This window comes from Peribacillus acanthi, from assembly GCF_003073175.1.
In the GTDB taxonomy this organism is placed as follows: domain Bacteria; phylum Bacillota; class Bacilli; order Bacillales; family DSM-1321; genus Bacillus_BN; species Bacillus_BN acanthi.
The window spans coordinates 168611-215643 of record NZ_QBBX01000005.1 but is presented as its reverse complement, the minus strand read 5'-3'; the positions used below and the strand labels follow the sequence as shown (position 1 = coordinate 215643).

Below are 47033 nucleotides of genomic sequence, written 5' to 3'. Positions count from 1 at the left end.
AACGACCCTGCACCAGCGAATGTCTTTGCTACTGAGGCAGGAGCGATTTTATAAACATCACCTATATGAAAGACCCCGCTACTCCCCACACTCATTACTTGGACTGCTCCGACAATGGCAGGCATGATTTTCACCCAATCTCAACTTAATTTGTCACATACATATTTATGTGACATCAGCATTATGGCTGACCATAATTCACTAATCCCAACGTCTATATATGCATTAAGCGCTTCTACTTTTCATTCTATCCTATGCCTATGTGAACAGAATGTGAAAGGTGGTGTGTTGTACAACAGAAATCCTGTTTTATTTCTGTATCTATGTAGGGGTTTATGATACTATAGTTTTAAATTTAGAATTTTCAAAAAACGTGAGGTGTAATGTAATGAACGTCCCTTTAATATTGAATGATTTTCTGGATCGTGCCGTGAAATTATACGGGGAAAAAAAAGCAGTAGTTTGTGATGACAGGAGTTTCACCTACAACGAGTTAAACAGAAGGGTCAATCAGCTTTCGCATGGATTAAAAGCATTAGGGGTTGAAAAGGGTGACCGTGTAGCCTATTTAGCACCTAATACCGTAGAGATGCTAGAAGGATTTTACGGGGTTTTCCAATTGGGAGCCATTATGGTGCCACTTAATACTCGATTAAAGCCAGAAGACTATTTATTCATCCTTAACCATAGTGAGTCGAAAATATTGTTAGTGGATCAAGAATTATATTCACTCATTACTCCGATTAAAGACAAGCTTACAAGTGTTGAACAGATTATTGTCCATTACAAAGACTCATCAACGAGTGAAATCGATTATGAAGAGTGGTTATTGGGATATTCTGGGGATCGTTTTCGCAGAACGAACTTAGATGAAAACGATGTATGTAGTTTACTTTATACAAGTGGAACGACTGGTAATCCAAAAGGTGTCATGTTAACTCACCGGAATAATTATTTACATAGCATCACAACGATGCACCATCTTCGTGTTACTGATCAAGACGTATATTTACATATCCTGCCGATGTTCCATGTGAATGGATGGGGCGCTCCATTTTATTATACAAGTAACGGTGCTACACATATTTGTTTACGAAAGGCATTGCCAGAACTTATTTTCCAAGCAGTACAGGAACATAATGTCTCCGTAATGCATATGGCACCAACTGTACTCAATTCGTTGCTACAGTATAACGAACAATATTCACCTAAGGTGGAGCAACAGGTGAGAGTGGTGATTGCTGGTTCGGCACCACCTCCTGCTTTTGTAACGAGAGTAGAGCATGAATTAGGATGGGAATTCATCCAAGTTTATGGAATGACTGAATCCTCCCCGCTTAGTCTAGTTTCGACGATAAGGTCAGAATTGAAGGATTTACCTGAAAAGGATCAGCATCGTATGAAAGCGAAGGCTGGTCACCAAATGATTGGTAGTGAAGTAAGCGTGGTCAATGAACATGGAGAAGAGGTTGCTAAAAACGGGATTGAAATCGGTGAACTGGTAGTTAGAAGCAATGGAGTAATGAAAGGCTATTGGAAAAATGAAGAGGCGACCATGCAAACAATTCGAAACGGTTGGTTGCATACAGGAGATATGGCAACGGTGGATAAGTATGGAAATATCGATATTGTTGACCGGATGAAAGATATTATTATTTCTGGAGGAGAAAATATCTCTTCTATTGAAGTGGAAGGAACCTTATATGAGCATCCCGCAGTGGCGGAAGCAGCAGTGATAGCAGTACCACATGAAAAATGGGGTGAAACTCCACATGCGTATGTTGTGTTAAAAAATGGACAGACATTAAGCGAACAAGATTTGATTGCATTTTCGAGAGAAAAATTAGCGCATTTCAAAGCTATCACTAGTGTTTCTTTCGTATCCGAATTACCAAAGACAGCTTCTGGGAAAATTCAAAAAGTACATTTGCGAAATGAGTATTGGAAAACTAAAGGTAACTCCGAACGGTTTGTGAATTAATATACGAATTAATATACGAGGGTGTCCCAAAGGTATAAACTTTTGTGACACCCTCATGTATTTAGGACGGCTTGTAAAAATAAAATGGCTGTTAATTTCCGTTTCAGGCGCTTCGCTTTCCGAGGGGCTTGAGCTGAGTCTATCCTCCGCCGTTGGCATCTGTAGGGTCTCAGCTCCAGCTGATCCCACAGGAGTCTTCGCGCCTTTCACTCAAATAAAATCAGGTTATTAAATTCACTTTTCACAAAAACTAAATTTCAACACTTCCATCTAACCATAGGAAAAAGGATAAATACAAAAAAGAGGCGAATCTCAAGTTGATTTTTAAGCTTGAGTCAGCCTCTTTTATATAGAATCTCAATGTCGAGGCTTAAGGTTCGACACCTTTCCAGGTTTGGACTTTGTCCGTTTCTAAAATACCAAGTGTGACATCCCCGATATCTGGATCTTTAAGCAATAAGTCTCTTACCCTAAATTTGATATCATCTGCCACAGCAAGTGAATAGCCTTCTTTCAATTCAATATAACTTTCCACGTGGTATTTTCTACCTTCTTGAAGGATGCGAAGTTTATTAATATCGACAACGTCAGGGTCAGAAAGGAGGATGGATGCTACTCGTTCTTCTACTTCTATAGGTGCTGCCACCCCGATAAGTCCTAATGTATTTTCGTAACCGATTTTAATCGCAATTCCGACAAGAAGAATTCCGATTAAAATGGTCCCTACCCCATCTAGAAAATACAGACCGGTAAAATGAGCCAATAAAATCGATCCGAGTGCTAACAATGCACCAAATGTAGCAATGATGTCCTCGTAAAACACCAAACGGGTAGGGGGAGCTGCCAGTGCTACATTCTTAAAAGCAGTTGAAACAACACCAAGTCCTTTAGCATCACTTCTCGTTTCATGGACGATTTCCTTCATTGCTTTAAACAGGATAAATCCGTCAATCACAACAGCAAAAAGCATAACACCGACATTTAAAAGTAGATCTGACGAGGCTTTTGGGTGTTTAATTAGCTCCCAACCTTTATGTAAGGTTTCATAAGCCATAATCGAAATGACAATGACTGCAATTAAAACGAATAAATTTATGACCCGTCCGAAACCGGTAGGAAATCGTTTAGTTGGTGCTTTCTCTGCTAAAGCACTTCCTACAAAGACGAATCCTTGATTTAGGGCATCCGCAAAAGAGTGTAACGTAGTAGCCATCATGGACCCACTGCCACTAAGAGCTGCGGCTATTCCTTTAACAATTGCAAGAACTGTATTTCCCAGAGCTGCGATCCCAGATGACTTATTTCCTTTCTTTAAGAAATTAATTAAAGACATGACATCACTCCTTTTTCAAAAAAACCTTATTTTTGGGATACCCTGTTGCTATTGATTTTAAAAGTAAAACAAAAATATTTTTATTTCCTTTTAAAAATGGGGATAAAAAGGAATTTTCTTCCGGAGCTTGGATTGCTATAATCGGTAGAAGATGAAGAATTGGAGGAGAAACTGTGTATTCATTAAGAGATAAAAGAATAGAAACGATAGATATATTAAGAGGAATTGCTCTATTAGGCATTTTCCTTGTTAATATGCCTTCCTTTTTTAGCCCGGTATTACATATTGATCCATATTCCTATTATAAAGAAGGAATCGACCGGAATTTATCCTATATTGTTGACGTGATTGCCCAAGCTAGTTTTTATCCGTTGTTCGCCTTCCTTTTTGGATATGGAGCGGTGTTATTGGAAAGAAGCTTAGAGAATAAAGGGTTAAAATTCAAAACTACTTATACAAGAAGGATGCTTGCTTTGCTTGGATTTGGAGTGGTACATGCTTTTCTTGTATGGCATGGCGATATACTGATCAATTATGCCATTTTGGGCTTAATTTATTTGTTGTTCCATAAATTAAATGGGAAGACATTATTATGGGTAGGGTCTTTATTATACTTAATTCCTCAAATCGTAATGAGTTTATTAGTGGTTTTAGCTTCCTTTATAGTTCCAACAGAGGAAGACTCTTTCAAAAACGAAACGAAGCTAATCAATCAATCCATTGAAATTTATCAAAATGGTTCCTTCATGCAAATCACACAGCAACGCTGGGAAGATTGGTATCTAATAAATGGTGGTGGAGCGGTAGTGCTTATGTTCTTTGCCATTTTACCGTATTTACTAGTTGGCGCTGGTGCTGCGAAAATCAAATGGTTAGAAAATCCTGAGCGTTATAAAAAGTCACTTACAATAACCATGTGGATTAGTTTAGTAGGAGCCATTATCTTAAAATTAATGCCGTATTATGCAGGACATAAATTATCTATCACCATGGTACAAGATTTTATTGGGGGGACTTTTCTTACGTTCTTCTATATTACAGGCATCACTCTCTTACTAAGAAAAGAAACGGTACAAAAATGGTTTCAACCATTCGCTTTTGCGGGTAGAATGTCGATCACCAATTACTTAACACAATCCGTACTATGTAGTTTTATTTTTTATTCTTACGGTTTAGGACTATATGAAAGGATTTCCTATACAATTGGTGTAGTTCTAGTGATAGTAATCTTTATTTTGCAATTATTATTCAGTAAATGGTGGCTATCTTCCCACACAATGGGTCCAGTTGAATATGTATGGAGAACACTCACTTACGGTAAACGACCTAGATGGAAAAAATATAAAGAAGGGGACTCACTATGAAATTAGCTACTGTTATTTATAAAGAAAAAGAAATTATAGTATACAAGGAAATGGATAACGATCTTTTATTAGATGTACGCAAAGCGGCAAAGGAAATGTCGGGCAAGGATGATTTCCTTCCTACGAGCTTGCTTGGCATTATTCAAGGTGGAGACCCAGTATGGGAGGATGTAAAAAAGGTGAGCCAATGGGCAAAAGAAAATCGCTCGGATTCATTTTATCTTAATGAAGATATGGTCACTTGGAAATCGCCAATTCCACGACCGTTAAAAAATATCTTTTGTGTGGGTAAAAACTATGCTGACCATGCGATTGAAATGGGGAGTGCAGACGATATCCCGGAGCATGTGATGATGTTTTCCAAAGCCCCAACTGCTATCATAGGTCATGAAGGAATCATACCTTTACATGAAGAGGTTACATCTCAGTTAGATTATGAAGGAGAACTTGCCGTTATCATTGGTAAAAGTGGAAAAGGTATCTCTCTAGAAAACGCCCTGGACCATGTTTTTGGATATACACTTCTGAATGATATAACAGCGAGAGATTTGCAAAACAAGCATAAACAATTTTTATTAGGCAAAAGTTTGGATGGATCATGTCCAATCGGTCCATATATCGTCCATAAAACTGCGATTCCAAATGCCCAAGATTTAAAAATTGAAACAAAAATCAATGGTGAAGTAAGACAATCTGGACATACGTCCCAATTTATTTTTTCGATAGAAGACATCATCTCCACCATTTCCAAAGGAATGACTCTTGAAGCAGGGGACATTATTGCCACCGGTACACCTGCTGGAGTTGGAAAAGGATTCAAACCACCCAAATTCCTGAAAAAAGACGATGTCATTGAAATAACCATCAATGAAATTGGAACTTTAAGGAATACGGTAAAATAATGGCTATAATAATCAGTCGCCAATTGGACATTAATTTTTCGTGCTTTATACGATGTTGTGGTAAGATGGGAATGAAAATGAACTAGGAGGATTTTTTTAATGACACACATGCATATTACTTCTTGGGTAGTTGCTATTGTCCTTTTCTTTGTAACGTATGGACTACTAAAAAGTGGGAACCAAAAAGGATCAAAAATCGCCCAAATGATTTTACGAGTATTTTACATTTTGATTATCGCATCAGGAGTAGGCTTAATTGTTTCTACAAATTTGACAGTTTCCTACATGGTTAAGGCGTTACTAGGTGTAATTGTAATTGGATTAATGGAAATGGTATTAGGACGCTCAAAACGAGGCGAAATGAAACCTTTCTTCTGGATCTTACTATTCGTTGCATTGCTTGTTACAATTTATTTCGGATTAAGCTTACCTCAAGGGATCTATCTGGGGTAATCTTGCGCTTTATCTAAACTATACAAATTTTCCTTTTTAAAGTTAGAGCAGTGTCTAGCTTCAGCGCCCAGCGACTAGTGTGCTTCGGCCTCCTCTTTACGATAAGTCAACATCGAATCACTATCGTTCTTCGTGTTGTCTAGCTACGAGCGCCATCGGCTCGAGGTCATAAGCTAATCCGGCCGGAAGGTCAAGACCAACCTTCCAGCCGGCTCGTCTTATGCTGGTCGCCGATAAACAGGCGCTCTACGCATTTCAGGTTTCCTTTATCTCATACGGAGTCCTCCAGCCCATACGTAGCTAAACATGGCGCTTCCGCTTTACTAGCCACCAATTTTTTTTGGTGGTTTTTTCTATTTCTAAAGAAATTTACATAAGATTGTGATATTTTATATTAATAGAAGTTTTTTGACATTTTTCGGCATGAGAGGTGATAATCTTGGCTAAAACGCTAAATTATTCATTTACAACGATTGAAGATTTAGAAGAATTTTTAATAGATCATGAGCTTCAGGATTATCCAAATATCTTAGTCCAAATTTTCTCTGGCGAAAAGGACTTAACGAATGTAAAGCAAATAACTAGATTATTAAATGAAGTATTGCCTAAGTGTGTCATGATCGGATGTTCGACATTTGGTGAAATAATAGATGGGAAAATTCAAGAGGAAAGCATTGTCCTTTCGATGACGGTGTTCGAAAAAACAAAAGTTAAGAGCTGCTTGATTAAAGGGGAAGAGTTTACTTCAGGAAAAAGGCTTGGTAGGAAGGTAGTTTCAGAACTGTGTGAGACTGGATCTAAGGTGTTAATGGTCTTTCCAACAACATCTATAATCGATAAACACGGTATCTTGGAAGGAATACAAGAAGAAAGCCAAGATGTAACGATTATTGGAGGTATTGCAGGATCTATTGGACCTAACGGAGAATCATGGGTATTCGATGGGACAGACTTCTCTGACAATGCAGTTGTTGCAGTCGTATTAAACAACGAACACCTAACTGTTCAAACCTACATTAATAATCATTGGAAAGAGATTGGTCAAACTTTTACTGTCACTAATGCCAAGGATCAATTCATATACTCTATAAACTCCAAAAAGCCTGTCCAGGTATTAAAAAAATATTTAGGAGATAGCTTTGTAAAAGGCTTGCCGCAATCCGGATATGAGTTCCCTCTATTGAACACATTTCGAGGTGAGCAACAAGCATATTTTATCATGGGAACACATCAAAATGGATCAATTGAAATTAATGGGAAAGTAAAAGCAGGCGATGAGTTATCCTTCGCTTATGCGAATATCCCCCAATTGATTAAGCAGTCCATTGGTGACATGAAAAAACTAGTCAAGCAACCTCCTGAAACGATGTTCTTAATTAACTGTGTAGCAAGAAAAAGAATGCTTTGGGATTATTCAAAAAAAGAGGCAGATATGCTTATGCAAATAGGCAATGTAGCCGGATTTTTTGCAACGGGAGAATTTTGTTCCTCGGGAGATAAGAAATTATCATTAAGAGGTTATACAACGGCTTTGATTGGAATATCTGAATCTAAACCTGTTTTACTAGAGAAGGTACCAGTTTTTAAATACTCTTTGCCTATGACATTGGAGTCTGTCAATACGCTATCCCATTTAATAGAAGCAACTTCAAGTGAAATCAAAGGCTTAAACGATGAATTAAATATTTCGGAACAGTATTATAAATCGCTGTTCGATAACAATACAGATTTCGTCTACTCAACTGATTTACAAGGTAGGTTTACGACTGTAAACAATAGCTTTGAATCTGCTTTTGGGTATCGAAAAGGGGAAGTCCTTGGTCAAGTGGCATTAAAATATGTTCGAAAAGAAGATGTACAAAAGATCAGAATGCATTTTTACAGGACTTTAAAAGGGAAAGAGCAGCAATATGAAGTGCAAATTGTGACTAAGAGCGGTGAGCAACAAGCCTTCCAGATTCGTAACATCCCCATTACAGTTGGTGGCGAGATTGTTGGCATATATGGAATTGGAAGAAATATTACAGAACAAAAAAAGATCCAACATGAAATTGAACAGCTTTCCAATTTTGATTTGCAGACGGGGTTGCCAAACCGGATTCGTTTCACTGAGCTACTGCAAGAACAAATAGATAGAAGTAAAAAGAAAAAACGTCAACTCGCAGTATTAATCCTTGATATTGACCGATTTAAGATTATTAACGATAGCCTCGGACATTTTGCAGGGGATAGCGTACTGAATGTGTTGACTAATCGTATTAAAGATCATATGCCATCAGGGACCTACATGGGCCGATTTGGTGGGGATAAATTCACATTGATGATGACTAAGAATGTCGATATGGACTCAATACGGAAAGCGATAAATAAAATAAAAGGAGCACTAGGTCACGCCATCCTTTATGATAATCAAGAATTTTTCATTACTGCTAGTATAGGTGTGTGCATTTTTCCAGAAGATGGAGTTGATGCCCACGATTTAATGAAAAATGCTGACACTGCCATGAATCGCGCGAAAAATGCAGGTGGGAACAGAGTATTCTACTATTCAAACGAGATGAACGAACAAGCAGTTCACCGTCTTGAAATGGAAAGTAATTTGCGTAGAGCGATTATAAATCAGGAATTCTACTTGTGCTATCAGCCGTTAGTCGATGTGCCAACGGGAAAAATTTATGGAAGCGAAGCTCTTATACGATGGAAACACCCTAATCTTGGGCTTATTTCTCCGGCTGATTTCATCCCAATCGCTGAAGAAACAGGTCTCATTTTAGAGATAGGACAGTGGGTGTTGAAAACAGCTTGTAAGCAAAATAAGGAATGGCAATCGAAAGGTCTTGGGCCACTAATTATTTCAGTGAATGTCTCTGCGCATCAATTTCAACAGCCGGAGTTCTTGGAACAAGTTCGAAATGCCTTAGAGGAATCAGGGATGGATCCCGAATATCTTCATTTAGAATTAACGGAAAGCGTCATGATTGGAAACATTGAATATAGCATTTCGGTCATGCAGGGCCTTCAACAATTAGGAGTTAAAGTTTCCATTGACGACTTTGGAACGGGCTACTCATCATTAAGTTACTTAAAGAACTTGCCAATTGATTACTTGAAAATCGATCGGTCTTTCATAAACAACTTAAAAGATAATTCATCGGATATTGCCATTGTGAGAGCTATTATCACCATGGGGCATGGATTAGCGGTAAAAGTGGTAGCAGAAGGCGTGGAATCCAAGGAGCAACTGGATATTCTTAAAGAAATGGAATGTCACTACGCTCAGGGATATTATATTGATAAGCCGTTGAAAGACGCGGATTTTGAAATAGGGTTAAAGAAATCTCAAATTTTGGTATAAATAGAAAAAGTGCATCATATGCACTTTTTTTATTTGATTGAAACATGTTATTTTGGCCGTATTATCAAAAGATTTTGCTAATAATCTTTTAGAATGACCTTGAAATTGAATTATTTATTTAATTTTTCGATGACTATGCGTTTTCCAGTATTCAAAGTGAATTCAAACCGGTCATGCGCATTGGTGGAGTAAACAAAATGATGTTGGACGGAGCAAATGGTTTCTCCATTATCGAAGATGAAAAAATTGACTCCTGATTTATTTTTTTGTTCGCGTAAAAAGGTAAGCTGGTTGTAGCCGTATATACAATCATAAATTGAAAAATCAAGTGAGTTCAATGTCATGATAAATTGAAAAAATGAATCATCATGCAACTCTTCGAGTAATCTTCCAAAAGAAAATTGTACATGCTTCCTAATTTTCACTTCCTCTTGGTCGAACAAATAAACGATTTCTTTTGATAGTTTTACTCCTCCATCATCAAGCAATATTCCACTTCGCCACCGATTTCCTCTATATAATTCCACCTCCTGATTGATGAATTCTTCAAGAGGTGAAGCCTCATCGGTTTCATCGTTAAAAAATACCCACTGAGAATTGATATATTCTACAATCCCTTCGTTATAGGCACGGGATTGATGGCTGATTAATTTAATTCTCTGCTGCTGATTCATAATTGTACCTCCATATGGATTGCCTCACCTACTTTTTTGACATATTGTACACAAATCATACATGAGGCGATTCCTTCTTGCGTTTTGTGTTCTCGAAATAACTTCCCCCTTTACAAAGATAGGACAATTAACCAATTAAACGATTCATGCATAGGCTATCTTACATGCAGGGATTGACTTGTAAACATGCTTTACGTTTTGGATAGAGAGAGGATGAATAACATGTGCGGAATAACTGGCTGGGTAGATTTTACTCGGAATGTTGGTAATGAGAGACAAATTGTTGAGAAGATGACCGAAACGTTAAAGCGCCGTGGACCAGATGATAGCAACGTATGGACAGATACTCATGCATGTTTTGGACATAAACGGCTCACAGTCGTAGATCCAATCGGTGGAAGACAGCCAATGACCATCGAAAAGCTTAGCAATCGTTATACGGTTTGTTATAACGGAGAGTTGTACAACACCGAGGACATACGAAAAGAGCTATTATTAAAAGGATATTCTTTTAAAGGTCATTCTGACACTGAAGTTTTACTAACTTCGTATATTGAATGGAAAGAAAAGTGCGTGGATTTTTTTAATGGGATATTCGCCTTTGCTGTGTGGGATGAAAAGGAAAAGCAGATGTTTATCGGGCGGGACCGCCTTGGGGTAAAGCCGTTGTTTTATGCAAAACTGAAGAATGGTATAATATTTGGTTCAGAGTTAAAGAGTATTCTTGCTCATCCAGAAATGAAGACAGCCATTGATAGAGAAGGATTGGCAGAAGTCTTTGGTCTTGGACCATCTAGGTCGCCTGGTACGGGCATATTTTCTGGTATCGAGGAATTGAGACCAGGACATTGTTTGCGTTTTTCTAAAGAGGGATTGAAAATTTGGCGGTATTGGAATGTGAAAAGTCGAGCACATACTGATAGCCTAGAAGAAACGACTTTGAATGTAAGAGAATTAGTACATGATGCAGTAACTCGTCAGCTCGTTTCTGATGTCCCTTTATGTACATTTCTTTCAGGTGGCGTTGATTCAAGCGCGATTACAGCTATTGCAGCAAATGCTTATAAACGTGATGGGAAGTCTGCGCTTCACACGTATTCCATTGACTATGAAGGTAATGATCAATTTTTTAAAGAAAGCGAATTTCAACCAAATTCAGATGGACCTTGGATTAAGAAAATGACAGATACGTTTGAAACCATTCATCACAACTGTGTAATTTCACAGGAACAGCTAGCAGATTATTTAGTCGAATCGGTTCACGTGAAGGATTTGCCAGGAATGGCCGATGTTGATTCCTCTTTGCTTTGGTTCTGTAAGGAAATAAAACAAAACTTTGTCGTCGGGCTATCAGGTGAATGTGCGGATGAAATTTTCGGTGGGTATCCATGGTTTCATCGTGCGGATGATTTGAATAGAGACGGATTTCCTTGGATGCGTTCCACTTCGCTTCGTTCCCAATTATTAAAAGAATCATGGAGAAATAAACTGAACCTAGAAGAATATGTTCAGTCAAAATACCGTGAGAGTGTTCTAGAGACTCCACAACTTGAGGGAGAGTCGAAGGAAGAAGCTAGAAGAAGAGAACTATTCTATTTAAATATGGTTTGGTTTATGACAACTCTATTGGATCGAAAAGACAGAATGAGTATGGGAGCAAGTTTAGAAGTTCGTGTTCCTTTTGCTGATCATAGATTAGTTGAATATCTATGGAATGTTCCATGGGAGATGAAAATGACAGGGCACAGGGAAAAGGGATTATTACGAAAAGCCTTAGAAGGAACTTTACCTAATGAAGTATTGTACCGTAAAAAGAGCCCCTATCCAAAAACCCATAATCCAGCTTACACGAATAAAATAAAAAATTGGCTTCAAGAGTGTTTGAAGGACAAAAATTCAGCACTTCATGAATTTTTTGACCGAACACAACTAGATGATATTATCCAAAGTGGAGGATCTGCCTTTACAGTCCCGTGGTTTGGTCAATTGATGACAGGACCTCAACTATTAGCACATCTTGGTCAGATTCATGTATGGTTCGAAGATTACAATATTAGTTTAATTGAATCGTAATAGTAAAGAGGTTGCCTTTTATGGTAAACTGTCATCCTATTCAAGTACTACAATGAAATAGCATACAAATACAAGTGTAAAAGCAGTGGATTTCAAACGGGAAATCACACTGCTTTTTGCTTTTGAAAAGCCTACTTGAGAATAGTTAAAGGAAGGTTCCGGTAGCTTCTCATTTTTATCGATGTTGATCTACAAGAATTTGATTCCCGTCTGGATCTTCAATGACAAAATGTGCTGGTCCCTTAGATGCTTCATCAGTTTCAGTGAGCATTTTTATTCCTTCAGCCTTGAGTTGTTTTTGAATGTCTCGAATATCCGTAAACGCTTCGAGATTTTCAGCATTTTCATTCCATCCTGGATTAAAGGTTAGAATGTTCTTTTCAAACATTCCTTGAAATAACCCAATAATACAATTCTCATTCTTCATAATAAGCCAATTTTGATTTATGTCACCACCAAAAGCTTGAAATCCTAGTTTTTCGTAAAATGACTTGGAAATATTAATGTCTTTTACATTTAAACTTACTGAAAATGCTCCTAGTTTCATTTGTACTTCTCCTTTTGGGTGAAAAGTTTTATTTAATTTTAATATAAATGAGCAGTTAGAAACTAGCAACTTTTACCATAGACTTTACTCTTGATGTGAAACAAACCCTTTTCGCATCCAAACTTTTGATTTCCAACGCCATAACATTAGCAGGCCACGGAACCATTCATCTGCAGCAAATGCAATCCAGATTCCCACTAGTCCTAAACCGAAGTATATTCCAAGTACATAGGAAAGCGTTACGCTTATTCCCCACATAGAGAGGATTCCCATGTAAACAGGGAATTTCACATCACCAGTTGCCCTTAATGAATTGATGATAACTAGATTGAATGTCCTACCAGGTTCAAGTATTAATGTTAGCCAAATCAATGTACTTCCAACAGCAATGATCGACTCGTTGGAAGTGAAAATAGATAATAATTGTTTTGAGAAAAGGGAAAAAAGAAGGGAAGCCCCAAGTGTAATACAAAGTGCTAGCTTTAAGCTTTTTATGCAACGGGAATAGGCTTCTTCATATTTCCTTGCACCAATTTGATGACCTATCAAAATTTGGGTTCCTTGGCTAATTGCAACTCCAAATAAGAAAATAAACATCATTAGATTTTGTGCATAAACCTTTGTCGTTAATGCATTGGTTCCAAGCATCGTGATAAAGAAAGTAATGACCATCTGTGAACCATTATAGGATAGATGTTCACCTGCAGATGGAATACCGATCTTTAATAAATCCTTAATGTGTTGGATGGGCATCTTCCAAAATTGATTAAAAGGTAATTTGGTTGGCACACGCTTGACTAATAAAACCATGATGGCAATAAATCCAACTAGACGGCTAACTGTTGTGGAAATAGCTACGCCTTCCACTCCTAAAATAGGGAAGCCAAAAGGGCCAAAAATGAACAAATAATTCCCGATAACGTTCAGGATATTCATTCCGATTGTGACATACATAGCATCTTTAGTGTGACCGTAGCTTCTAATGATTGCCCCTGCAGTCATAATCAAGGCTTGAACGAAGGAAAATCCTCCAACTATGATGAGATAGGAATCTGCCTCAGATAATAACTCCCTAGGTAAATCCATAAATTGTAATAAAAAGTCACTTGTGAAAAAGATAATAGCACTTAATACAAGGCCAAAAACCAAATTGACTACTAGCGAGACTACTGCAATCTGTGCAGCTGTCAGTTCGTTTTTAGCACCAAGATTTTGTGCCACTAAAATGGCAGTTCCGGTAGCAATAAAGCCAAACATCACGATCACTAATGATAGAATCTGATTGGACACTCCGACTGCAGCAACGGATTGATCTGAATATTGACTTAGCATCAATGTGTCTGCATTTCCCATGAGCATATGTAGGAAGAGTTCAATGAACAATGGCCAGGTGAGGGCAAATAAAGTCAATTTTTTAGTAGATTTAGACATATTGGTACTCCTATTAATCTAGTAGGATAAATAATATAAGGTTTGACCCCGCTCTAAATATAGAGTGGGGTCGGCCTAAAAGAAAAGATTATACGACATTTGAATCTTGGAAGGCTAAGATATTGAACCCGTATGGTCCAAGCTGAACTTGAACAGAAGAGGATTCTAGTGCAAGTTCTTCTTCTGTCCAAAGGTTTTTAACTACAATTCCCTTCTTAGGTAGAGGTAGTTCAAAAGTCTGTTCTTGATTAGTAGGATTGATTAAGACAAATACATTTCGATCATCTTGGAATTTCTTGAAGGCTACGATGTCAGATGTAATACGATTTAAAAACTGAAATCTTCCTTCATTCGCTAGCAATTTCTCCGACTTTCTTAATTCGATTAATTTCTTGACGTGCCCTAAAAGATTAAGGTTTTGTTTACTTAGATCCCATTCCATACATTTTCGACAACCGGGATCTTGTTCACCTGTCATCCCGATTTCATCTCCGTAATACATACAAGGCGAGCCCATAAATGTATAAAGTAGCGTATAAATTAATTTCACTCGATTAATATCTTCATTACACTCTGTCATGATTCGTGGAGTGTCGTGACTTCCTACTAGGTTGAAAGTGTAATCCATAACGTATTTAGGGTAGCTTTGGATTACAGCTGTCATTGCATTCATGAATTGTTGAGCATTGATGTTTTGTTTAGCCAATAAGTTCAAAACATTTGTTGTAAATGGATAATTCATGACGGCATCGAATTGATCTCCCTGTAACCATGGCATGGAATCGTGCCATATTTCACCTAGAATATATAAATCTTCTTTTTCTTTTTTTACTATCGTTCGAAATTCTCTCCAAAATTGATGGTCCACTTCATTTGCAACATCGAGACGCCAACCATCGATATCGAACTCTTTTATCCAGTATGAAGCTACATCCAATAAGTATTTTTTTACATCAGGATTTTGAGTATTGAATTTTGGCATTGCATCTACGAATGCAAATGTTTCATAGTTTGGGCGCTCTCCGCCTTTTAAAGGCAAACTATGTGGATGGAACCAATCTTTGTATGGGGACTTCTCACCATTTTTTAATAAGTCTTGGAATGGAGGGAAAAATAAGCCACTATGATTGAAAACGGCATCGAGCATTACTTTAATTCCTCGATTATGACACTCTTGAACAAGTCTTTTCAAATCTTCTTTAGAACCAAATTGTGGGTCGATTTCCATGTAGTCAATGGTATCGTATTTATGGTTGGAATGTGCCTTGAAAAAAGGAGTAAAATAAATACCGTTTATCCCCAATTCAGCTAAATAATCTAGTTGATTAATAATTCCTTCAAAGTCACCCCCAAAGAAATTGGTCTTAGAAGGTTCTGCACTTCCCCAAGGTAAGGCACCTTCTGGATCGATGGCAGGATTACCGTTGGCGAAGCGTTCAGGGAAGATTTGATACCATCTAGCTTCTTTCACCCATTTTGGAGCTTGGAATAATTCAGAAGCATGAAGATATGGATGGCAGAAATAATAGCCACTATCCATTATGGCTTCATGGTAAAATCCTTTTTCAGTATAAACAATCGTTTCACCCTTGCTGTGAAGTTGAAAACCGTATCTTAGGCGACGGTGAGGAGGGTTAATTTGAATTTCCCAATAATCAAAGATCCCATCAGTTGCAGACCATTCCATAGATTGGCGTTGAAAAGCCCAATGGCCATCTTCCCAAATGTATGGATCACCGTGAAGAAGTTCAATTTTATCGACATCATCTTTTTTTGTTCGAATGCGTATTCCAAGTGTATTCTCATCTGTTATAAATGAAAAATTATGGCCTGGTCTATGAAAAATTGCAGATAGTTCCATCCAATATCCACTCCTTCAAATTATTTTGCAATCGTTTGCACGAAAGTATGAAAAATTTAGATTAAATCAAGCTTAAGATAGAAGATAATAGAGTATAGAAATGTCTTTTATTCCTTAAATTCAATTTTCCACTTGATCAAATTCTTCCAATTAAAACTATCATTCAGATTAACAAATGCACCCCGTTTATTCAACCGTAATATGGTATGACAGAAAAGAGGATAGTATTACCTGGCAAACCTTGTCATAAAAAAGTTGTTGTAAAAGAATCGAAAGCAAGTATAATAGGTAATAGAAATTGTGCAATCGGTTTCATAAAGCGAGTCATGAATTTAGAATGAAAAAAGGATTACCTAATACATAAATAGTGCAATTCAGTAGGATTTATTTTTTTGTCCTGTATTGGTACCGTTTTCATTTTCGACAATTTTTGCAGTTTTGTGCAAACGGTTGTATAGAATAAAAATTTTTGTATGGATATATCGGGAGGGTCAATTATGAAAAAAGCTTTATCAATGCTATTGATGCTTGTCCTTTTAGTAGGTATGCTTGCAGCTTGTGGTCCTAAACGTGAAGCAGAGCAAAAGCCTGCTGAAGGTGAAAAGGGCACAGAGCAAACAGCTGAAGAGCCAAAACCAGAGAAACTTGTAGTTTGGGAAGACAAAGATAAGAGTAAGGATTGGTTACCTGCTGCTATCAAGTCTTTCGAAGAAGAATATGGAATCAAAGTTGAATTCAAAGAGTTGAACATGGCTGATAAAATCCGTGATCAATTACGTCTAGATGGACCTACTGGAAATGCACCAGACGTTGTAACACTTCCACATGACCAAATCGGTCAAGTTGTTACAGAAGGTCTTATCCAAGAAATTAAAGTAGAAGACGAAGTATTAAAAACATACAGTGATTCTTCTGTAACTGCACAAATGTATGATGGAAAGCTTTATGGTCTTCCAAAAGCTACTGAAACACCTGTATTTATCTACAACAAAGCATTAATGGAAAAAGCTCCTGAAACAATGGATGAGCTTTATACTTTCTCTAAAGATTTCACTAAGGGTGGTAACTACGGTTTCCTTGCTCTATGGGATAACTTCTACTTCGCGCATGGTCCAATCGCTGGTATGGGCGGATATGTTTTCAATGAAAAAGACGGTGCTCTAGACCGTGATGACGTAGGATTAAGCAACGACGGTGCTGTTGAAGGTACTGCTTATATTCAAAAATGGTACAAAGAAGGTCTATTCCCTAAGGGTATCATCGGTGAAACTGGTGGAGCTGCAATGGACGGACTATTTAACGAAGGTAAAGCGGCTTCTGTTATGAACGGACCTTGGGCATTCCAAGGAATGAAAGATGCAGGAATTGATATTGGAGTTTCAGCACTACCTAAGCTTCCAAATGGTGAGCCTGTAAAAACATTCATGGGTGTTAAAGGATGGCACGTGACTCAATTTACGAAAAGTCCTTATTGGGCAACTAAGTTAATCGAGCACTTAACAAACGACGAAAACTCTAAAGCACGTTTCCAAGCTGTACAAGAAATTCCTGCTAACGTGGCATTAGTTGAAGATCCAGTAATCGCTGATAACGAAGGTGCAAAAGCGGTTGCATTACAATCTCAATACGCAGTTCCAATGCCAAACATTCCAGAAATGGCTGAAGTTTGGGGACCAATGGCTTCTGCACTTCAAACTGTAGCATCTCAAAAAGCTGAGCCAAAAGCGGCGCTTGACGATGCAGTTAAAACAATCAAAACAAACATCGAAACAAACCACCCAGCAAAATAATGGGTGACAAAGGTAAAGGCGATACCTTCCGATAGGGAGGGTATTGCCTATCCTTATATATAGACACAAAGTATAAGAAGACTTTTTTCAACTTAGATACGGCATATAGCCGTTTTTTATAGAAAAATTAGGCAAACGTTTGCACTAGCTTTTCTTAGTTTTTGAATACAAATTGCGATATAAAATTACTACTATAACTTTCTCCTATTTGCAGAAAGGGGAGGCGAAAAGCCCTAATGGAAGCTGTACAAACTGCTACTAAACATGGAAGAAACGCTGCTTTGCTATCCATCATACCTGGATTCGGACAGTTTTATAATAAACAATTCGTTAAAGGACTTATCTTTTTAGTTTTGGCATCATCATTTGGCATTGTTTTTGCTGATACATTGAATATGGGCTTTTGGGGTCTATTCACATTAGGTGAGATAGCAGGACTGGATCATTCCATTTTCCTATTAATTGACGGAATCATAGCCCTAATCATCACAGTGATAGGATTGGGCATATATTCATTAGGTATATTGGATGCCTATAAAAATGGTAAAAAGCGCGACATGGGATTGGGTCTTCATTCTGTTAGGGAGCAATACCATAACTTAATTGATAATGGTTTTCCATACTTAATGATTACTCCAGGATTTTTCCTGTTAATCTTTGTGGTGATTTTCCCGATTTTATTCGTAGCATTGCTAGCTTTTACAAACTATGATTTATACCATTCTCCACCTGCGAAATTAGTGGATTGGGTTGCCTTCCAAAACTTCGTGGATATTTTCAAATTGGACATTTGGAGAAAAACATTCTTTGGAGTTCTAGGGTGGACAATCGTATGGACATTTTTAGCGACAACACTTCAGATTTCTCTAGGAATTTTCCTTGCAATCTTAGTTAATCAAAAAGATTTAAAAGGAAAGGCCATCATTCGGACGATGTTAATTCTTCCATGGGCGGTTCCTTCCTTTATTACAGTATTAATTTTCTCTGGTATGTTTAATGAAACATTCGGAGTCATCAATAAATCCGTTCTACCTATGTTAGGGATAGACGGATTGGCTTGGATGACAAATGAAATGTGGACTCGTTTTGCCTTGATTATGATTCAGACATGGCTTGGATTCCCATTCGTTTTCGCCATGACAACTGGGGTTCTTCAATCGATTCCAGATGAATTATATGAAGCTGCTACAGTAGATGGTGCAAGCATGATGCAAAAGTTCTTTAAAATTACATTGCCCTTAGTGCTTTATGCAACTGCACCAATCTTAATCACGCAATACACATTTAACTTCAATAACTTTAACGTTATCTTCTTATTTAATGGCGGAGGTCCTGCACTACCAGGTCAAAATGCTGGGGGATCCGATATTTTAATCTCTTGGATTTACCGTCTCACTATGACTAGCGCGCAATATGGTAAAGCGGCGGCTGTAACGATGATTCTTTCTATTATTGTTATCTCAGTAGCATTATGGCAATTTAAGAGAACTAAGTCTTTCCAAGAGGAGGATATGATGTAATATGAGCATGAAGAAAAATAAAATTATCCGACTCACAGTTTCCTACTTAATTATTCTTGCAGTTATTTTCGTCGTTGTTTACCCATTGCTTTGGGTTATCGGGTCTTCTTTAAATCCAGGGGCAAGCTTATCTGGATCTAGAATGTTCCCAGAAAATCCAACCCTTGCTCATTATCAATATTTATTTGACCTTGAGAAATCTAACTATATCCTATGGTATTGGAACTCAATGAAAATAAGTTTATCTACGATGGCTCTAACTGTTATTTCAGTTTCATTTACAGCTTATGCTTTTTCAAGATATAGATTTATTGGAAGAAAAAATGGACTTTTGACATTCTTAATCCTGCAAATGATTCCGAACTTCGCAGCATTAATCGCGATATTCGTATTGGCTAACCGTACAGGACTTATTGATACACACCTTGGATTAATCCTTGTGTACGTTGGTGGACAAATTCCAATGAACACTTGGTTGATGAAAGGTTATTTAGACACTATTCCAAAAGAACTAGACGAATCAGCTAAAATGGATGGTGCAGGACATATTCGTATCTTCTGGCAAATTGTCATGCCATTAGCTAAGCCAATCATCGCTGTAGTTGCTCTATTCTCATTTATTGCTCCATTAGGAGACTTTATTTTAGCTAGAATTCTGCTTCGCTCTGATAAAAATCTGACGATGACAGTAGGTTTGTACGAGATGGTAGCTAAACAATTCGGTAATGAGTTTACAAAGTTCGCAGCAGGTGCCGTTCTAATTGCTATTCCAATCGCGACATTGTTCTTGTTTTTCCAAAAATATTTCGTATCTGGTTTGACGGCAGGCGGTACAAAAGGATAATCTTAAAGGGCTAAATAGGTATTTTAAGGGGGAGCGGAAAATGAGAAAGTCTTTATTTTCACTCATTATTATTCCGTTTCTTCTTTTTTACGCCCTTCCTGTAGGTGCCGTCGAAAAAGAAGAACGTAAATGGCAAGATGAAACAATCTATTTCATTATGGTCGACCGTTTTAATAACGGAGATTTTAAAAATGATTTTCAAGTAAATGTTGAAGATCCAAAAGCATATAACGGTGGTGATTTTAAAGGCATTACCGATAAGCTGGATTATTTGAAGGATATGGGATATACCGCATTATGGCTAACACCTGTATTTGATAATGAAGATAGAGGATACCATGGGTACTGGATTCGTGACTTCTATAAAACAGAAGAGCATTTTGGAACTATGGATGAATTCAAGAAATTGGTCAAAGAGGCACATAAACGAGATATGAAAGTCATTCTGGATTTCGTCGTAAACCATGTGGGACCTAACCATCCTTGGGTGAATGATGCTTCCAAAAAGAACTGGTTTCATGAAAAACAGCCCATCTCTAACTGGGCAGACCAAAAAGAAGTGGAAAACAATTGGTTATTTGACTTACCTGACTTGAACCAGGAAAATCCTGAAACAAGAAAATATTTGTTAGATGCAGCAAAATGGTGGATTGAAGAAACGGATGTAGATGGGTATCGTCTGGATACAGTTAAGCATGTTCCTAAAGATTTTTGGAATGATTTTTCCAAAGAAGTGAAGTCAGTAAAAGAAGATTTTTATTTGTTAGGAGAAGTATGGCATGATGACCTACGTGTTGTGTCTTCTTATCAAGATACAGGAATTGATGGGTTCGTTGACTTTGGGCAAAACGAACATCTTCGTACGGCGTTTGCAAAGCCTGACAACAGTTTAGGCTGGTTGTTTACATCACTTGAAAGAAATATGGCATTCTTTGATCGACCGAACCTTCTTGGGAATTTTATGGATAACCATGATATGACACGTTTTACTAGGGAAATTGTTCAGAATAAGCAAAATCCTGGGACACGTTGGAAAATGGCTCTTACATATTTATATACTGTTCCTGGAATCCCTATTGTCTATTACGGATCTGAAATTGCCCTAGATGGTGGAGAAGACCCTGATAATAGAAGGTTGATGGGCTTTAAAGCAGATAAAGAATTAATAGATTATATCACGAAGCTCGGAGAGTTACGCCAACAATTACCTGCGCTGACTAGAGGTGACATGGAATTAATCCATGAAGAAAATGGTATGGCGGTATATAAACGGACCTATAAGGACGAAACGATTGTTGTGGCGGTTAACAATACCTCTAAATCGCAAAATGTTACAATAGGTAAAGATATTTTGGCTAAAGACAAGGAATTACGTGGTCTATTAGCTGGAGATCTTGTCCGAGAAAGTGATGGGAAGTATGAGTTAATCATTGATCGCGAGAAAGCGGAAATTTATGCCCTAACTGAAAAGTCAGGTCTTAATATTCCCTATTTATCAGCGATGGGAGCTGTATACACAGCTTTTGTAGTGTTCATCATTTTAGTTTTAAAAAGATCAAGAAAAGTAAAACCGGATTGAAAATTATTAAAACGATTCAAAGGTCTTTAACCAGCTTAGAATCGGGAGGTATAGAAGATGAATAAATATTGGTGGAAAGAAGCTGTGTGTTATCAAATTTATCCACGCAGCTTTATGGATAGTAATGGAGATGGAATCGGCGATTTAAAAGGAATCATTTCGAAACTTGATTACTTAAAAGAATTTGGGATTGATGTATTATGGATATGTCCATTCTTCAAATCTCCAAACGCCGACAATGGATATGATATTAGTGATTATCAGGATATATTAGACGAATTTGGGACAATGGAAGATTTTGATTTATTATTAGAGGAAGCTCATCAACGTGGGATGAAGGTCATTCTTGACTTAGTTATCAACCATACAAGTGATGAACATCCTTGGTTTATTGAATCTCGATCTTCTAAAGATCATCCAAAACGTGATTGGTACATCTGGAGAGATGGTAAGAACGGTAAAGAGCCAAATAACTGGGAAAGTATATTCTCAGGAAGTGCTTGGGAGCTTGATGAAAAGACTAATCAATATTATCTTCACTTATTTGCGGTAAAACAGCCTGATTTAAATTGGGAGAATCCTGAAGTGCGTAAAGCACTCTATGATATGGTGAATTGGTGGATGGATAAAGGAATCGATGGGTTCCGCGTAGATGCTATATCCCACATTAAAAAACGTCCAGGTTTACCTGACATGCCAAATCCGAAAAAAGAAGAGTATGTTTCTTCCTTTGACATGCACACAAATCAAGAGGGCATCCATAAATTCTTAAAAGAATTAAAAGAAGAAACGTTCGATAAGTACGATATTATGACCGTTGGAGAAGCTAACGGTGTGAAAATCGAACAAGCGGATGAATGGGTTGGAGAAAAGAACGGAAAGTTTGATATGATTTTCCAATTCGAACACTTAGGCCTTTGGGAAAAGGGAGCAAACAATACGGTTGATGTAATTGCGTTAAAAGAAACTTTGACTAAATGGCAAACAGGCTTGCATGAAAAAGGCTGGAATGCTTTATTTTTTGAAAATCATGACCAACCACGTAGCGTGTCTACATGGGGGAATGACGAAGAGTATTGGGCAGAAAGCGCTAAAATGCTTGGAGCATGCTACTTCTTGATGCAGGGGACTCCATTTATCTACCAAGGACAAGAAATAGGGATGACAAACGTCCAATTCGAATCTATTGATGATTATGATGATGTAGGAATGAAGAATTATTACAGAATCGAAACGGCAAAAGGCCGTCCACATCAAGAAATTATGGAGATCATTTGGAGAAGTGGTCGTGACAACTCCCGTACTCCAATGCAATGGAATAACGATAAAAACGCTGGCTTTACTACAGGGACGCCTTGGATGAAAACCAATCCAAACTATACCGCCATCAATGTAGAAAAACAATTAAATGATCCTAGTTCCATCTACTCCTTCTACAAAGCGATGATTTCTCTACGTAAAGACAATGAAGTATTCGTATATGGCGATTATGAATTACTATTAGAAGAAAATCCAGCTATGTATGCATATAAAAGAACTTATGGTGATCAGTCTGCTATTGTACTTTGTAACTTTGGCGCAGAACCGCAAACGTTTGCAGTAGAATTAGACGGCTACGAATTAGTGCTGCACAATTACGAAGAAGTGGAAGACACTTCTAATGAAAATCTTACTTTTAACCCTTACGAAACAAGAGTTTATGTATTAAAATAGGTAAGTGGTTAAATCTACTTATTCTTTAACCAAATTTTACTTTTATTAATAATGGGTGACTCGATTTTGGGTCACCCTTCATAAACGTAAATAATGTAAAAATTTTCAATTAAATGGTTTTGTAAGCGCTTTAAGAGAGGAGGAGTAGAGTTGAATGGCTATTACAATTAAAGATGTGGCTAAATTGGCAAATGTAGCACCCTCAACTGTATCTCGGGTAATTGCAAATAACCCTCGAATTAGTGAACGGACAAAAGAGAAGGTTCGTGAGGCAATGGATCAATTAGGCTATCATCCAAATTTTATTGCTCGTAGTCTAGCAAATCAATCCACTCAGGTTATTGGATTAGTGTTACCTAACTCGACGGATGTGTTCTTTCAAAATCCATTTTTTCCAACCGTTTTGCGTGGTTTGAGTGAAGGTGCCCACGAAAGACATTATGCCCTTCAAATTAGTACGGGAAAAACAGAAGATGAGATCTTTGATGGTGTGGTGCAGATGGTCCAAGGTGGTCGTGTAGATGGAGTCATCCTTCTTTACTCTCGCATTGAAGATCGTGTTCTCACCTATTTAAGGGAACGTAAATTTCCATTTGTCGTAATCGGTAAGCCATTTAAGGATGTCGAGCAAATCACTCATGTTGATAATGACAACTATAAAGCAACAAAAGAAGCGACGAAATATTTGCTTGACCTGGGCCATGAGCAGATTGGTTTCATCGGTGGAGACTTGAATTTCGTGGTAACGCTTGAACGTTTATTAGGATATGAGAAAGCACTTAGAGAAGCTGGTATCCAAAGCAATGATGAATTTATCATCCATAGTCAGTTTCTACGGGAGGGTGGTCAGGAAGCAATCAGTAAACTATTAAACTTAAAGCACCCTCCTACAGCATTAGTTGTTGCCGATGATCTAATGGCTCTTGGTGTATTGAATACTTTGTCAGAAATGAATATTTTAGTGCCAGATGATATTTCTATCCTGAGCTTTAATAATGTTTTATTCTCAGAGCTTTCAAAGCCACCTCTAACTTCGGTGGACATTAATATTTTTGAGTTAGGCTATCAAGCCGCTAAGAGCTTGATTCAACTTTTAGAAAATCCGAAAGAACCAGTGAAGCGCATCATTGTGCCACACGAACTGGTAATAAGACATTCTTGTTCTACCAATAAAGCTAGTTTAATGGTTTAATAGATTAAAAGTGTAAAGAAAATATCAATAAGATTTTAGCGTGAATTCATATACGAATTCACGCTTTTATTTTGGAGGTATTAAAGAACGGAAAGCATTATTAACGTTGAATGATTTATATCTTCAAATTTCTTTTGGTATTGTTTCCATCATATTTCTGGAGGTGCTGGTAGAGATATAGAAGTTACAAAAGAGACAATGATAAAAATAGCCAAGTCGTTTGAGTAAAGATCTTGTTTTTCTAAAAAGGTACGCTTAGATTTTAATTATCTTACTGCATTTTCTTTTTCTAATAAAAGTGGCAGTTTAGTTGAAGAAGAGTTTTTAGGAGAGCATTAAATTTAGAAGGAATAGTCCTCTTTTTAGTTAAATTACTAACATAGAGAATAGTTTAAAACGTAATTACAATGTGTCATTTAATTTGAAGGACCACATTAATAAATAGCAGTAAGGACTTATTATTAGTCTATCGGAGGAAAGATTTAGTAAATTCAGTTTTATTTTGATAATTCTTAGCAAGTTAAATTAGTAAGGTATTGTGTTTTTTCTACACTTAACTCTTCCTGCCTATTTTTGTAATTTTTACTTGACTTCATGTATAGTTTATTTTACATTATGTATAACAAATTTTACTTTTTGTAAAATTTATCAAACAAGGAGGTTTGAATCATGACATACCAAGAAAAGAAAAGCATCGTATCTGTAATTAGTACTATACTCATTTTCGTCTCTTATTGTTTGTACATGTATCCGCGTTTTCCAGGAGGGGGGCTGGAGTCAATTGAAGCTATTCGTTATTGGGGTACATTTGTCCTCTTCCTGACATTGTTTTCAATAGTTGCACATATCATTATCAGCATTATTTTCAACATTGTATTTAGAATTACAACCAACGAAAAAGAACCAACATTTGCGGATGAATTAGATAAGTTAATTGAATTGAAAGCGCAACGAAATTCATTTTTCGTATTTATCATTGGGTTTCTTATTGCAATGGGATCACTGGTCATTTTTCAGCCCTCACATATGATGTTCATTATTCTGATTACTTCAGGGTTCATTTCAGATGTGATGGGCTCTGTTACAAAACTTTATCACTATCGGAGAGGAGTATAAAAAATGGGTAAAAATCTTGTCGGCAATCACATTCGAAAATTACGTTTCAACCATGATGAATTGACTCAGCAACAGTTGGCTGACAAGGTGGGCGTAACCAGACAGACCATCGTGGCTCTCGAAAAGGGGAATTACTCCCCATCTCTAGAACTAGCTTTTCGCATTGCACACACCTTTAACTTACCGTTAGAAGAGATATTTTATTATGGGGAAGACACAAAGCAGTAAGGTGAATATTGTTTTCGAATTTATGAAGCGAGGGGATAAAAATATGAATTCAAACAAAAAAGCTGCAAAAATTGTGGGTGTTTTATTTATACTAGCTGCTGTTTCGGCTGTGATAGGTCTTAATTTATACGATCCTATCTTAAATGGTCCCGATTACCTAATAAAAGGTTCTGAACATGCCAACCAAGTGATATTAGGAGCGCTTATGGAGTTAATTCTTGTCGTTTCAGCCGTTGGTACAGCTACTACCATGTTTCCATTGTTAAGAATGTATAATGAAACAATCGCACTATGGCACGTATGCTTCAGGTTTCTTGAAGCGATTATTATTACAATTGGTTTAATCAGTGTATTGTCCCTCTTAACCTTAAGCCAGGAATTTGTAGCAGCTGAAGCCCCAGATCACCCATCTTTTCATTCTTCAGGAATCATCCTAAAAGCAATACACGACTGGACATTTATGCTTGGTCCCCTTTTTATGCTAGGTATAAACACGATGATGTATAGTTATATATTTTATAAAACCAAACTTGTACCGAGATTCATATCAATTCTGGGGATGACAGGGGCCACTTGTGTTTTTGTTTGTTCTTTGTTCGTCATGTTCGGCGTATTTCCTCAAATATCTTTTTGGGGTGCTATTTTAGCTGTTCCAGTAGCAGCTAATGAAATGATTTTAGCAATATGGCTCCTCATTAGGGGATTTGATGAAACTGCGGTTGATTTCATCTCTGGAAAGAGGGAAGTTACTAAACATGAGTTTACTTCTATGTAAGGCAATAACTATATAAAAAATAAATATCCTAATCAGCACCCATAACGGACGTTACCCTCATCTTGAAATCATCCAACAACAATTGACTACTAGATTTCCACATTCCTTTAGTTATTACCCTACTCCTAATAAGAGGTGCAATTCTATAAGTAAGAAGATGAAAAAAAGGAGAGAGGCCATATGAAAGCAATCGTGTGCACAAAATATGGAACACCGGATGTTTTTCAACTTCAAGAAATCGATACGCCAATCCCAAAAGATCATGAAATAAGGATCAAAATACATGCGGCTTCAGTTGGACCAGCAGACTGTACCTTTCGAAAAGGATCCCCCATTGTTAAGCTTGTTTACGGTCTAAATAGACCCAAAAACCCAATACTTGGTGCGGAGCTTTCCGGCGAAATTGATGCTATTGGAAAAGGAGTTTTGAAATATAAAGTGGGCGACCAAGTATTTGGATTAAGTACAAGAACGTTTGGTGCTCAAGCCGAATACAAATGTTTGCACGAAGATACTCCGCTAACGATCAAATCGTCTGCTATGACCTATGAAGAAGCCGTTGCTGTCTGTGATGGTGCACCTACCGCACTGACGTTCCTTCGAGATAAGGCAAAGTTACAGCGCGGACAACATGTTCTGATTAATGGTGCGTCTGGAGCAGTAGGGATATATGCGGTACAAATAGCTAAATACTTGGGTGCAGAAGTTACTGGAGTATGCAGTACAACTAATATTGAGTTGGTAAAGTCGCATGGAGCAGATAAGGTCATTGACTACACCAAGGAGGATTTTACGAAGAACAGTCAGACATACGATGTTATTTTCGATGCAGTGGGTAAACGCTCCTTTACAGAATGTAAATGCTCTCTCACGCAAAGAGGAACATACCTTTCCACAGTACCTTCATTATCCATTCTATTTGACATGTTTAAGACTACGATGTTTGGGAAAAAGAAAGCAATTTTTGTAACTGCGGGACTTATGCAGAACCAAGCAAATCTGAACTATCTTAAAGACCTTTATGAGGCTGGAAAAATCAAAGCTGTCATCGATCGAAGATATCCATTGGAAGAAGTTGCAGAGGCTCACCGATATGTAGAAAAGGGGCACAAAAAGGGAAATGTCATCATAACTTTGACGTAACGCTGAGGTTTTTACCTTGTGCAGATAGGAAATGGGTGATTCTCCTTTCTCTTATTCGACTAAAAGGGTAAGTTTAGTAAAAATTTGACCAACAAAAGAGAAGATCTTTTGTTATCTTCTCTTTTGTTGGAAATAGAACTCTTTACTGTATTTACGCTTAGATTAGCTGACAAGGTAGGGGTAACAAGACAAACTATTGTTTCTCTTGAGAAGGGAACCTACTCGCCGTCTTTAGAACTAGCTTTTCGTATTGCACGGGCATTTGATTTATTTTTGGAAAAAGTATTTTTTTAGAGACAACTCCATGCAGTAGGATTAGTGATTTGTGATTGTAAATTTAATTAACGAATATGCGCTTCCCTCTACTTCCTGTAATAGTTATCAACTAGATATCAAGTGAACACGTTTATGAGGCGGGTACAATATTTTGAAAAAATTAAAGATATCTAACTAATTGATAATTAATGGGAGGTTGAACAGTATGAAAGCAGCTATTTTTGAATCCTATGGTTCCCCGGAAGTTATGGAGATAAGAGATGTTGTTAAGCCGTTCATCAAGGAAGAAGATAGGGTATTAATTAAAGTTGTTTCCGCCTCTATAAATCAATATGATATTTTATTTCGAAAAGGTTATATTCCTACTAGATTAGAAAATGGCTTAATAAAACCTAAAACTCAAATTCTGGGAATAGACGTTGCGGGTGTAGTCGAAGCAGTAGGTGAAAATGTACAAAAGTTCAAGGTTGGAGATCATGTTTTTGGAAGTTGTGTAGGCTCCCATGCGGAATATGTTTGCCCGCGACAAAATGTTCTAAGCCTTATGCCAAAAAACTCAACTTTTGAGGAGGCAGCTGCAATACCATGTGCTGCTCAGACAGCTTTACAAGCATTGCGAGATGTCGCAAAGGTAAAAGCTGGCGATAAAGTATTAGTCTATGGTGCATCAGGGGGAGTAGGACACTTTGCTGTTCAGCTAGCCAGATACTACGGTGCTGAAGTAACAGCCGTATGTAGTACATCGAATATTGAGTGGATTAGAGATTTAGGGGCTCACCATGTAATTGATTATACCCAAGAAGATTTTGCTCACAACGGAAAAAAATACAATATAATACTTGATGCTGTTGGAAAGAGGACCTTTTTCAGTTGCTTCCACTCTCTAACTGAGAACGGTATTTATATAACAGAACATCCACTCTACCCCAAGTATCATCCAATTCAATTAATGATAGGCTCTATCATTGGTAGTAAGAAGCCTAAGATTCATCTTGCAAAACCAAATGACAGTGATTTGGACCTTTTACGAGTGCTTATGGAAAAAGAAACATTAAGACCTGTAATTGAAAAGTGCTTTACTTTAAATGAAATCGTAGAGGCTCATAGGCACGTTGAAAGTGGACGGACAAAGGGGAAGGTTGTTCTTAAAATCGAGTAAAATTATTTCCAATCTGGATTAATTATTCATAAACATTCTCATGAATAAAACATATAAATTATATAGAACCAAATTAGAACAAGTCCAAGAGCTGATGATTGATTGAGCTTCAGATTTTCTTGTTTTTTAATAAAGGAGCAATATGCCCTGAATTATTTAAAATGAGAACCGCAATAGGATTGTGAAGAATTACACTTAAAGTAACGAGGGCGTTGATCCAGGACGGATTAACGCTTTTTTTGTGGAACTTACTTATTGAACAAACGGGGATAGTTGATTAACACCATTAGGTTTATATGAAAAACCTATCAGGACAAGTCAGATTAAACACCTTGTGTAGGTTCAGGAGGATTAATGTACTTTGTTGTTGAATACATTGTTATATTTACAAAAGGGGAATAGGATATGAATGTTTACTGTAAAGGCGTTTTCAAAGAAATGGATTTGGCAATTAACTCTATTATCAAGTTGATAGACACACTGAACGAAGGAGACCTGAATATTAGACCGACTGAAGGAAAATGGTCGATTGGTGAGTTACTCTCGCACATATCGGTTCTATGTAAAGCCGACTTTCTAATTGGTGCTGGAGCTTCGGAGGAGGAGATGGATCATTTCTATGAAGAAGCTGAGCCAGAAGCGAATCGGAAGGCAATAACAGATTCCTTGATTTACAATTACTCTTATCTAAAAAAAGGCATAGGAAGTTTAAAGGAAGAGGAGCTGTTGCAAGAAACGACTTCATTTTTTGGGGTGGTTCATTCACGTTACGAATGGCTGTTGGATACTCAGGCTCACCTGTTCCATCACCGTGGGCAGTTGCACTCATTGATTGTTCACATACTTAAGCTAGAGCCGAACGTCCAGTTGTTCGAGTAAGTTCACACAATGTATTTATTTGTATTATTTCATTTTCCAATACTAAACGGGTGCTTGAATACCTAGCCGATGTTTTTTGCTCTGTTTATGAATAATGGTCATTTTTGATAACTCTTCGAAATCTTACTTTCAGTTACCTGTCAGATGGTAAGAGATATAGGAATAGTATATTACTGGATTAATAAAATTGAAACAGGAAGAAAAATGAGGTGATTTTATTTTAGAAAAACTCAGGAAAATTAGTATGAAAACTGCTGTATTTATGGGAATTATTTTTTACTCTTTGACTATCTTAATCCACTTTCTTATTATAAGCAAAAGTATTCCATTCACATGGGTTAATGGTGGAAGGTCTGAATCATTCGCTGAACAGCTACCAATATCTGTTATAAGTATCGTTATTTCTATTGTTGGAGTAGTTTTTACGTTGATTGTTGGTAGAATTAAACTATATAAATACAAAAGAGGAATAACCGTTATATGTTGGTTTTTTGTTGTACTTTGGTCTTTTGGATTTATTCAACAATTGTTTGGAACACCTTTTGAAAAAATGGTTTGTTCGTTAGTATTGCTTATTGGAGTTATCTCGAACTTGCGAATGGCGATTGAAAAAAAATAGATGTAACTATTTAATTAATAAGTTTGTGAACAATTACACTTAAACTAAGGGAGCTTATCATCCATAGTAAATAATTCAATTGAGTTGTAATTATGCAGGATCTTATTCACCTCTGTATGCTTCAACTTTTTTTTGTAACAGTCTAGTCAGCAATTTGTTTAACGGACTTTCGAGATATAACTAATAAGCCAAATTTCCTGATAGAGAAATTTGGCTCTTTCTGGAAGGTAAACTCTATTTTTGATCTATTCTCTTACGCAAAACTAGTAATTGCAGTAATGGGACAATAGATAGATAGCTATTTTTATATGATAAGATTCAATTCCTTTGTTAACGGCAGGATATTTTGGCTAAACGTCGTATTTCATCACTTAGTTTTTGATTAACGGAATAGACTTCTTCTATGAAACTTAAAATACGAAGTGCCGATTCAGGTACATGCTCATATCCCTGTATCATGTCTGCAATGATTTCCGCGAAACGAGGATATCTTTTTTCCATGCGCCTCTCGTTTCCGAAAGGATCAGGAAAGTAATCCACCTCTTGCTCCATCAAATGAAGTACAGATAAAATCCTGTCCACAGCATAACCTTGTACGAACCTCGTCGCTGATAGGCGCTCTCCCCTGGCAAAGCGGCAGAGTCCAACATAGAGATTAGTTAAAGCTTCGTTCAATGGGTGGTCTAAGGAGTCTTTTTTGGGGTTAGGTACCGGGTTGGAAGGTTTTGAAATTCCTATATTGTTGTAGGAGGGATCCTTCCAAACGACTCTCCCTTCCGTATAAGAACCTTTAACTAGCTCCGATTCCTCAAATACTGCATATTCACCAAAAATGCCGTCCTCAAACAGAATTTTATAGCCAATTTCTGAATTCTTAAAAGAATAAGCTAAAGGGTAAACTTCTTCTAGCCAATCCAAATGGTCGATATATCTGCTTTTCTGATCATGCCTTACAATGACAAAGAAATCCAAATCTGAATATTCGTCCAGCCGAGCAGTCTCAATTCCAACGGAACCGACTCCTAACAATAATAGGGCACCGCCTTTTCTTTCGAGCGATTTGCCGATCTCGTCCAGCCGATGCAATAGCATTTCTGTTCTCAACATTAAGAGCCCTCCTTTAGGTTTAAGAATGCAAAAAGGGTCCAACCTACTTTTCAGCGAGGTTGAACCCAAAGGTTACATTGCCTTTATTTTCCTAATATGATTTTAACATGGACCCTAATTTCTTTCTACCAAAAATAATTTATTTTATTTACGGTAATATTCAAAGTACAATACAGTTGGAAGTTGAACAGGAAGAAGGGGGAGAATCCCCTTCTTTACTTTTTTAAAAATTAATGTATTGTCAGAAAATCAATCATTTAACACCTTGCAAGACCTCTTTCAAATGCCGCAAGATGGTTCATAGAGGGCATTACGAAGTTGAGAAAAAACGGTTAAAACATCATTAGGAATATTAAGTGATAGAAACCTATCGTACATGGAAATATTATCTATTTCTCCCTCAACCCCAGGGTAATTCAAGGGATACAATATAGTGGAAGGACTGGGGAAGGAGTCCCTGCTAATTGGGTACCAGGTCAATCTGGAATTATTAGGGATCCGAAGTTCATTGGTAGAATTTAAGGGCTACCCAATAATCGTATTTAAATAAAAAAGAAACTCGCCAATTTCTAAGGCGAGTTTTACTTTTTTTATATCATTAACGATGTTAAAACGTCTGTCATTTTCGATAATTATTTTTAGAAAAGTACTTCAAAATGGAACCCTTTAATTTCAGAATCAACAGCTTTTTCTTAAGTGGTTATTAATGTGCATTACTTTGATATCGTAATGGAGTATTTTGTTAAGTTGTTAATAACTCTAAACGAAAATCGTAAATTTTGTGAACTATTTATTTATCCGTTTAAAACCTTTCCACCGTTTACGTGAATCATTTGACCACTGATATAGGAAGAATCATCACTAGCTAAGAAGACGTATGCAGGAGCCAGTTCTTCAGGTTGTCCTGCACGTCCCATTGGAGTGCTTTGACCAAACTTGGCTACTTTATCTTCAGTGAACGTGGAAGGAATGAGTGGCGTCCAAATAGGACCTGGAGCAACCCCGTTCACGCGGATTCCATCTTTTGAAATGGAGTTCGACAATGCTCTAGTGAAGGATACAATTGCCCCTTTTGTTGATGAGTAATCAATAAGTTCGGGGTGTCCTTCATACGCTGTGACAGAAGCGGTATTGATAATAGAACTTCCTTTCTTTAAATGAGGCAGGGCAGCTTTTGCCAAGTAAAAGTAAGCAAAGAAGTTCGTTTTGAATGTTTTTTGCATCTGCTCTGTTGTAATATCCAGAATGCTTTTTTGTGGATGTTGTTCAGCTGCATTATTAACAAGGATATCGAGTTTGCCGAATTCACCAACCGTTTTTTCAATAACTTCCTTACAGAACGTTTCTTCACCAAGGTCACCTGCTAATAATAAGCATTTTCGACCTTCAGCTTCCACAAGCTCCTTAGTTTTATTGGCATCTTCATGCTCGTCCAAGTAGACAATACAGACGTCCGCACCTTCTTTAGCATAGTAGATGGCAACTGCCCGCCCTATCCCACTGTCTCCACCAGTAATGATGGCTATTTTATCTTTAAGCTTATTGCTCCCTTGATAATTTGGTTTTACGGATTCCGGCTCAGGTGTCATTTCTGTTTGGATTCCTGGTTGATGATTTTGATGTTGAGGTGGAAATGCTGGTTTTTTTTGATTTTGTTGGTTATCATTTGTCATAATTTGAACTCCTCCAATCAATACTCTCTGTATGTATATTCCAATATTTCCTGATATAAAAACGTGAGAAATATTGGAAAAGAGGTACTAGCGCCTGCTTTATTACTTTACCTACAAAGAAAGGATTATAAAAAAAATCGAATCCCAATCAGTTAGGGATTCGATTTATAAAGGATTTATCTAAAGTTCATGAACTGAACATCGATCGGAAGTCCAGCTTCACGAATAGAAGCCATGATTTTTTGGAGATCATCCTTGCTTTTACCAGTAACTCGGATTTGGTCATCTTGAATTTGAGACTTGACCTTTAGTCCGCTGTTTTTGATAATAGTATTAATCGTTTTTGCATTTTCTTTATCGATACCTTGAATTAACTTGGCACGCTGGCGTACTGTTCCACCGGATGCCCCTTCAATTTTGCCATAATCTAAATTCTTCGTTCCAACGCCTCGTTTAATAAGCTTTGAAATCATGACATCCTTTAACTGTTCAAGCTTAAACTCGTCATCTGACACAAGGACAAGCTCTTCTTTTTCCACTTTGATATCGCTCTTGCTTCCTTTAAAATCAAAGCGATTCTGGATTTCCTTAAGGGCGATATTCACGCCGTTAGTCACTTCAGAAACATCTACCTTACAGACGATATCGAATGAACTTTCTTTTGACATATGTATGTACCTCCAGCTACATTTTATATGTACCATTATATTGAAAAATAGCTATAGTGACAAATAAAGCCTTCTGTCTTCAACTGACAGAAGGCTATCATATTCCATTCTATAAGTGATCCGTCTTTTTAGAATAAGCATCTCTGCCTGCTTTACGGTTCTTCTCACGAACCATATTTTTTTCATGTTGCAGGGCTTGATTGTCTTTCGCTTTTTTATCATTGTCTGAAGTCTTAGGCATAATAACACTCCTTTCCTGTAAAGTTAGTATTCGTTTTCACAGAAAGGAGTATGTATTGGATTATTTTGCTTTGTGCCTCTTCATTCAACTATTCTGGAAGCTTGTTTAAGAAGAAGAGTGCAATAGTTCCAGGGCCAACATGGGCACCAATTGCTGAACCAATCATTTCAATTTCAAAATGAGTAGCGCCAAATTCTTGAGAGATAGCTTCTTTCCATTCAAGAGCAGTCTCTAAATCATCCGCATGACTGATTCCAATTGTTTGTTGTTGTAATTTCTCACCGCGTTCATGCATCAAATCAAGGACTTTCTTTAAAAGCTTCTTTTTTCCTCGGATTTTATCCAGTGGGACAAGTTTTCCTTCTTCAACATGAAGCAAAGGCTTAATATTTAAAAGTCCCCCAACTAACGCAGATGCTTTTGATATCCTCCCACCTCTAGCTAGATATTCAAGTTCATCAACCGTGAAAAGAGACTCCATATGAGTACAATGGAATTCAACAGCCTTTACGATCTCTTCTTTTTTTGCTCCTTTTGCAGCTAAATTGGCAGCAACCTTTACCACTAATCCATAGCCTAAAGAAGCACATTTAGAATCGATGATTTCTAAATCAAGGTCTGGATACGTTTCCTTCACTTCATTACGAATCATAACGGCCGTATTGTATGTACCGGATAATTCAGAGGAAAATGCAATATAAACACCTTGTTTCTTTTCCTCTGCCAATTGGGTAAACAATTTATGCATGTACTCGGGAGAAGCTTGGGAAGTCTTTGGTACAGAGCCATTCCTCATTGCATCATATACACTGATTGATTGAATGGTTAAACCATCTTCGTAATCCTTTCCATCAAGATGAACAAGTAATGGAATATAAGGCAATTGTTTTTGTTCAAAATATGAATATGGCAAGTCACTAGCGCTATCCGCTAAAATATGTACGTTCATTTTTACTTCACCTGCTTAAATTAGATAATTTACATTTAGTGTAGCATTCAAAAAATAGATAGGGAAGAGAAGTGTTAATTTCTTCTAATGGGGAAAATTAAAATGAATTCGTTGATATCTTCCTTACATTCCTATATCTTCTATAGGTAAATTATAATCGAATAAAGGAGGAAGTGCATTGTATTGGTCTGAAATAAAAAAAATTATCATTGTCATCATTGGAGCTTTGCTCAATGCCATAGCGATGAATTTCTTCTTGATTCCTGCCAAGGTTTATGCGAGTGGTTTTGCAGGGGTTGCACAGCTACTATCAAGTCTATTCGCCACATTCGCTTCTATTAAGATTTCAACGGGAATATTGTTGCTGGTCTTGAACATTCCTATAACAATTTTAGCATGGAAAAAGGTTGGAAAATCGTTTACTTTGTATAGTTTCCTAAGCGTAGTCCTTATGTCCTTTTTTATGGAAATCATACCGGTTGTAAAAGTATCTCCAGATATTTTATTGAATGCTGTATTTGGTGGGGTAATCGCAGCGGTTGGTGTAGGGTTTACCCTCAAATATGGGGCATCCACAGGGGGGATGGATATCATCGCGATGATTTTATCTCGTATGAAAGACAAGCCTGTAGGAACCTATCTATTTAGCTTGAATGCGGTTATTATTTTGACAGCTGGTTACATATATGGCTGGGAAAAGGCATTGTATACGTTAGTGACCCTTTATGCTGCTTCCAGAGTGGTAGATGCCATTCATACAAGGCATAATAAACTAACAGCCCTTATCATTACAAAAAAATCAGAAGAATTAAAGGCAGCAATCCATGGCAGATTAGTCCGCGGAATCACCACTATTCCTGCAAAGGGAGCGTTTACCAATGAAAGCAAGGAAATGATGATGATTGTCATTACTCGCTATGAATTATACGATTTAGAAAAAATTATTCAATCAGTTGATCCAAATGCCTTTACAAACATCGTCCACACAGAAGGAGTATTCGGATTTTTCCGTAAGGATTAAAAAATGGCACGTACTGAGTTCATCTCAGTACGTGCCATTTATCGTTAAAGCATTTTTGGACTTATTTACAAGAGTCCAACTGTTCCTGCATTTGGCTTAACTGAGCTTGTTCGGCAACAGTGGAATTAGAATAGGCAGATGATATGGCATTTTGTGCCTTCTCTATCGCTTGTTGCTTGTTTCCATCAGCAGCATTTACAGCTTGATTGACGCTATTTCTAGCTTCCTGGAATAATTGGTTCCCCATTTAAAAACCTCCAAGAGATAAATCTTCACCATGGCTTTTCAACTTTTTGGCTTCTGCCTCTGCCAAGGTCATATGATAAGGGATTCTTTCATCATGCTTTGAAACAACATCTTTGCCCTGTTGAACGAAACGCTTAGATTTATTGCTTCTACCCATTGTATATCCCCCACATTCTTATCGATTTAAAAAGCTAATGTCAATCAAAGAACAGGTCGACACAATCACTGTGTCCTTTATATTGTGTTCAAATTGTTCCTTTTCATAAAGGAAATTACTTCTATTAGGCAAGCTTGATGTTGAATTTCTCCTCTAAATACAAAGCAATTCCATCTTCTTCATTCGATAAGGTCGTATCATTAGCAACGCTTTTTAATGCAGAAATAGCATTCCCCATAGCGACACCACAGCCTGCATATTCTAACATTTCAAGGTCATTATCTTCATCTCCGAATGCGATGATTTTACTTTGATGAATATCAAAATACTGTGCGACCTTTTGAATCCCTACAGCTTTATTTAATCCAGTTTTTACGATCTCAATGACATGGTAAGGATCTGCCCATCTTCTATGATCAATCACTTCTGCATGGACATCCGAAAGATGCTGACGAATTTGAGCAACATGTTCTGGGTCGGTATGAATTAACATCGAAGTAGGATTCGTTTCAAGGTAATGTCTTAAATCGCCTGTGGTCACTTTCGGATTTCCTAATTTGAATATATCAATCAGTTTTTCGTCATGATAATGGAAATACACATCATCTCGAACTTCAGCGATGATATTGTGATACTTAAATTGATCACAAGCCTCAACAATATCTTTCGCCACTTTCATATCAAGTGGTGTGTGGAATGAGCCCCAATTAGTATAAGTAGGATGGTGCACAAACGCTCCATTAAAATTCACAATAGGAGTATTTAATCCCAATTCTCGGTAATACATTTCACTGGACCGATAAGGACGTCCCGTTGCAATCATGACTTGATGCCCTTGATCTTTTAAAGTTAAAAGGGTATTTTTTGTCCTATTTGATATTGTTTTATCATCTTTTAATAAAGTACCATCTAAATCTAGAACGATTAAATGTTGATCAGCCATATTTTCTCCTTTTTTCACACAATGTTATTTTAACTAGTTGTTCGTAAAATAAGTTCTTCTAATAAAATATATCCATGTCCAGCATCTATATTGTATAAAAGTTCTGTAAAATACATTCTAAGATAAAGTTAAATCTTTTTCCATTTATACATGTTTCGAGTATAGTATTTGTAAAGAAAAACATGGAACATGTAATGGGGGAAAGAAGCATGGTTATAGTAAAAAGAGAAGTAATAAAAGATATTCCCGTTCTTCACGTTGTCAAACAAGAATTAGTGTATGAAACTTTGCCATTTGTCCTATTTGTCCATGGATTCACAAGTGTTAAGGAAAGAAACTTAACCATTGCATACCTATTAGCCGAAAAAGGAATCCGTGTGGTCATGCCAGAAGCAATCCTTCATGGTGAAAGGTCAGAAGGGTATGATGAGTTCAAAATGGGCTTAAATTTCTGGAAGATTGTTAAAAATACCATTCAAGAACTAGAAGTCCTAAAAAATGAATATGTTCGTAATGGACTTGCTGATGAGGCTAGAATTGGACTGTCTGGTACTTCTATGGGTGGAATAATTACGATGGGAGCTCTTAGAAAATACGACTGGATTAAAAGTGGCGTTTGCTTCATGGGTTCTCCTGCATATGTGGAGTTCGCGGAATTCCAAGTGAATAATATACGTAAAGCAGTAAAAGAGATGCCGATTACTGAAGAGGAAATACAACAGGAATATGAGGGATTAAAGGAATATGATCCTTCATTGGGCATTGAACATTGGCGAGCTGTCCCGTTGCTATTCTGGCATGGAGAGCGTGATATGGTAGTCCCGTATCATAGTGCCTATAAATTCTATGAAAAATTAAAGCCAATGTATGAACAACAGGGGGTTGAGATCACCTTCATATTGGAAGAAAAAGCAGTGCATGTCGTTTCACATTCTGCAATGTTAGAAGCCACCAAGTGGTTCGAAAAACATCTTTAGAAAGGATGAAGAGATATGGATAAAGAATTAAAAGAGAATATTTTAGGCGCCTTGGAACAAGTCATCGATCCTGAACTAGGTGTCGATATCGTAAATCTTGGATTAGTTTATGATGTAGATTTGGATGATGAAGGTCGTACAATCATTACAATGACACTTACTTCAATGGGGTGCCCACTAGCAGGAGTCATTATAGATCAAGTAAAAAACTTTCTTGAAGACCTTCCGGAAGTCAAAGATCCACAAGTTAACATTGTCTGGAATCCACCATGGACGAAAGATCGAATGTCTCGCTATGCAAAAATTGCACTTGGAATACAATAATCATTGTTTAGTAAGCAGGATTTTAACGAAGTGATTTTTCGTTAGAATCCTTTTTTTGTTGTATTGGAGGTAACTTACTTAATGTGTAACTTTAGTCACTGCACCCAATATTCATAACTGTTATGATTTTCTTTGGGGTATGATGTTTGTACATAAAGAAAGCCGGCATCTCGATTTACTGAGAGTACCGGCTTTTTAATCGATATTACAAATATCAACTGGACAGTTTTCACAATCGATTTCCGTTTTTAAAAATTCGAGATCATGTATGGTAATAATCCCTTTTTCAATGGAAATTACGTTTTGCTTTCGAAGGTCACTTAACATCCGATTTGCTACTTCACGGGAAGTGCCACAAAAATTGGCCAATTCTTGATTCGTCAAGGGAAGGTTAATGACAATTCCATCATCTTTTTCTTCTCCATAACTATTGGTCAAGCGAATTAGAGTTGAATAAAGAGCTCCTTTTTTACCGTGAAGAAGTAGGTCGCGAAACTTTGTTTGCGTTTTCCGATATTGAGTTGCCATCCATTTTAAAAATTCGACAGCTACCGTGCCATCAACTGACAGTCTCTCTTCCAAAGCATCCTTCATGATAACCGCAGCTTCCCCATCCTCAAGGATTTTAGCGCTCATCATATATTTAGAACAAGAAGAAAATAAAATCATTTCTCCAACGATATCTCCCTTTGAACAAATACGCAGAGTCAATTCCCTTCCGTCAGGTATAATCTTACTGATTTGTACCTTTCCACTCATAATGATAAATAATTCGTTTGCAGCAGCGCCTTCCTGAAATAAATAAGTCCCTTTCTCCAGCTTTTTGACATGATGCATCGATTTAATTAGTTCTTGTAGTTCTGTAGAAATGTTATTGATTGATTCAAACATGAAAAAACCACCTTTATGAGGTTCACTTAGGCATAGCTATCTTTGATTTAATAAGAAATTTGTCTTGCCGTCAACTGGAAAAAGAATTTTTTTACAGTATTAAGAGTGCTTACTATATTCCTTAATGTTTGAAAAATGAAAAATAATTTATAAAAATACAATTGATTTTATTTTTATGCAGTTTTATAATGAGAGACATTAATATGATCACAGATAAGTAGGAGGAGACTTAATGAAAGCTGCCATTATTGGAGCGACTGGCTATAGTGGATTAGAATTGGTGCGATTATTGCAACACCATCCTATTTTCACTATTGGCTCTTTGCATACTTCATCAAGTCCAGGGAAGTCAATCAATGAAGGAAATCCACATTTAACGAATATTGAATACATTTTAGAAGACATAAACCCAGATAAAATTGCAAAGGAATGTGAGTTGGTATTTTTAGCGACTCCAAGTGGGGTATCATCACAATTGACTCCCATTTTCATGGATTTAGGAGTAAAGGTTATTGATTTATCTGGTGATTTACGATTAAAAGATTGGGATGAATATTCGAAATGGTACAAAAAAACGTCAGCACCAAATAGTGTATTGGAAAAAGCCATTTATGGCCTGACTGAGTGGAATAAAGAGAAAATCGCAAATGCGAAAATCATTGCAAACCCAGGTTGCTATCCGACTGCGTCACTGCTTGGATTGGCACCTTTGTTTCAAGAGGGATGGACGGATGCCACTGATTTGATTATCGATGCAAAATCGGGGGCTTCAGGTGCGGGGAGAACAGCAAGTACAGCAAGTTTGTACAGTGAAATCAATGAAAATATGAAAATATATAAAGTTCATGAACATCAACATATTCCAGAGATTGAACAACAATTGACGGAGTGGCTTCCATCTGCCACTACTATTGATTTCAGTACACATTTAGTTCCGATGACAAGAGGCATTATGTCGACGATGTATATCAAAGCCAATCAAACTATTAGTACAAAAATGTTGTTGGAACTTTATCAAGAGACATACATGAAATGTCCATTTATACGGATTGCGAGGGAGAATACCTTCCCATGTACGAAACAGGTCTATGGTTCAAATTACTGTGACATAGGCATGGCGGTAAATGAAAGAACTGATAGGATTACCATTGTCTCCGTTATCGACAACTTATTAAAAGGGGCGGCAGGGCAAGCTGTCCAAAATGCGAATGTAATGTGTGGATTAAATGAAATGGAAGGTTTACAACAAATGCCTTTATTTCCTTAAGGAAGAAAGTAGGAGGAAAAAATGGAAACTGTAAAACAAAAGATTCAAGAAGTCAAAAAAGGATCGATACTTTCGGTTCCAGGATTTAAAGCAGCAGGGGTACATGCGGGATTACGTTATACGAAAAAGGATGTGGGCGTCATTATCTCTGAAAAGCCTGCAGCCTGTGCAGCTGTTTTTACAACGAATGTTTTTCAAGCGGCTCCGATTGCAGTCACAAAGGATAGCTTGAGCCAAGGTAGGACTATCCAAGCAATTATAGTGAACAGTGCTTGTGCGAATGCTTGTACAGGCGAGCAAGGAATGATGGATGCTTATGAAATGCGCAAGATGGCTGCTGAGCACCTAGGCTTGAAAGTACATCATGTGGCTGTTGCTTCAACGGGTGTGATTGGTGAGTATATGAAAATGGATAAAATACACACCGGAATCAAGTTATTAAATCCAGCAGACGACACCGAAAGTGCCGAAGCTTTCCAAACAGCAATTTTAACAACAGATACTGTTACTAAAGGCTGTGCGTACCAGGCTGAAATTGGTGGGAAGCTTGTTACGATGGGAGGGGCGGCCAAAGGCTCCGGAATGATACACCCGAATATGGCGACCATGCTTGGGTTTATTACAACAGATGCTTCCATTGATGCGATTTCCTTGCAACATGCGTTGTCAAAGGTCACTAATTATACATTCAATCAAATTACAGTGGATGGAGATACATCTACCAATGACATGGTGATGGTCCTTGCAAACGGGCAGGCAGGAAACGACCTGTTATCTCCTGAGCATGAGGATTGGAATGTTTTCGTTGAGCTATTAAAAATGGTAAGTGAAGATTTAGCTAAAAAAATCGCCAAAGACGGTGAAGGAGCAACGAAGTTAATCGAGGTTCAAGTAACTGGTGCAAAAGGGAAACTGGATGCACAAAAGATTGCTAAGACAATAGTGGGGAGTAATTTAGTTAAATCGGCGATGTACGGTGCTGATGCAAACTGGGGAAGAATTATTGGGGCGATGGGACGTAGCGGAGTTATGTTCGATCCTGATCAAGTGGATATTTCTTTCGGGAATATCATGGTCCTAAGGAACGGTCAGCCAGTAGCATTTTCTGAAGAAGATGCTCTCCAATATTTACAAAACAAAACCATCACAATCCATGTAAAAATGAAGGAAGGCAATGAATCTGGAATAGCATGGGGCTGCGACCTTACATATGACTATGTAAAAATAAACGCAAGCTATCGAAGCTAGGAGGATTATAATGGCCACTTATGTCATTAAGCTTGGTGGGAGTACTATCCATGATCTAACAGCAGATTTTTTCACAAGCCTACAAGAGTTAAAGAATAATGGTCATCAGCTCGTATTCGTACATGGTGGTGGTCCAGATATATCTGCAATGATGGATAAGATGGGTGTTCAATCAGAGTTCCATAATGGTCTTAGAGTGACGTCAAAGGAAGTGATGGAAGTTGTTGAACTGATGCTAGCAGGAAAAACGAATCGGTTACTGACATCTTTGTTAAATCAATATCATATTCCATCCATTGGACTGAACGGTAGTGACGCTAATTTTCTTACAGGAGAATTTGTGGATTTTCTTGAATTAGGCTATGTAGGAACAGTTACGAACGTTGAAATAAAAAGACTAAAATTGTTAATGGAGGAAGGCTGGACACCCGTGATTTCTCCAATTGCAATTTCCGAAACAGGAGAGAAGCTTAACGTAAATGCAGATATGGCTGCTGGAGCTATAGCCCAAGCAATCAATGCTGATGCTCTTCTTTTTGTCACTGATGTTCAAGGTGTGTTACATGAGGGGAATTTACTTCAGTCGATTAGCAAAAATGAAGTGATGGAATTTATTGAGAAGGGTATCATTTACGGAGGAATGATTCCCAAGGTCAATACCGCTTTAAAAGCGACTGAAATAGGTGTGAATGAAGTTTTGATCGTAAGTGGTAAAAATTCGTTTCTTGAAGGTGATTGCTTGGTAGGGACTTCATTTACACTATAATACAAGTAAGTCGATCTAGTAGGGGAATTTTTAAAAAAAGTATCAGTACAAATAGGCTTTCGCTAGCTCCAAGGGCATGTTTTTAGCCAAATTTTCAACAAAAGGAGTGAACAAATCAATATGACACAATCGCTATTCCCAACTTACCAAAGATGGGATATTAGACCGAAGAAAGGGTTAGGCTGTTGGCTGCAATCTGAAGATGGAAAAGAATATTTGGATTTCACATCAGGGATTGGTGTGACTAGTCTTGGGCATTGCAATCCTGAGGTTGGTAAGGCTGTTAAGTATCAATTAGAGCATTTTTGGCATACATCCAATTTATTTACTCTAACGATCCAAGAACAGGTGGCGAATCTTTTGTCAGAAGCCTCGGGTCTTGATCGTGTGTTTTTTTGTAACAGTGGAGCAGAAGCTAACGAAGCGGCTATAAAATTGGCAAAGAAAGCTACTGGTAGAAAAAAAATTATCTCGTGTTTAGGATCCTTTCACGGCAGAACTTATGCGACAATGGGAGCGACTGGCCAAGAAAAAGTAAGAATTGGATACGGCCCGATGTTGGAGCAATTTGACTATATTTCTTTTAACGATATTGCTAGTGTTTCAAAGAAAATCGATGGTGATACGGCTGCAATCATGCTTGAAGTTGTCCAAGGTGAAGGCGGAATCAACCTTGCGACAAAAGAGTTTTTAACTGAGATTCAAGAAGTTGCGTCCAAGAATGGCGTTCTTATCATTGTGGACGAAATCCAAACTGGGATTGGAAGAACGGGGACATGTTTCGCTTATCAACAATTTGATTTTTCACCGCATATTGTTACAGTTGCAAAGGCATTAGGGAATGGACTGCCCATTGGTGCAATGATTGGAAAGGCAGAATTAATAGAATATTTCGGACCGGGAAGTCATGGTTCAACCTTTGGAGGAAATCCGGTAAGTCTAGTAGCTTGTAAAGCTACATTAGAGTCTATTTTTCAAGATGAATTTCTAGCATTAATCGAACAAAAAGGTCACTACTTGAAAAGCCAATTAAAGCAACAGCTTTCAAATTCAAACTATGTTGTAGACATTAGAGGGATGGGTTTGATGATTGGAATTGAACTGGCTAGTGAAGCGAACGACATTGTAATAAAGTTACAAGAGGCAGGCATGTTGACATTATCGGCAGGACCTAACGTTTTAAGGTTATTGCCCCCCCTTAATGTGTCCTATGAAGAAATGGATATTGCCATACAAAGAATCTGTCAGGCGATTCATTCGCAGTCAGGTATTTTTTTAACACAGAAATGAATAAAAATACTAAAATACTTATAAAAATTCAAAAAAGAAGAGGTGAGGATATGAAAGGATATATTCATTTACAGAGTGGAGAAACCTTTACTGGTAAATGGATTACGGCGGCCCCAACATCGAGTGTTGAAGGGGAAGTTGTTTTTTATACAGGTATGACAGGTTATCAAGAGGTCCTTACAGATCCTTCATATAAAAACCAAATTGTGGTGTTCACATATCCGTTGATCGGTAATTACGGGATCAATGAAAGCGACTTTGAAAGCAAGATTCCACACGTGGCAGGTGTGATTGTATACGAAGGAAGCATGACACATTCACATTATCAAGCTAATCAATCATTAAAGGATTATCTTGAAAAATGGAATGTACCTATGCTAGGCCATATTGATACAAGAGCAATTGTAAAAAGGATTCGTTCACACGGTTCGATGCCCGCAGTAATCGGTTCATCGAAGGAATGGAGCTCTAGTCGAAGCAATGCCGTTCAACAAAATATAGTGGACCAAGTCAGTCAGAGAGAGACAAAAAAAATCGATGGAAATGGTCCTCATATCGTTATGTTAGATTTTGGTTACAAGAAATCGATGTTAACAGCTTTAATTGCTCGAAGTTGCCAGGTTTCCATCGTCCCATTTAACATGTCATATAGCAAGATTCAAGCTCTGAAACCAGATGGGATTCTATTATCGAACGGTCCTGGAGACCCGAAGGACTTACAAGAGCTTTTGCCAAACTTAAAGCTAATTATCACCAAATATCCAACATTGGGAATTTGTCTCGGTCATCAACTAACCGCATTGGCATTAGGTGGAAACACTGAAAAGTTATTATACGGTCATAGAGGTGCCAATCAGCCAGTTGTGGATGTGATAACGAAGAAAGTCTTTATGACTTCGCAAAACCATAGCTATATGGTCGAAGAGGATAGCCTCAAGGGAACAGGGCTTTATGTTCGTTTCAAAAATGTGAATGACCAGTCTGTTGAAGGATTATCTCATCAGTCATTGCCTATTTTAACTGCACAATTCCATCCAGAAGCACATCCTGGTCCAGCTGAGAGTGCAAAGTTATTTGATGAATTTATAAATCTGGTACGTTACGGAATCGGGAGAGAAAAAGTTTATGCCTAAAGATACTACCATACAAACAATATTAGTCATCGGTTCTGGACCAATTGTGATTGGCCAGGCAGCTGAATTTGATTATGCAGGAACACAGGCATGTCTTGCTTTGAAAGAGGAAGGGTATAAAGTCATTCTTGTAAACAACAATCCAGCCACCATCATGACCGATGAAATGAATGCAGACGTTGTATATTTTGAACCTTTGACTGTTGAAGCAGTAAGTAAAATCATTGAAAAAGAAAAACCACATGGATTATTGGCTACATTGGGCGGGCAAACGGGATTAAATCTGGCTTATGCTCTTGATGATGCAGGAATCCTGGAAAAGCATCGAGTGAAAATGCTGGGTACGCCCATCGAATCGATAAAAAATGGTGAAGACCGTGATTTGTTTCGCCAACTGATGTACAAGATAGAAGAGCCTGTCCCTGAAAGCATAATCATCCATACTTTAGAAGAGGCGATTACCTTTGCTGATGAAATTGGATTTCCTATCATTGTGCGCCCTGCCTATACAATGGGAGGTACTGGTGGAGGAATTGCATCATCTCTGCAGGAGCTAAAAGAATTAGTTAGAGGTGGACTCCAAGAAAGTCCTATCAGTCAATGTTTAGTTGAAAAAAGTATAGCTGGATTTAAGGAAATCGAGTACGAAGTCATGCGAGATGGAAATGGTACGTGTATTACCATTTGCAATATGGAGAATATCGACCCGGTGGGAATCCATACAGGAGACTCTATTGTAGTAGCTCCATCCCAGACGTTATCTGACGAAGAATATCAAATGCTAAGAACGGCTTCTATTAAAATTATCTCAGCATTAGGCATAATTGGAGGCTGCAATATTCAGTTCGCTCTTGATCCAAAGAGCAAGCAATATTACTTGATTGAGGTCAATCCAAGGGTAAGTCGATCTTCTGCCTTGGCTTCTAAGGCAACGGGTTATCCAATTGCAAGGATTGCTACGAAATTGGCAATTGGATATTCATTAGATGAGTTGATCAATCCAGTGACAGAGAGCACCTTTGCTAGCTTTGAGCCCTCTTTGGATTATGTAGTCGTCAAGTTTCCGAGATGGCCATTTGATAAATTTCCTCAGGCAACGAGAACACTTGGAACTCAAATGAAAGCCACTGGTGAAGTCATGTCATTAGAGCGGAATTTGGAAGCTGCAATCCAGAAAGCAGTCCAGTCCCTTGAATTAAAAGTAGATGGACTATCTTTACCTAGTTTAAAGGGATATGAAGAGAAAGAACTCTTCAATAAATTGCAAATGGCCGATGATGAAAGGTTCTTTGTTTTAATGGAACTGCTTCGAAGAGGGGTTTCTA

The 47033-nt window shown here is 37.5% G+C and carries 44 protein-coding genes and 2 pseudogenes (1 of these 46 cut by a window edge); 30 read left to right on the top strand and 16 right to left on the bottom strand.

Annotation, left to right across the window (positions count from 1 at the left end):
• Nucleotides 1-125, bottom strand: a 125-nt coding sequence (locus DBX25_RS21235; RefSeq protein WP_240620199.1) for a spore germination protein, incomplete at its 3' end; no start/stop codon positions are given.
• Between the two features lie 263 nt (nt 126-388).
• Between DBX25_RS21235 and DBX25_RS07210 the strand changes: the two genes are divergently transcribed.
• Nucleotides 389-1981 carry a long-chain-fatty-acid--CoA ligase gene (locus tag DBX25_RS07210; protein WP_108670104.1) on the top strand — a complete coding sequence of 531 codons (1593 nt, stop codon included), beginning with the start codon at nt 389-391 and terminating at the stop codon, nt 1979-1981.
• 370 nt (nt 1982-2351) lie between these two features.
• Here DBX25_RS07210 and DBX25_RS07200 read toward each other — a convergent pair whose 3' ends face one another.
• Complete coding sequence (locus tag DBX25_RS07200; RefSeq protein WP_108670102.1) at nt 2352-3314, bottom strand: cation diffusion facilitator family transporter; 963 nt, start codon at nt 3312-3314, stop codon at nt 2352-2354.
• Nucleotides 3315-3487: 173 nt separating this feature from the next.
• Between DBX25_RS07200 and DBX25_RS07195 the strand changes: the two genes are divergently transcribed.
• The 4 genes from DBX25_RS07195 to DBX25_RS07180 all read left to right on the top strand — a co-directional run bounded on the left by DBX25_RS07195 (nt 3488) and on the right by DBX25_RS07180 (nt 9388).
• Nucleotides 3488-4678: a DUF418 domain-containing protein gene (locus DBX25_RS07195; protein WP_240620192.1), complete on the top strand. Its 1191-nt coding sequence runs from the start codon at nt 3488-3490 to the stop codon at nt 4676-4678.
• On the top strand, nt 4675-5580 hold the full coding sequence (locus DBX25_RS07190; RefSeq protein ID WP_108670101.1) for a fumarylacetoacetate hydrolase family protein: 906 nt from the start codon (nt 4675-4677) through the stop codon (nt 5578-5580). The genes DBX25_RS07195 and DBX25_RS07190 overlap by 4 nt, the downstream gene beginning before the upstream one ends.
• A gap of 99 nt (nt 5581-5679) precedes the next feature.
• Nucleotides 5680-6033: a YisL family protein gene (locus DBX25_RS07185; protein WP_108670100.1), complete on the top strand. Its 354-nt coding sequence runs from the start codon at nt 5680-5682 to the stop codon at nt 6031-6033.
• Nucleotides 6034-6472: 439 nt separating this feature from the next.
• A complete protein-coding gene (locus DBX25_RS07180) occupies nt 6473-9388 on the top strand; it encodes a bifunctional diguanylate cyclase/phosphodiesterase (RefSeq protein WP_108670099.1) in 2916 nt (971 codons plus the stop codon).
• Between the two features lie 110 nt (nt 9389-9498).
• Here the strand turns inward: DBX25_RS07180 and DBX25_RS07175 are convergent, their stop codons facing one another.
• Nucleotides 9499-10062, bottom strand: a complete 564-nt coding sequence (locus DBX25_RS07175) for a DUF2777 family protein (RefSeq protein WP_108670098.1) — start codon at nt 10060-10062, stop codon at nt 9499-9501.
• Nucleotides 10063-10284: 222 nt separating this feature from the next.
• On the opposite strand from DBX25_RS07175, the gene asnB reads away from it, so the two are divergent.
• On the top strand, nt 10285-12135 hold the full coding sequence (asnB, locus tag DBX25_RS07170) for an asparagine synthase (glutamine-hydrolyzing) (RefSeq protein WP_108670097.1): 1851 nt from the start codon (nt 10285-10287) through the stop codon (nt 12133-12135).
• A gap of 175 nt (nt 12136-12310) precedes the next feature.
• On the opposite strand, the gene DBX25_RS07165 is transcribed toward asnB, so the two are convergent.
• From DBX25_RS07165 to DBX25_RS07155, 3 genes are all read right to left on the bottom strand, one after another.
• Nucleotides 12311-12682, bottom strand: a complete 372-nt coding sequence (locus DBX25_RS07165) for a VOC family protein (protein WP_108670096.1) — start codon at nt 12680-12682, stop codon at nt 12311-12313.
• Nucleotides 12683-12766: 84 nt separating this feature from the next.
• Nucleotides 12767-14113, bottom strand: a complete 1347-nt coding sequence (locus tag DBX25_RS07160) for an MATE family efflux transporter (protein ID WP_108670095.1) — start codon at nt 14111-14113, stop codon at nt 12767-12769.
• A gap of 88 nt (nt 14114-14201) precedes the next feature.
• On the bottom strand, nt 14202-15974 hold the full coding sequence (locus DBX25_RS07155) for an alpha-glycosidase (RefSeq protein WP_108670094.1): 1773 nt from the start codon (nt 15972-15974) through the stop codon (nt 14202-14204).
• Nucleotides 15975-16471: 497 nt separating this feature from the next.
• On the opposite strand from DBX25_RS07155, the gene DBX25_RS07150 reads away from it, so the two are divergent.
• From DBX25_RS07150 to DBX25_RS07085, 14 genes are all read left to right on the top strand, one after another.
• Nucleotides 16472-17764: an extracellular solute-binding protein gene (locus tag DBX25_RS07150; protein ID WP_108670093.1), complete on the top strand. Its 1293-nt coding sequence runs from the start codon at nt 16472-16474 to the stop codon at nt 17762-17764.
• 236 nt (nt 17765-18000) lie between these two features.
• On the top strand, nt 18001-19284 hold the full coding sequence (locus DBX25_RS07145; protein ID WP_108670092.1) for a carbohydrate ABC transporter permease: 1284 nt from the start codon (nt 18001-18003) through the stop codon (nt 19282-19284).
• A gap of 1 nt (nt 19285) precedes the next feature.
• The gene (locus DBX25_RS07140) at nt 19286-20128 is read left to right on the top strand and encodes a sugar ABC transporter permease (RefSeq protein ID WP_108670091.1); all 843 of its coding nucleotides are present in this window, start codon (nt 19286-19288) and stop codon (nt 20126-20128) included.
• Between the two features lie 40 nt (nt 20129-20168).
• Nucleotides 20169-21707: an alpha-amylase family glycosyl hydrolase gene (locus tag DBX25_RS07135; protein ID WP_108670090.1), complete on the top strand. Its 1539-nt coding sequence runs from the start codon at nt 20169-20171 to the stop codon at nt 21705-21707.
• A gap of 57 nt (nt 21708-21764) precedes the next feature.
• On the top strand, nt 21765-23420 hold the full coding sequence (locus DBX25_RS07130; RefSeq protein ID WP_108670089.1) for a glycoside hydrolase family 13 protein: 1656 nt from the start codon (nt 21765-21767) through the stop codon (nt 23418-23420).
• A 154-nt stretch (nt 23421-23574) separates the two neighbouring features.
• Nucleotides 23575-24612 carry a LacI family DNA-binding transcriptional regulator gene (locus DBX25_RS07125; RefSeq protein ID WP_108670088.1) on the top strand — a complete coding sequence of 346 codons (1038 nt, stop codon included), beginning with the start codon at nt 23575-23577 and terminating at the stop codon, nt 24610-24612.
• A gap of 669 nt (nt 24613-25281) precedes the next feature.
• Nucleotides 25282-25728 (top strand): hypothetical protein, encoded by a 447-nt coding sequence (locus tag DBX25_RS07120; protein ID WP_108670087.1) that lies wholly within the window; start codon nt 25282-25284, stop codon nt 25726-25728.
• Between the two features lie 3 nt (nt 25729-25731).
• Entirely contained in the window at nt 25732-25956 is a 225-nt protein-coding gene (locus tag DBX25_RS07115) for a helix-turn-helix transcriptional regulator (RefSeq protein ID WP_108670086.1), read from the top strand.
• 43 nt (nt 25957-25999) lie between these two features.
• On the top strand, nt 26000-26731 hold the full coding sequence (locus DBX25_RS07110) for a DUF4386 domain-containing protein (protein ID WP_108670142.1): 732 nt from the start codon (nt 26000-26002) through the stop codon (nt 26729-26731).
• 180 nt (nt 26732-26911) lie between these two features.
• A complete protein-coding gene (locus DBX25_RS07105; protein WP_108670085.1) occupies nt 26912-27874 on the top strand; it encodes an NAD(P)-dependent alcohol dehydrogenase in 963 nt (320 codons plus the stop codon).
• 108 nt (nt 27875-27982) lie between these two features.
• On the top strand, nt 27983-28168 hold the full coding sequence (locus DBX25_RS07100) for a helix-turn-helix transcriptional regulator (RefSeq protein ID WP_108670084.1): 186 nt from the start codon (nt 27983-27985) through the stop codon (nt 28166-28168).
• 187 nt (nt 28169-28355) lie between these two features.
• The gene (locus DBX25_RS07095; protein ID WP_108670083.1) at nt 28356-29309 is read left to right on the top strand and encodes an NAD(P)-dependent alcohol dehydrogenase; all 954 of its coding nucleotides are present in this window, start codon (nt 28356-28358) and stop codon (nt 29307-29309) included.
• 405 nt (nt 29310-29714) lie between these two features.
• On the top strand, nt 29715-30188 hold the full coding sequence (locus DBX25_RS07090; RefSeq protein WP_108670082.1) for a DinB family protein: 474 nt from the start codon (nt 29715-29717) through the stop codon (nt 30186-30188).
• A gap of 244 nt (nt 30189-30432) precedes the next feature.
• Nucleotides 30433-30807 (top strand): hypothetical protein, encoded by a 375-nt coding sequence (locus DBX25_RS07085; protein ID WP_108670081.1) that lies wholly within the window; start codon nt 30433-30435, stop codon nt 30805-30807.
• Nucleotides 30808-31137: 330 nt separating this feature from the next.
• Here the strand turns inward: DBX25_RS07085 and DBX25_RS07080 are convergent, their stop codons facing one another.
• Nucleotides 31138-31914 (bottom strand): hypothetical protein, encoded by a 777-nt coding sequence (locus tag DBX25_RS07080; protein ID WP_108670080.1) that lies wholly within the window; start codon nt 31912-31914, stop codon nt 31138-31140.
• A 257-nt stretch (nt 31915-32171) separates the two neighbouring features.
• Nucleotides 32172-32322, bottom strand: a pseudogene (locus DBX25_RS21230) (ferritin family protein); the annotation flags it as partial.
• Here DBX25_RS21230 and DBX25_RS21620 point away from each other — a divergent pair.
• Nucleotides 32323-32436, top strand: a pseudogene (locus DBX25_RS21620) (peroxiredoxin); the annotation flags it as partial.
• Nucleotides 32437-32708: 272 nt separating this feature from the next.
• Here DBX25_RS21620 and DBX25_RS07065 read toward each other — a convergent pair.
• The 4 genes from DBX25_RS07065 to DBX25_RS07050 all read right to left on the bottom strand — a co-directional run bounded on the left by DBX25_RS07065 (nt 32709) and on the right by DBX25_RS07050 (nt 35445).
• Nucleotides 32709-33587, bottom strand: coding sequence for an SDR family oxidoreductase (locus DBX25_RS07065; protein ID WP_108670079.1), 879 nt, complete (start codon nt 33585-33587; stop codon nt 32709-32711).
• A gap of 176 nt (nt 33588-33763) precedes the next feature.
• A complete protein-coding gene (locus DBX25_RS07060; RefSeq protein WP_108670078.1) occupies nt 33764-34255 on the bottom strand; it encodes a YajQ family cyclic di-GMP-binding protein in 492 nt (163 codons plus the stop codon).
• A gap of 109 nt (nt 34256-34364) precedes the next feature.
• The gene (locus tag DBX25_RS07055) at nt 34365-34496 is read right to left on the bottom strand and encodes a DUF3941 domain-containing protein (protein WP_108670077.1); all 132 of its coding nucleotides are present in this window, start codon (nt 34494-34496) and stop codon (nt 34365-34367) included.
• 88 nt (nt 34497-34584) lie between these two features.
• Nucleotides 34585-35445, bottom strand: coding sequence for a DegV family protein (locus DBX25_RS07050; protein ID WP_108670076.1), 861 nt, complete (start codon nt 35443-35445; stop codon nt 34585-34587).
• Between the two features lie 178 nt (nt 35446-35623).
• Between DBX25_RS07050 and DBX25_RS07045 the strand changes: the two genes are divergently transcribed.
• Nucleotides 35624-36466: a YitT family protein gene (locus tag DBX25_RS07045; protein WP_108670075.1), complete on the top strand. Its 843-nt coding sequence runs from the start codon at nt 35624-35626 to the stop codon at nt 36464-36466.
• 61 nt (nt 36467-36527) lie between these two features.
• Here DBX25_RS07045 and DBX25_RS07040 read toward each other — a convergent pair whose 3' ends face one another.
• The 3 genes from DBX25_RS07040 to DBX25_RS07035 all read right to left on the bottom strand — a co-directional run bounded on the left by DBX25_RS07040 (nt 36528) and on the right by DBX25_RS07035 (nt 37812).
• Nucleotides 36528-36713 carry a DUF3813 domain-containing protein gene (locus DBX25_RS07040; protein ID WP_108670074.1) on the bottom strand — a complete coding sequence of 62 codons (186 nt, stop codon included), beginning with the start codon at nt 36711-36713 and terminating at the stop codon, nt 36528-36530.
• Nucleotides 36714-36869, bottom strand: coding sequence for a hypothetical protein (locus DBX25_RS20805; protein WP_170110120.1), 156 nt, complete (start codon nt 36867-36869; stop codon nt 36714-36716).
• Between the two features lie 124 nt (nt 36870-36993).
• On the bottom strand, nt 36994-37812 hold the full coding sequence (locus tag DBX25_RS07035; RefSeq protein ID WP_108670073.1) for a Cof-type HAD-IIB family hydrolase: 819 nt from the start codon (nt 37810-37812) through the stop codon (nt 36994-36996).
• 209 nt (nt 37813-38021) lie between these two features.
• Between DBX25_RS07035 and DBX25_RS07030 the strand changes: the two genes are divergently transcribed.
• Both DBX25_RS07030 and DBX25_RS07025 read left to right on the top strand, forming a co-directional pair.
• Nucleotides 38022-38789, top strand: coding sequence for a prolyl oligopeptidase family serine peptidase (locus DBX25_RS07030; RefSeq protein ID WP_157950904.1), 768 nt, complete (start codon nt 38022-38024; stop codon nt 38787-38789).
• Between the two features lie 15 nt (nt 38790-38804).
• Complete coding sequence (locus DBX25_RS07025; RefSeq protein ID WP_108670071.1) at nt 38805-39113, top strand: metal-sulfur cluster assembly factor; 309 nt, start codon at nt 38805-38807, stop codon at nt 39111-39113.
• A 195-nt stretch (nt 39114-39308) separates the two neighbouring features.
• On the opposite strand, the gene DBX25_RS07020 is transcribed toward DBX25_RS07025, so the two are convergent.
• Complete coding sequence (locus tag DBX25_RS07020; protein ID WP_108670141.1) at nt 39309-39992, bottom strand: Crp/Fnr family transcriptional regulator; 684 nt, start codon at nt 39990-39992, stop codon at nt 39309-39311.
• Nucleotides 39993-40236: 244 nt separating this feature from the next.
• On the opposite strand from DBX25_RS07020, the gene argC reads away from it, so the two are divergent.
• The 6 genes from argC to DBX25_RS06990 all read left to right on the top strand — a co-directional run.
• Nucleotides 40237-41271, top strand: a complete 1035-nt coding sequence (gene argC / locus DBX25_RS07015; RefSeq protein ID WP_108670070.1) for an N-acetyl-gamma-glutamyl-phosphate reductase — start codon at nt 40237-40239, stop codon at nt 41269-41271.
• A 21-nt stretch (nt 41272-41292) separates the two neighbouring features.
• Nucleotides 41293-42519, top strand: coding sequence for a bifunctional ornithine acetyltransferase/N-acetylglutamate synthase (gene argJ / locus DBX25_RS07010; RefSeq protein ID WP_108670069.1), 1227 nt, complete (start codon nt 41293-41295; stop codon nt 42517-42519).
• Nucleotides 42520-42529: 10 nt separating this feature from the next.
• Nucleotides 42530-43285, top strand: a complete 756-nt coding sequence (argB, locus tag DBX25_RS07005; protein WP_108670068.1) for an acetylglutamate kinase — start codon at nt 42530-42532, stop codon at nt 43283-43285.
• Between the two features lie 120 nt (nt 43286-43405).
• On the top strand, nt 43406-44575 hold the full coding sequence (locus DBX25_RS07000) for an acetylornithine transaminase (RefSeq protein WP_108670067.1): 1170 nt from the start codon (nt 43406-43408) through the stop codon (nt 44573-44575).
• A 50-nt stretch (nt 44576-44625) separates the two neighbouring features.
• Nucleotides 44626-45708: a carbamoyl phosphate synthase small subunit gene (locus DBX25_RS06995; protein ID WP_108670066.1), complete on the top strand. Its 1083-nt coding sequence runs from the start codon at nt 44626-44628 to the stop codon at nt 45706-45708.
• Nucleotides 45701-47033, top strand: partial view of a carbamoyl phosphate synthase large subunit gene (locus tag DBX25_RS06990; RefSeq protein WP_108670065.1) — the start only. 1790 nt of this gene lie beyond the right edge of the window; 1333 of the gene's 3123 nt are visible here — the first part of the coding sequence; it begins with the start codon at nt 45701-45703; its stop codon lies beyond the right edge, outside the window. The genes DBX25_RS06995 and DBX25_RS06990 overlap by 8 nt, the downstream gene beginning before the upstream one ends.

Coding starts and splice junctions, on each gene's coding strand:
- DBX25_RS07210 (WP_108670104.1), top strand. CDS start 389: ATGAACGTCCCTTTAATATTGAATGATTTTCTGGATCGTGCCGTGAAA.
- DBX25_RS07200 (WP_108670102.1), bottom strand. CDS start 3,314: ATGTCTTTAATTAATTTCTTAAAGAAAGGAAATAAGTCATCTGGGATC.
- DBX25_RS07190 (WP_108670101.1), top strand. CDS start 4,675: ATGAAATTAGCTACTGTTATTTATAAAGAAAAAGAAATTATAGTATAC.
- DBX25_RS07185 (WP_108670100.1), top strand. CDS start 5,680: ATGACACACATGCATATTACTTCTTGGGTAGTTGCTATTGTCCTTTTC.
- DBX25_RS07175 (WP_108670098.1), bottom strand. CDS start 10,062: ATGAATCAGCAGCAGAGAATTAAATTAATCAGCCATCAATCCCGTGCC.
- asnB (WP_108670097.1), top strand. CDS start 10,285: ATGTGCGGAATAACTGGCTGGGTAGATTTTACTCGGAATGTTGGTAAT.
- DBX25_RS07165 (WP_108670096.1), bottom strand. CDS start 12,682: ATGAAACTAGGAGCATTTTCAGTAAGTTTAAATGTAAAAGACATTAAT.
- DBX25_RS07160 (WP_108670095.1), bottom strand. CDS start 14,113: ATGTCTAAATCTACTAAAAAATTGACTTTATTTGCCCTCACCTGGCCA.
- DBX25_RS07155 (WP_108670094.1), bottom strand. CDS start 15,974: ATGGAACTATCTGCAATTTTTCATAGACCAGGCCATAATTTTTCATTT.
- DBX25_RS07150 (WP_108670093.1), top strand. CDS start 16,472: ATGAAAAAAGCTTTATCAATGCTATTGATGCTTGTCCTTTTAGTAGGT.
- DBX25_RS07145 (WP_108670092.1), top strand. CDS start 18,001: ATGGAAGCTGTACAAACTGCTACTAAACATGGAAGAAACGCTGCTTTG.
- DBX25_RS07140 (WP_108670091.1), top strand. CDS start 19,286: ATGAGCATGAAGAAAAATAAAATTATCCGACTCACAGTTTCCTACTTA.
- DBX25_RS07135 (WP_108670090.1), top strand. CDS start 20,169: ATGAGAAAGTCTTTATTTTCACTCATTATTATTCCGTTTCTTCTTTTT.
- DBX25_RS07130 (WP_108670089.1), top strand. CDS start 21,765: ATGAATAAATATTGGTGGAAAGAAGCTGTGTGTTATCAAATTTATCCA.
- DBX25_RS07125 (WP_108670088.1), top strand. CDS start 23,575: ATGGCTATTACAATTAAAGATGTGGCTAAATTGGCAAATGTAGCACCC.
- DBX25_RS07120 (WP_108670087.1), top strand. CDS start 25,282: ATGACATACCAAGAAAAGAAAAGCATCGTATCTGTAATTAGTACTATA.
- DBX25_RS07115 (WP_108670086.1), top strand. CDS start 25,732: ATGGGTAAAAATCTTGTCGGCAATCACATTCGAAAATTACGTTTCAAC.
- DBX25_RS07110 (WP_108670142.1), top strand. CDS start 26,000: ATGAATTCAAACAAAAAAGCTGCAAAAATTGTGGGTGTTTTATTTATA.
- DBX25_RS07105 (WP_108670085.1), top strand. CDS start 26,912: ATGAAAGCAATCGTGTGCACAAAATATGGAACACCGGATGTTTTTCAA.
- DBX25_RS07095 (WP_108670083.1), top strand. CDS start 28,356: ATGAAAGCAGCTATTTTTGAATCCTATGGTTCCCCGGAAGTTATGGAG.
- DBX25_RS07090 (WP_108670082.1), top strand. CDS start 29,715: ATGAATGTTTACTGTAAAGGCGTTTTCAAAGAAATGGATTTGGCAATT.
- DBX25_RS07085 (WP_108670081.1), top strand. CDS start 30,433: ATGAAAACTGCTGTATTTATGGGAATTATTTTTTACTCTTTGACTATC.
- DBX25_RS07080 (WP_108670080.1), bottom strand. CDS start 31,914: ATGTTGAGAACAGAAATGCTATTGCATCGGCTGGACGAGATCGGCAAA.
- DBX25_RS07065 (WP_108670079.1), bottom strand. CDS start 33,587: ATGACAAATGATAACCAACAAAATCAAAAAAAACCAGCATTTCCACCT.
- DBX25_RS07060 (WP_108670078.1), bottom strand. CDS start 34,255: ATGTCAAAAGAAAGTTCATTCGATATCGTCTGTAAGGTAGATGTTTCT.
- DBX25_RS07055 (WP_108670077.1), bottom strand. CDS start 34,496: ATGCCTAAGACTTCAGACAATGATAAAAAAGCGAAAGACAATCAAGCC.
- DBX25_RS07050 (WP_108670076.1), bottom strand. CDS start 35,445: ATGAACGTACATATTTTAGCGGATAGCGCTAGTGACTTGCCATATTCA.
- DBX25_RS07040 (WP_108670074.1), bottom strand. CDS start 36,713: ATGGGGAACCAATTATTCCAGGAAGCTAGAAATAGCGTCAATCAAGCT.
- DBX25_RS20805 (WP_170110120.1), bottom strand. CDS start 36,869: ATGGGTAGAAGCAATAAATCTAAGCGTTTCGTTCAACAGGGCAAAGAT.
- DBX25_RS07035 (WP_108670073.1), bottom strand. CDS start 37,812: ATGGCTGATCAACATTTAATCGTTCTAGATTTAGATGGTACTTTATTA.
- DBX25_RS07030 (WP_157950904.1), top strand. CDS start 38,022: ATGGTTATAGTAAAAAGAGAAGTAATAAAAGATATTCCCGTTCTTCAC.
- DBX25_RS07025 (WP_108670071.1), top strand. CDS start 38,805: ATGGATAAAGAATTAAAAGAGAATATTTTAGGCGCCTTGGAACAAGTC.
- argC (WP_108670070.1), top strand. CDS start 40,237: ATGAAAGCTGCCATTATTGGAGCGACTGGCTATAGTGGATTAGAATTG.
- argJ (WP_108670069.1), top strand. CDS start 41,293: ATGGAAACTGTAAAACAAAAGATTCAAGAAGTCAAAAAAGGATCGATA.
- argB (WP_108670068.1), top strand. CDS start 42,530: ATGGCCACTTATGTCATTAAGCTTGGTGGGAGTACTATCCATGATCTA.
- DBX25_RS07000 (WP_108670067.1), top strand. CDS start 43,406: ATGACACAATCGCTATTCCCAACTTACCAAAGATGGGATATTAGACCG.
- DBX25_RS06995 (WP_108670066.1), top strand. CDS start 44,626: ATGAAAGGATATATTCATTTACAGAGTGGAGAAACCTTTACTGGTAAA.